This window comes from uncultured Algimonas sp. (assembly GCF_947498175.1).
Taxonomy (GTDB): domain Bacteria; phylum Pseudomonadota; class Alphaproteobacteria; order Caulobacterales; family Maricaulaceae; genus Litorimonas.
This window is the reverse complement of sequence record NZ_CANMJB010000009.1, coordinates 1-56,678: the sequence shown is the minus strand read 5'-3', so window position 1 is coordinate 56,678 and position 56,678 is coordinate 1. Positions and strand designations below refer to the sequence as shown.

General features: G+C 65.5%; 52 protein-coding genes (1 of these 52 running past the window's edge). 35 read left to right on the top strand and 17 right to left on the bottom strand.

Translation table 11 applies throughout. The features are described from left to right. Window positions 1-905, bottom strand: partial view of an MltA domain-containing protein gene (locus Q0718_RS11795; RefSeq protein ID WP_298918099.1) — the 5' portion only. It extends 295 nt beyond the left edge of the window; only the first 905 of its 1,200 coding nucleotides appear in the window; it begins with the start codon at window positions 903-905; its stop codon lies beyond the left edge, outside the window. A 7-nt stretch (window positions 906-912) separates the two neighbouring features. Continuing rightward, entirely contained in the window at window positions 913-1,608 is a 696-nt protein-coding gene (locus tag Q0718_RS11790) for a Tim44/TimA family putative adaptor protein (RefSeq protein ID WP_298918096.1), read from the bottom strand. Window positions 1,609-1,760: 152 nt separating this feature from the next. Here Q0718_RS11790 and secB point away from each other — a divergent pair, with 152 nt between their 5' ends. Beyond that, on the top strand, window positions 1,761-2,381 hold the full coding sequence (gene secB / locus Q0718_RS11785) for a protein-export chaperone SecB (protein WP_298918094.1): 621 nt from the start codon (window positions 1,761-1,763) through the stop codon (window positions 2,379-2,381). A 133-nt stretch (window positions 2,382-2,514) separates the two neighbouring features. Here the strand turns inward: secB and Q0718_RS11780 are convergent, their stop codons facing one another. After that, complete coding sequence (locus Q0718_RS11780) at window positions 2,515-3,549, bottom strand: tellurium resistance protein TerC (RefSeq protein WP_298918091.1); 1,035 nt, start codon at window positions 3,547-3,549, stop codon at window positions 2,515-2,517. A 173-nt stretch (window positions 3,550-3,722) separates the two neighbouring features. Beyond that, the gene (locus Q0718_RS11775; RefSeq protein ID WP_298918088.1) at window positions 3,723-5,246 is read right to left on the bottom strand and encodes a LytTR family transcriptional regulator DNA-binding domain-containing protein; all 1,524 of its coding nucleotides are present in this window, start codon (window positions 5,244-5,246) and stop codon (window positions 3,723-3,725) included. Window positions 5,247-5,394: 148 nt separating this feature from the next. Here Q0718_RS11775 and Q0718_RS11770 point away from each other — a divergent pair, with 148 nt between their 5' ends. From Q0718_RS11770 to pheT, 9 genes are all read left to right on the top strand, one after another. Next, on the top strand, window positions 5,395-6,843 hold the full coding sequence (locus Q0718_RS11770) for an alpha/beta hydrolase (protein ID WP_298918085.1): 1,449 nt from the start codon (window positions 5,395-5,397) through the stop codon (window positions 6,841-6,843). A 72-nt stretch (window positions 6,844-6,915) separates the two neighbouring features. Further along, complete coding sequence (locus Q0718_RS11765; RefSeq protein ID WP_298918082.1) at window positions 6,916-7,107, top strand: YnbE family lipoprotein; 192 nt, start codon at window positions 6,916-6,918, stop codon at window positions 7,105-7,107. 28 nt (window positions 7,108-7,135) lie between these two features. Beyond that, window positions 7,136-7,519, top strand: coding sequence for a YdbL family protein (locus tag Q0718_RS11760; protein WP_298918079.1), 384 nt, complete (start codon window positions 7,136-7,138; stop codon window positions 7,517-7,519). A gap of 176 nt (window positions 7,520-7,695) precedes the next feature. Further along, window positions 7,696-8,331: a histidine phosphotransferase ChpT gene (gene chpT, locus Q0718_RS11755; RefSeq protein WP_298918076.1), complete on the top strand. Its 636-nt coding sequence runs from the start codon at window positions 7,696-7,698 to the stop codon at window positions 8,329-8,331. A gap of 283 nt (window positions 8,332-8,614) precedes the next feature. Further along, on the top strand, window positions 8,615-9,589 hold the full coding sequence (locus Q0718_RS11750; RefSeq protein ID WP_298918073.1) for a hypothetical protein: 975 nt from the start codon (window positions 8,615-8,617) through the stop codon (window positions 9,587-9,589). Between the two features lie 4 nt (window positions 9,590-9,593). After that, the gene (locus Q0718_RS11745) at window positions 9,594-9,998 is read left to right on the top strand and encodes a response regulator (protein WP_298918070.1); all 405 of its coding nucleotides are present in this window, start codon (window positions 9,594-9,596) and stop codon (window positions 9,996-9,998) included. Further along, on the top strand, window positions 9,983-10,915 hold the full coding sequence (locus Q0718_RS11740; protein ID WP_298918067.1) for a CheR family methyltransferase: 933 nt from the start codon (window positions 9,983-9,985) through the stop codon (window positions 10,913-10,915). Before Q0718_RS11745 ends, Q0718_RS11740 begins: the two co-directional genes overlap by 16 nt. Before the next feature lie 102 nt (window positions 10,916-11,017). Beyond that, a complete protein-coding gene (gene pheS, locus Q0718_RS11735; protein ID WP_298918064.1) occupies window positions 11,018-12,100 on the top strand; it encodes a phenylalanine--tRNA ligase subunit alpha in 1,083 nt (360 codons plus the stop codon). A gap of 26 nt (window positions 12,101-12,126) precedes the next feature. Then, window positions 12,127-14,529, top strand: coding sequence for a phenylalanine--tRNA ligase subunit beta (gene pheT / locus Q0718_RS11730; RefSeq protein ID WP_298918060.1), 2,403 nt, complete (start codon window positions 12,127-12,129; stop codon window positions 14,527-14,529). Here the strand turns inward: pheT and Q0718_RS11725 are convergent. Then, window positions 14,526-14,762, bottom strand: a complete 237-nt coding sequence (locus Q0718_RS11725) for a hypothetical protein (RefSeq protein WP_298918057.1) — start codon at window positions 14,760-14,762, stop codon at window positions 14,526-14,528. The genes pheT and Q0718_RS11725 overlap by 4 nt on opposite strands. A 105-nt stretch (window positions 14,763-14,867) precedes the next feature. Between Q0718_RS11725 and Q0718_RS11720 the strand changes: the two genes are divergently transcribed. Next, window positions 14,868-15,287, top strand: coding sequence for a thiol-disulfide oxidoreductase DCC family protein (locus tag Q0718_RS11720; RefSeq protein WP_298918055.1), 420 nt, complete (start codon window positions 14,868-14,870; stop codon window positions 15,285-15,287). Further along, entirely contained in the window at window positions 15,284-16,873 is a 1,590-nt protein-coding gene (locus tag Q0718_RS11715; RefSeq protein WP_298918053.1) for an SDR family oxidoreductase, read from the top strand. Before Q0718_RS11720 ends, Q0718_RS11715 begins: the two co-directional genes overlap by 4 nt. Here Q0718_RS11715 and Q0718_RS11710 read toward each other — a convergent pair. Next, the gene (locus Q0718_RS11710; RefSeq protein WP_298918051.1) at window positions 16,870-17,226 is read right to left on the bottom strand and encodes a hypothetical protein; all 357 of its coding nucleotides are present in this window, start codon (window positions 17,224-17,226) and stop codon (window positions 16,870-16,872) included. The genes Q0718_RS11715 and Q0718_RS11710 overlap by 4 nt on opposite strands. A gap of 104 nt (window positions 17,227-17,330) precedes the next feature. Between Q0718_RS11710 and Q0718_RS11705 the strand changes: the two genes are divergently transcribed. From Q0718_RS11705 to mtgA, 3 genes are all read left to right on the top strand, one after another. Beyond that, a complete protein-coding gene (locus Q0718_RS11705) occupies window positions 17,331-18,509 on the top strand; it encodes a hypothetical protein (RefSeq protein ID WP_298918047.1) in 1,179 nt (392 codons plus the stop codon). A 476-nt stretch (window positions 18,510-18,985) separates the two neighbouring features. After that, window positions 18,986-19,459: a TetR/AcrR family transcriptional regulator gene (locus tag Q0718_RS11700; RefSeq protein WP_298918044.1), complete on the top strand. Its 474-nt coding sequence runs from the start codon at window positions 18,986-18,988 to the stop codon at window positions 19,457-19,459. Then, a complete protein-coding gene (gene mtgA, locus Q0718_RS11695) occupies window positions 19,456-20,139 on the top strand; it encodes a monofunctional biosynthetic peptidoglycan transglycosylase (protein WP_298918041.1) in 684 nt (227 codons plus the stop codon). Before Q0718_RS11700 ends, mtgA begins: the two co-directional genes overlap by 4 nt. A 3-nt stretch (window positions 20,140-20,142) precedes the next feature. Here the strand turns inward: mtgA and Q0718_RS11690 are convergent, their stop codons facing one another. Then, complete coding sequence (locus tag Q0718_RS11690; RefSeq protein WP_298918039.1) at window positions 20,143-21,339, bottom strand: amino acid aminotransferase; 1,197 nt, start codon at window positions 21,337-21,339, stop codon at window positions 20,143-20,145. A 201-nt stretch (window positions 21,340-21,540) separates the two neighbouring features. Here Q0718_RS11690 and Q0718_RS11685 point away from each other — a divergent pair, with 201 nt between their 5' ends. Next, window positions 21,541-23,010 (top strand): sodium:alanine symporter family protein, encoded by a 1,470-nt coding sequence (locus Q0718_RS11685; protein ID WP_298918036.1) that lies wholly within the window; start codon window positions 21,541-21,543, stop codon window positions 23,008-23,010. A gap of 74 nt (window positions 23,011-23,084) precedes the next feature. Here the strand turns inward: Q0718_RS11685 and Q0718_RS11680 are convergent, their stop codons facing one another. Together Q0718_RS11680 and Q0718_RS11675 are read right to left on the bottom strand one after the other, a co-directional pair. Further along, entirely contained in the window at window positions 23,085-24,272 is a 1,188-nt protein-coding gene (locus tag Q0718_RS11680) for a hypothetical protein (protein ID WP_298918033.1), read from the bottom strand. Between the two features lie 93 nt (window positions 24,273-24,365). Continuing rightward, on the bottom strand, window positions 24,366-24,695 hold the full coding sequence (locus Q0718_RS11675) for a hypothetical protein (RefSeq protein ID WP_298918030.1): 330 nt from the start codon (window positions 24,693-24,695) through the stop codon (window positions 24,366-24,368). 145 nt (window positions 24,696-24,840) lie between these two features. Here Q0718_RS11675 and Q0718_RS11670 point away from each other — a divergent pair, with 145 nt between their 5' ends. Continuing rightward, entirely contained in the window at window positions 24,841-25,125 is a 285-nt protein-coding gene (locus tag Q0718_RS11670; protein ID WP_298918027.1) for a 4a-hydroxytetrahydrobiopterin dehydratase, read from the top strand. 81 nt (window positions 25,126-25,206) lie between these two features. Then, window positions 25,207-27,150 carry a DUF885 family protein gene (locus Q0718_RS11665; protein WP_298918024.1) on the top strand — a complete coding sequence of 648 codons (1,944 nt, stop codon included), beginning with the start codon at window positions 25,207-25,209 and terminating at the stop codon, window positions 27,148-27,150. A gap of 114 nt (window positions 27,151-27,264) precedes the next feature. On the opposite strand, the gene Q0718_RS11660 is transcribed toward Q0718_RS11665, so the two are convergent. The 3 genes from Q0718_RS11660 to Q0718_RS11650 all read right to left on the bottom strand — a co-directional run bounded on the left by Q0718_RS11660 (window position 27,265) and on the right by Q0718_RS11650 (window position 31,066). Next, window positions 27,265-28,107, bottom strand: a complete 843-nt coding sequence (locus Q0718_RS11660; protein ID WP_298918021.1) for a hypothetical protein — start codon at window positions 28,105-28,107, stop codon at window positions 27,265-27,267. A 175-nt stretch (window positions 28,108-28,282) separates the two neighbouring features. Beyond that, entirely contained in the window at window positions 28,283-29,584 is a 1,302-nt protein-coding gene (locus Q0718_RS11655) for a hypothetical protein (protein ID WP_298918019.1), read from the bottom strand. 165 nt (window positions 29,585-29,749) lie between these two features. Further along, window positions 29,750-31,066, bottom strand: a complete 1,317-nt coding sequence (locus tag Q0718_RS11650) for a hypothetical protein (RefSeq protein ID WP_298918016.1) — start codon at window positions 31,064-31,066, stop codon at window positions 29,750-29,752. Window positions 31,067-31,283: 217 nt separating this feature from the next. Here Q0718_RS11650 and Q0718_RS11645 point away from each other — a divergent pair, with 217 nt between their 5' ends. Both Q0718_RS11645 and Q0718_RS11640 read left to right on the top strand, forming a co-directional pair. Further along, the gene (locus Q0718_RS11645) at window positions 31,284-32,741 is read left to right on the top strand and encodes an MATE family efflux transporter (protein ID WP_298918013.1); all 1,458 of its coding nucleotides are present in this window, start codon (window positions 31,284-31,286) and stop codon (window positions 32,739-32,741) included. A 45-nt stretch (window positions 32,742-32,786) separates the two neighbouring features. After that, window positions 32,787-34,256 carry a hypothetical protein gene (locus tag Q0718_RS11640; RefSeq protein ID WP_298918011.1) on the top strand — a complete coding sequence of 490 codons (1,470 nt, stop codon included), beginning with the start codon at window positions 32,787-32,789 and terminating at the stop codon, window positions 34,254-34,256. On the opposite strand, the gene Q0718_RS11635 is transcribed toward Q0718_RS11640, so the two are convergent. After that, window positions 34,253-34,729: a GNAT family N-acetyltransferase gene (locus Q0718_RS11635; protein WP_298918009.1), complete on the bottom strand. Its 477-nt coding sequence runs from the start codon at window positions 34,727-34,729 to the stop codon at window positions 34,253-34,255. The genes Q0718_RS11640 and Q0718_RS11635 overlap by 4 nt on opposite strands. A 92-nt stretch (window positions 34,730-34,821) precedes the next feature. On the opposite strand from Q0718_RS11635, the gene Q0718_RS11630 reads away from it, so the two are divergent. Continuing rightward, window positions 34,822-35,589, top strand: coding sequence for an isocitrate lyase/phosphoenolpyruvate mutase family protein (locus Q0718_RS11630; RefSeq protein ID WP_298918006.1), 768 nt, complete (start codon window positions 34,822-34,824; stop codon window positions 35,587-35,589). Between the two features lie 56 nt (window positions 35,590-35,645). Continuing rightward, complete coding sequence (locus tag Q0718_RS11625; protein ID WP_298918004.1) at window positions 35,646-36,287, top strand: hypothetical protein; 642 nt, start codon at window positions 35,646-35,648, stop codon at window positions 36,285-36,287. 54 nt (window positions 36,288-36,341) lie between these two features. On the opposite strand, the gene Q0718_RS11620 is transcribed toward Q0718_RS11625, so the two are convergent. After that, the gene (locus Q0718_RS11620) at window positions 36,342-37,301 is read right to left on the bottom strand and encodes an NAD(P)-dependent oxidoreductase (RefSeq protein ID WP_298918002.1); all 960 of its coding nucleotides are present in this window, start codon (window positions 37,299-37,301) and stop codon (window positions 36,342-36,344) included. 141 nt (window positions 37,302-37,442) lie between these two features. Here Q0718_RS11620 and Q0718_RS11615 point away from each other — a divergent pair, with 141 nt between their 5' ends. From Q0718_RS11615 to Q0718_RS11580, 8 genes are all read left to right on the top strand, one after another. Beyond that, window positions 37,443-39,014, top strand: coding sequence for a YifB family Mg chelatase-like AAA ATPase (locus Q0718_RS11615; protein ID WP_298918000.1), 1,572 nt, complete (start codon window positions 37,443-37,445; stop codon window positions 39,012-39,014). Between the two features lie 132 nt (window positions 39,015-39,146). Next, on the top strand, window positions 39,147-40,388 hold the full coding sequence (locus Q0718_RS11610; RefSeq protein ID WP_298917997.1) for a response regulator: 1,242 nt from the start codon (window positions 39,147-39,149) through the stop codon (window positions 40,386-40,388). 127 nt (window positions 40,389-40,515) lie between these two features. After that, window positions 40,516-41,778, top strand: a complete 1,263-nt coding sequence (locus tag Q0718_RS11605; protein WP_298917995.1) for an MFS transporter — start codon at window positions 40,516-40,518, stop codon at window positions 41,776-41,778. 16 nt (window positions 41,779-41,794) lie between these two features. Continuing rightward, on the top strand, window positions 41,795-44,473 hold the full coding sequence (gene mutS, locus Q0718_RS11600) for a DNA mismatch repair protein MutS (protein WP_298917993.1): 2,679 nt from the start codon (window positions 41,795-41,797) through the stop codon (window positions 44,471-44,473). After that, window positions 44,473-47,289, top strand: coding sequence for a [protein-PII] uridylyltransferase (glnD, locus tag Q0718_RS11595; protein ID WP_298917991.1), 2,817 nt, complete (start codon window positions 44,473-44,475; stop codon window positions 47,287-47,289). The genes mutS and glnD overlap by 1 nt, the downstream gene beginning before the upstream one ends. A 7-nt stretch (window positions 47,290-47,296) precedes the next feature. Next, entirely contained in the window at window positions 47,297-48,862 is a 1,566-nt protein-coding gene (gene murJ / locus Q0718_RS11590) for a murein biosynthesis integral membrane protein MurJ (protein WP_298917989.1), read from the top strand. Next, window positions 48,859-49,941, top strand: a complete 1,083-nt coding sequence (gene trpS / locus Q0718_RS11585) for a tryptophan--tRNA ligase (RefSeq protein ID WP_298917986.1) — start codon at window positions 48,859-48,861, stop codon at window positions 49,939-49,941. Before murJ ends, trpS begins: the two co-directional genes overlap by 4 nt. Before the next feature lie 12 nt (window positions 49,942-49,953). Next, a complete protein-coding gene (locus Q0718_RS11580; protein ID WP_298917984.1) occupies window positions 49,954-50,454 on the top strand; it encodes a copper chaperone PCu(A)C in 501 nt (166 codons plus the stop codon). Between the two features lie 138 nt (window positions 50,455-50,592). Here Q0718_RS11580 and Q0718_RS11575 read toward each other — a convergent pair whose 3' ends face one another. Then, complete coding sequence (locus Q0718_RS11575; protein ID WP_298917982.1) at window positions 50,593-51,468, bottom strand: M48 family metalloprotease; 876 nt, start codon at window positions 51,466-51,468, stop codon at window positions 50,593-50,595. Then, window positions 51,461-52,495, bottom strand: a complete 1,035-nt coding sequence (locus Q0718_RS11570) for a M48 family metallopeptidase (RefSeq protein WP_298917980.1) — start codon at window positions 52,493-52,495, stop codon at window positions 51,461-51,463. The genes Q0718_RS11575 and Q0718_RS11570 overlap by 8 nt, the downstream gene beginning before the upstream one ends. 173 nt (window positions 52,496-52,668) lie before the next feature. Here Q0718_RS11570 and Q0718_RS13735 point away from each other — a divergent pair, with 173 nt between their 5' ends. From Q0718_RS13735 to Q0718_RS11540, 5 genes are read left to right on the top strand one after another with little or no spacing between them, the layout of a single operon-like run. Further along, a complete protein-coding gene (locus tag Q0718_RS13735) occupies window positions 52,669-53,247 on the top strand; it encodes a NifU family protein (RefSeq protein WP_366523883.1) in 579 nt (192 codons plus the stop codon). 21 nt (window positions 53,248-53,268) lie between these two features. Further along, window positions 53,269-53,865 (top strand): tRNA (adenosine(37)-N6)-threonylcarbamoyltransferase complex dimerization subunit type 1 TsaB, encoded by a 597-nt coding sequence (tsaB, locus tag Q0718_RS11555; protein WP_298917978.1) that lies wholly within the window; start codon window positions 53,269-53,271, stop codon window positions 53,863-53,865. Continuing rightward, window positions 53,862-54,353, top strand: coding sequence for a GNAT family N-acetyltransferase (locus Q0718_RS11550; RefSeq protein ID WP_298917976.1), 492 nt, complete (start codon window positions 53,862-53,864; stop codon window positions 54,351-54,353). The genes tsaB and Q0718_RS11550 overlap by 4 nt, the downstream gene beginning before the upstream one ends. A gap of 9 nt (window positions 54,354-54,362) precedes the next feature. Further along, window positions 54,363-54,785 (top strand): Fur family transcriptional regulator, encoded by a 423-nt coding sequence (locus Q0718_RS11545; RefSeq protein WP_298917974.1) that lies wholly within the window; start codon window positions 54,363-54,365, stop codon window positions 54,783-54,785. A 35-nt stretch (window positions 54,786-54,820) separates the two neighbouring features. Further along, window positions 54,821-55,726 carry a hypothetical protein gene (locus tag Q0718_RS11540; RefSeq protein WP_298917972.1) on the top strand — a complete coding sequence of 302 codons (906 nt, stop codon included), beginning with the start codon at window positions 54,821-54,823 and terminating at the stop codon, window positions 55,724-55,726. On the opposite strand, the gene Q0718_RS11535 is transcribed toward Q0718_RS11540, so the two are convergent. Beyond that, on the bottom strand, window positions 55,672-56,493 hold the full coding sequence (locus Q0718_RS11535) for a UDP-2,3-diacylglucosamine diphosphatase (RefSeq protein ID WP_298917970.1): 822 nt from the start codon (window positions 56,491-56,493) through the stop codon (window positions 55,672-55,674). The two genes, Q0718_RS11540 and Q0718_RS11535, sit on opposite strands and share 55 nt — an antisense overlap. Between the last annotated feature and the right edge of the window lie 185 nt (window positions 56,494-56,678).

Genomic DNA, 56,678 nt, shown 5'->3' with positions numbered 1-56,678 from the left:
GGAACCTGCATCGCGCCGATGGGGCCTTCGCCCGCTTCGATATCGCGTTCGGCGAAAAAGATGTAACGCCGATTCTCGTTCATCAGCGCGCGGGTCGCGTCCGGCCCGGCCGCATCCATCCAGGCTTCGATATTGCGCTTGCCGGAGTTGTCGCGCGTCAGTTCCCCCCGCTCGATCAGGACGCGCCCGATGGATGTGTAGGGTTTGCCGTTATTGCCCGCATAGCCGACCCGGGTGGTGCGGCCGTCGGGAAAGTGAAGCCGCCCTGATCCCTGGATGTGCAGGAAGAAGACTTCGATGGGACGGCCATAGGCGATGACAGGCGCGCTGCGCGCATTCAGCCGGGCACGCGGCAGTTTGCGCGTCGCCGGATTGCCGGGCAGGGTGAGGATCGGTTCGGAATGGACGCTGTCCGGTTCGGTGCGCACCTCGACTTCCGGTTCGTAATACCCTGTCAGCAGGCCGGTTTCCGCAGACAGGGATGCCGGCGTGAACAGGCTTTCGAAGAAAGGCCGGGCGTGGGTGGCATGGTCCGCCGCGTCGCAGACCGACGCCCAGTCGGCATAGGTGCCGTAGGCGGGTTTGGCCTTGATCAGGGCGCGGGCGTCCGCCCGTTTGGCGAAAACGGCACAGCTGCGACGGAAGGCATGCAGCGCCGGTTGCAGGTCCGCATTCGCCCAGCCGCTCAAGCCGTCGAAAGGATCGGGTCGGTCGAGGTCGGGTTCGGGCGCGATCGGCCCCATGGCCGCGCCGATGCCGGCGACGGGCACATCGACGATATCGCCGGGGAAGGGGAGCGTTCGGTCCGGTGTGCGCGACGTGACGGGAGCCGGTTCGTCGCCCGGCGTGGTCGCGCAGGCGGACAGGCATAGCGCGAAGAAAAGAAGCGCGCAGACACGAAACATGGGAAGCCTAGTCCGTTTCGCCGGACGTGCCGGTCGTGTCGGGCGTGGGGTCCGCAGGCAGGGCGTCCCCTTCCGACGGTTCGACCTCCGACAGGCGCCACGCCGGATCGCTGGAGCCGACAGGCCGTTCGAACGTCCAGAACTCGGAAATCGAGGCCAGTATGTCCGGATCGCCGTCCACCAGCTCTCCGCTCGCATCGCGCAGGGCGGAAGCGATATCGGCCTCGTACAGCACGCGGATATAGGCGATGCCGTCCTCGATCCGGGCGGACTTGATCTGGCTGGTGCGCAGGCGGCCCAGATCGGTGACCTGGATCAAGGACAGGGCTTCGCGCTCTGCGATAGCGCCGTCATAGACCGCATAGACCTCGTCCGTCAGCAGATCGCGCAGCGTGTCGCGGTCGCCGGATGCGAACGCTTCCAAGATCATGGAATAGGCCGTCTTGGCGCCGTCGATGAAGCGCGCCGGAGAGAAGTCCGGTTCGGCCCGCGCGATCGCGGACAGGCCGGTCTCGTCTTCCGCATCATCCGCGCCGGCGAAGGCAGGCCCGGCATCGCGGTCCGGTTCGCCCGACCGTCCGCCGAACACTTCGTCGGGCTTGAAGGCATCCTCCGGTCCGCGGCCGACGGATTTGCCGAGCACGGAGTAGAAAGCCACGCAGATAATGGCGGCGATGGCGGCGTAGAGGACGACTTCGAACATATAGGCTTATATAAGGGTCGCCCCACCTTTTGAAAGGCGGCATTTCCGGCATCGCAGTCGCATGCTCGGCGTTGCAACACGGGCCGGGGCCGTGATAGCGGGCGCGCGAACCTCGATCACCCCATTCCCGAATCCATCCCCAAGAGGCCATCATGGCGAAGAAACCCAAAAAACCGGACGCCGACAAGAACGGCGAAACCATCGACGAGAACAGCCTGAACATTTCCGTCGATGACGGCGCCGCGGACACAGCCGGGGACGGGCAAGCCGGAGACGGACAAGCCGGAGACGGTCAGGCCGCCCCCGCGACTGAGCCGGCAGGCGAACCCGCCGGCGAGCCGATGTTGAGCGTGCTGGCGCAATATACGCGCGACATGAGCTTCGAAAACCCGAACGCGCCGGACTCATTGCGCAGTGGCCAGCCCGCGCCCGAGGTCAATATCGACCTGCGCATCGGCCGCGAGATCGGCGAGAACGACACGGTCGAGATCAGCATCCTGATCAAGGCGCAGGCGGTGCGCGGCGACCAGACCATCTTCATCGCCGAGCTGGACTATGCCGGACTGTTCGGCATCAAGAATGTCGGCGTGGAGCAGATCCAGCCGCTGATGATGATCGAATGCCCGCGCATCCTCTTCCCCTATGCGCGCAAGATCCTGGCCGACATGACCCAGGACGGCGGCCACATGCCGATCATGCTCGACATGCCGGACTTCGCCGGCATGTTCCGCGACGAGATGATGCGCCGCGCAAAGGAGCAGGGGTTGAACTAGAGGCTCTTACCGCGCTGGAAAAAATAAAGCCGCCCTCGACGGGGCGGCTTTTTCGTTGGGCGGAATTCCGCGCATCCAAGCGGTCCGCGCGGGACCTCTCCGGGTCCGCGCAGCCAGCGGTCGTCACGGACCGCTACGCGCCTGGAACGTAGGGCGCATCCTTGGCCTTCTTGCCCTTGCGGCCTTTGTAATTGTCGACGGCGGCGATGGCGGCCATCTCGCTATCCTCGCCCATCATCTCCGCCTGCTTCTGCGCCCAAAGACGCTTCTGGTAGCGGTTGGAGATGATGTCCGTGATGACCAGCACCCCGATAACGAGGTAGAAGCTCGATTTGCTCATCGCCTGCAGCTCGTAGCCGAACAGTTTCAGATGCGCCAGATGCGCGCCTTCGGTCACGAGTAACACGCCGACAAGGAACAGGATGAACAGGCCCAGCACCTGGTACATGCGGTTCTTCTTCAGGAAGTTCGTGACCCGGTCGGCCAGCAGGATCATGGCGATGCCCGACGCCACGATGGCGATCACCATGAGCGGCACCTGATAGGTTTTGACGGGCTCGCACGTCACCGCGCCCGCGACTGGATTGTTGATCAGGAAGCGCTTGCATTCCGCCACGTCGCCCGCCGCGAAGGCCTGCAATGTCGCGCCTGCCGCATCCACGATCACGGCGGTCTGGATGTTGGCGATGGCCATGGCCGACAGGATGGAGTCGAATGAAAAGACGAGGTTCATCGCCACGATCAGCGCGACCGCCCCCCAGATCGAGCGCGCGCCCGACCCTTCGGAATGCTCGATATGATCGACTTGCAACAGGTGGTGGATTTCCTTCATCGCGGTGTAGATGATGAAACCCCCGCCCAGGACCGTGACGATCGCCTGCAAGGTGAATTCGCCTTCGATGATGCCCGTGGACAGAGCGAAGAGCGGTTCGGCCAGCAAACCGAATAGCGAAACGATGACGAACAACAGAACGATCCGCAGCGCCACGGCGATCCCGATCCCCCAATTGCGCACTTTCCTTGCCGCGACCGGATCGCCGACCTTGTTGGATTCGATGACGATGTAGAGCAGATTGTCGAAGCCCAAGATGGCTTGCAGGAGGATCAGCGCCCCAAGCGTGAATAGCGAGCTGAGGGTGAACAGATCGGGGGAGAACATGTCGGCCATTGGATATTGTCCCGGGCAGGTGGAGGATTAATGCAAGGCAATGCTAGACGGTGCAAATGGTTGCGACAATGCGTAACAGGACGGTTTCTCGGCCGATGCGCCCCAAATCGCCCAAACATGTCCTGCAATGAAGGTTTGTCGGGACGGGACCTCATCCGGTCCCGACGCAGTCCCTAGCCCAGCGCTTGGCGGACGCGGGGCAGGATGCGCCGGCTGACGGGTATGCGCTCGCCGTTCTGGAGCAATAGCGAGCCCGTCCCCGATGCATCGCGGTCCAGGGCGCCGACCCGCGCCGTGTTCACGATATGGGACCGGTGCACCCTGAGGAAGCTGGCCGGGAGTTCGGCTTCCAATGCATTGAGCGTCTTGGTGTGCAGGACGGTCCGGCCGTCGTCGAGGCGAATTTCGGCATAGCCGTCCGCGCCCTTTATCGCGGTGATTTCGCCGACCGGAATCTGTTCGATCTTGCCGGCGCTGCGGATCACCAAAGGCGGCGCGGCGCTACCGGGCTCCAATCGATCGATGAGGGTCTGGAGCCGGTCCGCTCTGGCGGTTTCGCGCAGACGCTCCGACCGTTCGCGCGCACGGGTTCCGACCTGCTCGGCCAACAGAACCAGCAGAAAAGCCGCGACGAGATAGAAGAAGACCGCATCGAGGAACAGTTCGGGTGCCGCCAGATTGGCGAGAACGAACGCCGTCAGCGCGCTGGCGTTCATAGTGGCTCTGACACGCTCATCGCCGCCGTCTCCGGATCCGACGGGCCGCCAGACCGCCCAGACACTGACCAGCAGGGCGCAAACAAGCGGTCCGAGCATCGCGGATGAGGATTTGCCGTCGAAGCCGGGCTCCAGCCACAAGGCGGCGATGCTGATCAGCGTTGCTGCGGCCATGACTGGCAGGAGCCAACCGGGACGTTGCCGCCGCGTGACGTAAAGGCAGCTCAGCCACCCGAACCCTGCGGAGAATCCTGCGATCGCCAACAAGCGCAGATCGTGCAGGGGATAGGGATAGGACCAGAGCGGACGCGTCATCTCGGCCAAGAGCTGGCCGCTCGCCAGCCCGCACAGCCCGCATAGAAGAAGGGCGTCGCCCCGGGGCGAATGCAAGGCCGCCAGCCCCCCGAAATAGACCAGACCGGCTAGAAACAATCCGAGTGCGACCATGACAGGCGCGACCGCGACGGCCAGCTCCCGGTTTGTCGGATCGATGGGACGAAAGGCGATGTGCTGGAAGGGGCGGTAGAGGTCGAGATATGCATGATGGGCCGAGGCCAGCATGATGATTTCGTTGGGCCCGGGTCTTACAAGGTCCGGAGGAACGGCCAGCACGGCATCGATCAATCCCGGCGCTTCCGACAGATTGTCCGGTCCCGGCAGACCGTTCCGGCCGATTTCCCGGCCATTGATCCAGATGCGCGACGAAAACCGGCCGCCGATATGCAAGCCGAGAGGCGCGTTCGTATACGGGGCGTTCAGATCGAAACGAATCCAGACAAGCCGGTCTGTAGGATCGACGGCGCCGGGCCATTGCGTGATGCAGTCCGGGCCGGACCAAGTCTGCGGCGGCTGGTCGGCAATGTCGGCCGGGCAGACCTGTGCGTCCGATGCGAAGGCGTGTCCGCACAGAAACAAACAGGCGCAGACCCAGAAGCATAGATGTTTCAAGGAAACAGGGGCTTTCAGAATATTCGCTGTCATGAAGCCGTGCCGTACCTTGCCGGGACGCGACCGCGAAGCCCCGTTCGCGGAATGGACGCCGCCGCTCGCGCCAAATGCAGTGGCCATGGGGCGTTGCAGTCTTAGGCGTTGCGGATCCGAAGACACGAAAAGGATAAAGGGAAATCCCATGAAGCATCTATTGATCACGACCGCCGTCCTGACGTCTGCGTCCCTTCTTGTCGGGCTGGCCGCAAACATTGCGGCCAATCCCGCAGAACCCTCACCCATGGCATCGCGTGTCGCGCCGTCATCCGAGACACCGATCGTCTTCGAAGCCGATAGTGGCGAGAAAGTCGATGCGTTCGAGGGCACGTTCACCGTGCCGGAAAACCGCGCCGATCCCGACAGCCGCAAATTGACGATCCATTATGTCCGCTTTCCGGCCACGACCGACGCGCCGGGGGCGCCCATCGTCTATCTGGCCGGTGGGCCGGGCGGATCGGGGATCGGAACGGCCAGGCGCCAGCGGTTTGCGCTGTTCATGGCCTTGCGCCAATATGGCGACGTGATCGCCTATGATCAGCGCGGAACCGGCCGTTCGAACGACATGCAGACCTGCACACGGCCGGGTCTAGGTCTGAGCGCCGTCATCAGCGATGAAGAGGCTCTGGCCGGAGAATTGTCCGCCTTGGCCGCGTGCATGGACGAATGGGAAGCGGCCGGCATCGATATCAGCGGCTATGACACAGTCGAGAACGCCCGTGATCTCGATGACCTCCGTCGTCACCTGGATGCGGAAAAGTTGAGTCTCTGGGGGATCAGCTATGGCAGTCACCTAGGCTTGGCCGCCATGCGCGAACTGGACGGCCGGATCGACCGGGCCGTCTTCGCCAGCATCGAAGGGCTGGAACAGACCGTGAAGCTGCCCGCCCGCACGGACGCCTATTTCGACCGCCTGCAAACGGCGATGAACGCGCTCGATCCGGAAACCCCCGACATCAAGGCCCTTATCGCGCGGGTCCATGCCGATTTCGATGCGGCTCCCAAGACACTCGACGTCGAGGGCAAGCGAGTCGTCTATCACCGGCGCGACATGCAGAGCATGCTGGGTCAAGCCATATCGGACCCGCAATGGGCCATTTTCATGGTCGGTGTCTATCAGGACCTGGACCAGGGAGACGTCGGTTCCCTGGAGACTCTGTTGGCACGCTGGGAGCTGACGTCCGATCACAGCTTCAGCCCGATGAGCCGTCTGACGGACATCGCGTCTGGCACGGATGCGGCGCGGCGCCGGCTGATTGACGCCCAGGCGAGCCGGTCGCTCGTCGGTTCCAACCTCAATGCATCCTACCACTACGAGGATATCCAGCCCGACCTCGTTCTAGGGTCCGATTTTCGCGAAGCTGTGGAATCCGACATACCTGTCCTTTTGCTCAGCGGCACGCTGGATGGCCGGACCTATCCGGAAGCCGCGCGGGAGGCGATGGCGGGCCTGACGAACGCCCATCATGTCCTGATCGAAAACGCAGGTCACAATCTCTTCATGACCGACCCGGAGATCGGCCGGATCATAGAGCGCTTCATGGCCGGAGAGACCGATCTGCCGGGGCGTATAAGCGTCGAAATTCCGGACTGAACGGTCTTCAAGCGGCTTGCTTTTCGATTCTCCTTCATGCCACGTTCAGGACATGACACGTAGGAGTGCGCAATGAAGACGGCCCATATCGGACTTTTCCTGGCGGCGACGCTGTTGTTCGGCGCGTGCCGCCACCAGGTCGAGGTCATCGCACCCAAGGAACCGATCCAGATCAATCTGGCGATCAAGATCGATCAGGAAGTCCGGGTCCGTCTCGAACAAGACATCGAATCGCTGATCGCGAACAACCCGGACCTGTTCTAGGTCCGTCTGCACATTGAAGGAGGCAGGCATGAAGACATATATCGGCGCCGCACTCGCAGCGGCTGCATTTCTGGCGGGCGGCGCGGCCGTCTTGAACCATAGCGGCATGACGATCGCCGCGGCTCAAGAGGCGAGCGCATCGTCCAAGCGCATCGTCGAGGCCGCCAAGGCGCGCGGCGAGATCGGCGAACGCATCGACGGCTATCTGGCTGCGGTCGGGACCTTGTCGCCCGACGTGAAGGCCGCGATGGACGACATTAATATCAGCCGCAAGGTCGCCTACGAGAAGCTGGCGGATTCGCGCGGTCTCAGCATTCGTGTCGTGGCGCAATTGGCGGGTGAGAACCTGATCGACAAGGCCGGATCCGGTCAATACGTCATGGGCGAAGACGGCCAGTGGACACAGAAGTGATGTGGACGCAGGCGTAAAACTCGTCCCGTTGATCCCAGTCTGAGTGGAACCGCCCTTCGAAGGGCGGTTTTTTCATGGCCGAACCGGTCTCGCTTGTCCGCCTCGCTTGTCCGCAGGCGGCCCGCGCCCAGTGCGCGCCTATTGCCATGACCGGCTTGGAGGCTATGTGTCGGGTTATGACCACGACACCGAAGCTGACGCCGTCCGGACTTGCCGCCCTGCTCTGCGCGCGCATCTGCCACGATCTGGTCAGTCCGGTCGGCGCGCTCGGAACGGCGATCGAGATCCTCGACGACGACGCTAATGCGGACATGCATGACGACGCGCTCGACCTGGTCAAGAGCAGTTCTCGGCGTGCGGCTGCCAAGCTGAAGTTCTTGCGCCTCGCTTTCGGCGCGGGCGGGTCGGCGCCGGGCGTCATCGCGACCCAGGAAATCCGCACCTTGACGACCGACATGTTCGAAGACGCCAAGGCGGAAATCGTCTTCGACATCCATTCCGATGGCATCGAAAAGGCGCGCGCGCGCATCCTGCTCAATCTGGTCATGCTGGGCGTGCAGGCCGTGCCGCGCGGCGGCGAGGTCCGCATCGCCACGTCGGACGCGGCGCTGATCGTTGTATCCACCGGCCCGCGGGCCAAGCTGGACGAAACGGTCGAACGCGCCTTGAAAGGCCGCGCGCCCGAACATGGTTTCGACGGCCGATCAATCCAGCCTTTCTACACGACCATGATGGCGCGCGAATGCGGTGGCGGGATCACGGCGGAAATCGAGGAGGAAACGGTCACTTTCAGGGCCGATATTCCGGCCTGAGACCCGCCGCTCATCTCTACCCGCCCGCAAGCGGGACAGCAGATTCGCCGCGGGATTTAGCCCGGGGTTAACTCTTTACCGTCATGACGGTCGCCACACCGGAGCCTGTGCTCCTCGCCGACGGATTTGCGCGACGCCCATGCGATTGAGACATTCACATCCCGGTTCTTCCAAAACTGAATCCGGAAAACGCGACTCCGGCCTGTCCACGTCCGACATTGCCGCAACAGGCGGTGACGATCTTGTCCGTTCGCGCTTGTTCAGCGCCCGGGCCCGGGCCGAAATGGCCACCATGGTCGATGCCGACCGCAGTCCGCCCACGGGCGAGCGGCTTTCGCCGGGACGCGATCCCGTCTGGTTGTGCGAGCGCCTCGGCATCATCCAGAGCGAAGCCAAACGCGCCCGCGCCCGCGCCGTCTATCGCAGCGCGCAGGACGCGCTCTCCCTGATCCAGCGATGCAATGTCCACATGCCAGTCGACTGGACCCGTGTGGACGGCCGGTTGTTCGTGCTCAACAAGCTGCTGAACCAGTATGAGGACGGGCTGGTGGAACTGGAAAGAGCCGCCCCGCAAGAGCCGCAGGCCAATGCGGATCCCGGTCCTGAACAGGATCCGTCACATGAGATAGCCAAACTGACACTGACCGGCCTCCTGCCCCACGCCTCTCGCGAAGAGCGCGCTGATCTGGGTCGTCTGATGGATCTGAGCCCGCTGCACCTGAGCTCGCTGGATCCGGACCTGACGGCCTTGGAATCGGCGCTGACCGTCAATGACGCGGCGGCGTCACCCAACGCACCGTCCGCAGAAGCCGGCCGGATTGAATGGATCATGCCGGATCTGGTGCAGACCTTGCTCGAACTCGGCCGGCAATACGGCAAGACTTTCTCGGTATCGCACACGCTCGACGATGTGCTGATCGAAGCGGGTGCGGCGGATCGGGTACGCCTGCGTCTTCTCGACCGGTTGTCGGGCATCGTGCGGTCCGACTTGCCGCTGCAGGGCGTCGGCCGGCTGGACATCAGCGCCACCGACCGCCGGCTGACAGTCAGCGGGTCCGGTTTCGAAACGGTTTTCATCGAATTGCCGGAGCGGATCGCCGCGGCCCAGAATGAATCCAGTGAAACGAACGGGACGACAGCGGATGCCGCCGCGATGCAAACCGCTCGGACGCCATCGATCACCGACGATACGGAAATGCTGTTGCGCGCACAGCTGGCCCTGCTCATGGGCGACGCCGCCGACAGGATGGGGGACTGAGCCCATGGCCCACTGCTGCCTTATCGTCGATCGGTCCGCGATGGTTCGCCGCGTCGCCGCGCGCATCGTGCGCGAGCTCGACTTCGAAATCACGGAAGCCCAGACGGGGCGGGAAGCCCTGGACAGCTGCGCGGCGCAGGTGCCTCACGTCGTACTGCTGGACTGGAAAAGCGCCGATATGGAGGCGCAAGGCTTCATCGAAAGCCTGCGCGATCTGGCATCGCGGCAGGGCGTGTCCATGCCGACCGTCCTGTTCTGCACGGCCGAGCGCAGCGTGGACCGTATCGTGGCGGCGCTGAAAGCGGGCGCGGACGAATACATCATGAAGCCGTTCGATTCCGATATCATCACGGCCAAATTCGCGCTTGCCGGGCTGTTGTCCAGGGACCGGACATGCGCGGCGGCCTGAGCCTCAGACCGACCTATTACGAAGCCCTGCGGCGCCTGACCCTGCAACTGGCCGGGGTGCAGATGGGGTCCGACCACGCTTTCCTGGTCGAAACGCGCCTGTCGCAATTGGCCCGCAAGGAAGGTTACGAGACGCTGGACGCGATGATCGAGGATCTGTTCGCCGTCGGGCAGGCCCGTCTGGCAGTGCATGTCGTGTCGGCCCTGGTGGAGCGCGACACCCACTTCAACCGCGATCCGGCTTCGCTAGACGCCTTGTTCGACACGGCCCTGCCGGATCTGGTCGAAAAGCGCGGCGGCGGGCGGATCGACCTGCTTTCCTACGGCTGCGGGTCCGGACAGGACCTCTATTCCATCGCGATACGCGCCCGCCATGCGGCAGCGCGTGCCATGCTCGCGCCGGTCGATCTGCACCTCAAGGGAGTCGATTATCCGAGCCAGGCACTGGAGCGGGCGCGAACGGGCCGCTACACTCATTTTGAAATACAGCGCGGTCTCTCGGCCCGGGACATGATCGCCCATTTCACGCCGGATCCAGTCGCGGATTCGACCGACTGGCTCGCGGCCGCCCATCTGCGCGAGACCGTGAAGTTTCAGGACATGCACCTCCTATCGGGCACACAGGAGGCGGAAGCGTTCCATGTGGTGCTGTTTCGCGGCGCGATCGGACAATATGGTCACGCGGCCCGGATCCGCGTGATCCGCACGCTGGCGAAACTGCTCCGCCCGCATGGCTACCTGGTGACAGGATCGGACGAGGATCTGGGCGAGATCCATCCCGGTCTGGAGAAGGTCGAGAGTGCGCCTGGCCTCTACCGCCGCCGCGTTGTGCAGCAGGAACCCGCCCCGGTGATCGGCAAGCCGCCGCCCGGCCGCACGACGTTCGAGCCTCCGGTCGCGCGCCGCGCCCACGGCTAACCGACCGGCCTTCATCCCAAACTCTTAGTCCGGCATGTTGCGAAAGCCGCCGCCCGGCCTTAGGGAGCGGCGTTTCTCGTCCTCTTTTCGCGGACCCGTTCCATGAGCGACCCACAGACCTTGCCGCAAGCGGCCGACATCGACGCCATCCGGGACCGCCTAGACGGCGAAATCGCGGCCATATCCGACCTTCGGGCGCTGGACGACCTTCGTGTCGCCGCGCTGGGGAAGAAAGGCGAGATTTCGCTGATGATGCGCAGCCTCGGCAAGATGAGCGTCGATGAGAAGAAAGTCATGGGTCCGGCGCTCAACGGGCTGAAATCGGACGTGGCCGCCTTGGTCGAAGCGCGCAAGACCGCGCTTGAAGACGCCGCTCTCGATGCGGCGCTGGCGTCCGAGACGATGGACATGTCCCTGCCGGTCGGGCGCAAGACCGGCACGCTCCATCCCGTCCCGCAAGTGATGGAGGAAATGGCCGTCATTTTTTCCGATATGGGCTTTTCCGTCGCCGAAGGTCCGGACATCGAGGACGACTTCCACAATTTCACCGCATTGAACTTTCCGCCCGGCCATCCGGCGCGCGACATGCACGATACCTTTTTCCTGGAAGACGGCGAGAAGGTGCTGCGCACCCACACCAGCCCCGTGCAGATCCGCATCATGATGAGCGAAAAGCCGCCCCTCCGCATCATCGCGCCGGGCCGAACCTACCGATCGGATTCGGACCAGACCCACACGCCCATGTTCCACCAGGTCGAAGGGCTGGTCATCGGCGAGGACATCCATATGGGCCACCTCAAAGGTTGCCTGATGGATTTCGTCAGCGCCTTCTTCGAAACCGATGTGGACGTGCGCTTCCGCCCGCACCACTTTCCGTTCACCGAACCGAGCGCGGAAATGGACGTGCGCTATGAGCGCGACGGCGCGGCGATAAAGATCGGCACGGGCGAGAGTTGGATGGAGATCCTGGGCTGCGGCATGGTCCATCCCAATGTGCTGCGCGCCTGCAATCTCGACCCGGACGTCTATCAGGGCTTCGCCTTCGGCATGGGCGTCGACCGCCTCGCCATGCTGAAATACGGCATGCCCGATCTGCGCGACATGTTCGCCGGCGATCCGCGCTGGCTGGGCCATTACGGGTTCTCACCATTGGTGCAGGCATCGCTCGAAAGCGGCTTGTCCTAATCCGCTTTTCAGACTGAGATGATTCGATGAAATTCACCCTTTCCTGGCTGAAAGAGCACTTAGAGACCGACGCCACTCTCTCCGAGATCGTGGACGCCATGACCATGGCGGGTCTCGAAGTTGAAGAGGTGATAGATCCGGCCGCCGCCCTGTCGGACTTCACCGTGGGCCATGTGCTGAGCGCCGAGCAGCATCCTGATGCCGACAAGCTGAAGGTCTGCCAGGTCGCGACCGTCGACGGCGAACGGACCATCGTCTGCGGAGCGCCGAATGCGCGGGCGGGAATCCATGTCGCCTATGCCGGACTTGGCACCTATATTCCCGGCGCCGATTTTTCGCTCGACAAGAAGCCGCGCAAGATCCGAGGGGTGGAGAGCTTCGGCATGATGTGTTCGGCCGACGAACTGGATCTGGGCGAAGACAGTGACGGGATCATCGAATTGCCGAAGAGCGAAGTCGGCGCAGCCATCGCCGATGTGTTGGGTCTGAACGATCCGGTGATCGATTTCGAGGTCACGCCCAACCGCCCCGACTGGCTCGGCGTGCGCGGGATCGCGCGAGACTTGGCGGCGACCGGCATCGGGACGCTCAAGCCTGAAGCGATCGATCCGGTTGCAGCGGCCTTCGACAATCCCCAGACGGTCCTGATCGAAGCGTCGGACGCGTGCCCTGCCTTTGTCGGTCGCGTGGTGCGCGGCGTGAAGAATGGGCCCTCCCCGCAATGGTTGCAGGACAAGCTGAAGGCGGTCGGCCTGCGGCCGATATCGGCGCTGGTGGACATGACCAACTTCATGACGATCGACCGCGCGCGGCCGCTGCACGTCTATGATCTGGCCAAGGTCAAGGGTTCCATTATCGTGCGCAGAGGTGAGGGCGAGACGTTCGAGGCGCTGGACGATCGGATCTACACGGCCACTGGAGACGACGTCGCGATCTGTGACGAAACCGGCATTCTCGGTCTCGGCGGAATCGTCGGCGGGGAAAGCTCCGGCGTTGACGAAGAGACGACCGACATCCTGATCGAATGCGCCGCGTTCGATCCGTTGACCATCCGTCGCTCCGCCAAGCGTCTGGCCGTCAATTCGGACGCCAAGTACCGGTTCGAGCGCGGCATCGATACGGGCTTCATGCGCGACGGCATGGAAATGGCGACGCGGTTGGTTCTGGATCTGTGCGGCGGTGACCCCAGCACGGTCGAAGTCGCAGGTGAAATCCCGGCTGCACCCGAACCGGTTTCGCTTAATCCGGGCCGCGTCAAGCAGCTGCTGGGCTTCACACCGGGCGAGGACGACATGCTGCACATCTTGCAGAAGCTCGGTTTCGAGAGGATAGGGTCGGACGTCCCGTGGTCCATGTCCGTGCCGAGCTGGCGGCGCGATGTCACGATGCAAGCCGACCTGGTCGAGGAAATCGCGCGCATTGCGGGGTTCGACCGATTGCCGTCCACGCCGCTGCCCGCTTTGCCGGGTCGCCGCGAACCGACGGCGACGCCGACGCAGATACGGTCCCGCCGTGCCCGCCGCGCGCTGGCCCTGCAGGGGCTGAGCGAGACGGTCAGCTGGTCCTTCGTGCTAGATCATCATGCGGCGGTTTTCGGCGGCGAGCCGGATGCGCTCCGCCTCGACAATCCGATCAGTACAGACCTAAACGTCATGCGGCCGAGCGCGCTGATCCATCTGCTGCTATCGGGCCAGACGGCGGCCGACCGCGGTTATCCGGGCGCGGCCCTGTTCGAACTGGGTCCGGTCTACCGCGGTACGGAACCGGACGACCAGGCGCTGACCTTGGCAGGCCTGCGCCGCGTGGAGAGCTTGCGCGATTGGGCCGGCCCGGAGCGGATCGACGCCTTGACGGCCAAGGCCGACGCACTCGCTGCCTTGCAGGCGATGGGGGCGAACACCGACACTCTGCAACTGTCCGAGCCGACGGGCGATTACTGGCATCCGGGCCGGTCCGGCCGGTTGCAGATGGGCCCGAAGAACGTTCTAGCCGATTTCGGAGAACTGCACCCGCGCGCGCTCAAGGCGCTCGGCGTGGAAGGGCGGGTCGTGGCCTTTGAAGTCTGGCCTGAGAATCTGCCCGCCCCCAGAAACAAAGCGAAAGGCAGGAAGACGCCGGGCAAGTCGAAAGGCGCGCTGGCGTTGTCGGACCTGATGCCCGTCCACCGCGACTTCGCCTTCATCGTTCCCGAAGCAGTCGCGGCTGGGGATCTTATCAAGGCCGCCCAAAGCGCGGACAAGGCGCTCATCGGCGATGTATCGCTCTTCGACATCTATGCCGGCGAAGGCATCGAGGACGGGCATAAGAGCCTCGCCATCGATGTGGCGCTGGCTCCGAGGAACGAGACCTTGACCGACGCTCAGATCGAAGCGGTCAGCGCCAAGATCGTCAAGGCGGCGGAGAAGCTGGGAGCGGTGTTGCGCGGCTAGCGGACCTTGTTGTTCGCCGGGTCGTCGAATTCGCTGATGACCTTGTCCTTGTCGTGGTGGACGTTGTCGCCCGCAATGTCTTCGGTCTGTGTCTTGTAGATCGGCTGTTCGGGCTGACGCCCAGCGGCGGCTTTCGCATCCTTGACCGCTTTGGCCGCCGTCTTCGGATCGGCCTTGGGGGCCTTGTTGGCGCTCTTTCGCGCATCGGCTTTCATGTCCTGTCGTGTGGTCATAGCATGTCTCCTTTGCAAGCTTGACGCGCGGAGCGGTGTTGCGGTTCCCGGCCCATCGCCTATGTCCGGCGTGTGGAGCCTTATAGCTACCGATCCGATCCGGAGGTGCCGGACGTCGACGACAGCGCGCCGATCCTCGTTTTCGACGGTCATTGCGCGCTCTGCTCGGACTGGGTCGATTTCCTGCTGAAACACGACCGCGGAACATTCCGTTTCCTGCCGGCGCAAAGTCCGCTCGGCGAGGCGCTCTATGCCCATTACGGGTTCAAGTCGTCCGAACCCGGCAGCGATTACGACACTAATATCCTGATCGAAAACGGCCGGGCGCGCATCCGGTCCGACGCCACGCTCGCCATGTTCGCACGCCTTCCCTGGCCATGGAAGGCCGTGAGCCTCTTGCGGCATCTGCCGGAACCGTGGCGCGATTGGGGCTATGAACGCATCGCGCGCAACCGTATCCGCTGGTTCGGCCGCCGCGATGCGTGCCGCCTGCCCACACCGGACGAGCGCGTACGGTTCCTGTGACGCGGGTTCTGGTCATCGGCGGCTACGGCACTTTCGGACGGCGACTGGTGCGGCTGCTCTCGGACATGGACGGTCTGCGCGTTCTGGTCGGGGGCCGCAATCCGGACAAGGCTGCCGCGATCATCGGCACGTTAAACGGCTCGGCGGTCATGGCGTCGCAACGGGTGGACCGGTCCAAGCCGTTGGCGGCGCAGGTGAGCAGCCCTGTCGATATCGTCGTGGATGCAGTCGGTCCGTTCCAGGCTTACGGCGCGACGCGCGACCTCGTCTTCGATTATTGCGTCCAGGTGGGCGCGACCTACATCGACCTGTCCGACGATCCGGCCTTTTGCGCTCACATGATGGACCGGGCAGTCGGTGCCCCGATGACGGTGGCGACGGGCTGGTCCACTTTTTCCGCCGTAACGGGCGCCGTCGTTCACGCGCTCGGCGGCGGCGCGTCCAGAGCCGGTATCGTGCCGAACCCGCATCAGCCCATGGGCCGGGCGGTGATCGACAGCGTGCTGAGCTATGCGGGTCGACCCATTCCGAACGGGCAAGGATTGACGCGCACCTTGCACCGCACCGTGGCGCCGCCCGGCGCGCGGCCCTTGCGCACCCTGCTGTTCTCGAACGTCGCGACGCCGGATGCAGTGCTGATCCATCCGGACGCCACGGGCTGGGTCGCGCCGCAGCCCGAGTGGCTGCACCGTATCTTGGTCGGCCTGGCCCGTCTGGTGAAATGGAAACTGTTTCCGCCCCTCACCCTGTTCGGAAAGCCCATCCATGCGGTGCAGAGCCGCATACATGAAGGCGAGGCGCGCGGCGGTCTATTCGTCGAAGCGAAAGACCGGAGCTTCCACCTCATCGGCGAAGGCGACACCGGTCCGGACGTGCCCGTCATCCCGGCGGCAGCTCTGATCGCGGTGATCCATGACGGCGAGACTTTTGCTCCCGGTCTATTGCGACCGGGCCATGATTTCCCTCTGGACCGGTTGACGCCCTGGTTCGACCGGATCGGTCTGGATTACGGCATGCGCGGCAAAGACCTTCGCGACGCGCGCGGATCGCTCTACGCGCGGATATTGGGCAAAGCGATGGCGGATCTGCCGGAGCCCGTCTGTGACCTCCATGCAGGCGGAGGCTTCATCGGCCGGGCAAAGGTGCAGCGCGGGCGCAACCTGTTCGGACGGCTTGCGGCCGATCTTCTCGGTCTACCCAAGGCGGGCGACCACGATCTGCGCGTTTCGATCACGACCGATGATCTCGGACGAGAGCGCTGGTCGCGCCGCTATTCAGGGCGCGAGATGCTGAGCCTGCAAGAGCGTGGGCGCGGCCGTGCGAAGGGCATGATGGTGGAACGGTTCGGGCCGATCGCGGTGCAGGTCGGTTTGCAGATCAATGGCGACCGGCTGGGCTATCGACCACGGGGCTGGTCCGTCTTCGGCGTGCCCCTCCCGCGCCGTTTCGTGCCGAGCGGGGAGACATACGAAACGGCCGACGCGGCCGGTCGCTTCCGCTTCCATGTGGATATCGTCGCGCCCGGGCTGGGGCGGCTCGTGCATTATGAGGGCTGGCTGATCCGCGCCTGCCAGGACGAGGCCTAAGTCGGCCGATCCACGCGGCGAACGCAGGTCAGCCACGGCGCGATCAGCGGTTCCAGCCGGAAGACCTGCTCGTCGATATGGTCGGGCGTGTGCCCGGCCGCGGCCAGATAGTCGCGCAGCTCGTTGGCCACGATGGGCCATTGCGCGTCCGCGTCGATCAGGTCCGACAGCCACATGGAGGCGGCGAACAGGTTGCGGTTGTGCGTCAGCGCATAGCCGTCCGCGTCGAACGCCATGGCGCGGTAATCAGCGCGCGGCGGCAGAGTTTCGTTGTCTGGGGTCTCGCGTTGGCTCTGGCCCGTTTCGGGGCCACGATTGACGGGCTCTCGCATGCGCATGTCCTTGCGGGTCATCACTGTCTCCATCGGCTTGAAAGGGGAACCCGCAGGCCGTGCCGCGGGTTCCGATTCCACCGCGCTTTCGCGCGCCGAACTTCGAACATTTCCAAGGAGAGCCAATGTCCGCCCATATCGCCAACAATCCTCATCTCGAAACCCTGATCGAGAACGGCCTCAAGGCCGAAGGCGGGCCATATCTGTCATTGGCGATCCAGCGGCCGCGTCTGGCGGGCAATGTTCAGAAGTGGGACATTCTGAAGAAGAATGCCGTTCAGGATATCGAAGAACTGCTGGAAGAGACATTCGGCGAACATGCGGACGCGCCGCGCGCCTGGTCGGGCCGGTTCGGCGATGTGCTGGACACGTTCGACCCGCTGGCCAACCAGTGCGGCGGCTGGCTGCTCGTCGCCAGAGAAGACGGCATGGATGTGTTCGAACTGCAGGACACGCCGCAATCGGCCATCGTCTGGGGCGACACGCCTTACCTCCTGCCCGTCATCACGGACGGCATCCAGCGCACGCGTGGATGGGTGCTGGCCGTGGGTCAGCAACAGGCCGATCTGTTCCGTTGGGACGGGGTCATGATGCATGATGAAAGCCATCGTCTGGACTACCGTTCCTACGACGAAATGCGCGAGACGCGCGAACCCGAAGGCAATGTCAATCTGCATACCAATAGCGCGCTGCGCCCCAATGCCAATGGCGGCGCGGGCGGGTCCGGGGCGCAGTTCCATGCGGCTGGCGCCGCCGTGGACGATTACGATGAGGTGCAGATGAAGGACTATCTGAACGGTGTCGCCAAGGCGGTCGAGCCCATCATCGCCGGCACCGGCAATCCGCTGATCGTCGCCGGCGATCCGAAGACGGCCGGTTGGACCAAGGATCTGTTCGAACTGCATGAACTGCATGATGACCATATCGACTTGGCCGGAGATTCATTGAATGCCGACCGTCTGGCCGAAGCGGCCGCGCCCATGCTGACGGCCATCACGACGGAAGGCCACGAACTGCACGATATGGGCGAAGGCGCCCCGTTAACGGCAGCCGGGCTAAGCGCCGTGGATGAGGCGGCGAACGAAGGGCGAATCCGCACGCTCTACCTCGCTGCGGACGTGGACGGGTTCCAGGACAGCAACGAGGACGAGCGCATCACCTTCCAGGTGCTGGGCGCCGACACGCTGCCCTTGCGCGTCAACACGCTCGTCATGCGCACCGTGCAGGCAGGCGGAGAGGTCAAGGTTCCGCCGACGGCATTGGCGCTGACGGATACGGAAGCGCTGGCGCGGCTGCGATATTAGGGTTTGCGTCGCAGCGCTGACAAGCCCGACAATACTGTACCTTTCTCGGACTTCGGGCCTGGCCCGGGGTCCATCTTCCGTATCCGACACAAATTGGGAGCGTCCCGTGATGGATCCCGGATCAAGTCGGGGATGAGGGTGTCGGACAGGTCCATCCTTCCGCAATCTCCGTCCATTCCCGTAATGAAGTGGGGTGGGATCGTGGCTCGTACATGTGCAATTCCGGCCCCATGGCGCTGAAAGCGCCTGGTAAGCGGCGCGGCACGCGTCAGGGCACTACCAAGTCGATGACCATACGCGATCGTTCTTCCGCCATAGTAACAGAGGGTGTTCGACCTTAGGCCGAACTTGTTTCGCCGTGTCAGGACCGTTAGCAGCCGGGCATGTCCGATCCCTTGCCAAGCGACATGCCGGTCCGTCCTGCATCCGGCACGCGCCCGCCGCGCAAATCGCCGCAAATGCGGGCGCGCTCTGCCGTGAACCGCGCCGCGATTTTCAATACTGCCCAACATCTGTTTGATGATCACCCGCCCGCCAAGCTGGTCACGCGCATGATCGCCAGTGCGGCACGTGTGTCCATCGGGTCGGTCTACCGCTACTTCGAAGACGCCTGCGATCTTCTCCTGTCCCTGTTCCAGCACACGAACAGCGGAAGGGCCGAGACATTGCGCGACCCCGATACGGTGCCGGACAGGCAGGCTTTCCTCGACCGGGCGTTTCACAATCTCTTTGCCAGGCATGGTCGCCACCCGGCTTATGGTATTCTCATCGCCTATCTGCGGTCCAAGGATCGGAAGAACGATGACACCGCGGCCTTGATCGCCATGCAGGAAGAGGTGGACATGCGGCTCCATCGTCTCGCTCCCGCAGAGCGCACGAGCATGCTGCGGCCGACGGGAATCGCCATCACCGCCTATCTCGAACATCACCTGGCGCCGGCAAGACCTTGAAAACCCTCGCCCGCGTTTTGCGTTTTATCGTGTTGGGGCTGTGCGTGCTGGTCCTGTCCATCCACGTGATGGGCGCAGCCCATGCGGTCCTGCCGGTCCACGGCACGTGGAACATGGTGCTGCGGCCGATGGGCACGCCGCTGCGCCGTCATTGGGTGCCGTTGAACCGTCTGTCACCCCATCTCGTCCGCGCCGTGATCGCCGCCGAGGATGCGCGCTTCTGCCAACATGGCGGGATCGACTTCGATGCGCTGGAACGGGCGATCGACGATAACAGGACGCGCGACCGCCGTCGCGGCGGTTCGACCCTGACGCAGCAGACGGCCAAGAACGTGTTTCTGTGGAACGGCGGCGGCTATGGGCGCAAGGCCGTGGAGGCTTGGTTCGCGCTTTATATCGATACGGTCTGGACCAAACGCCGCATCATGGAAATCTATCTGAACGTCGCGGAGTGGGGCGACGGGATCTTCGGGGCGGAGGCAGCCGCGCAGGCCCGGTTCGGCAAATCCGCCGCCGATCTGAGCGGCCGCGAAGCGGCTTTGCTCGCCGCCGTCCTGCCAAGCCCGAACAAGTGGCGGGTCGATCCGCCCGGGCCCTATGTCAGCGGCCGTGCCAACACATTGCAGCAACGCGCCCGAATTGTTCGCAACGAAGGTCTGGACGCCTGCGTGCTGCCATAGGCGCTAGCTGAGAACGTCCAGCAGCGCTTCAGCGACTCGGGGGATATTGCCGGCATTCGCGCCGGCGATGTTGATGCGCCCCGAATCGGTCATGTAGATGGCATGGTCGTCGCGTAGCCGTTCCGCCTGCTGCGGCGTGACGGGCAGCATGGAGAACATTCCGTTCTGATCGGTCACGGCGCGGGCGATGTGTTCGCCGCCTTGGACATCCAGCGCGTCGGACAGCATCCGGCGCAGGCCGCGCATGCGCTCGCGCATCTCCGCCAACTCGTCGAGCCAGTCGCGCTTCAACTCGCCGTCGCCCAGAATGCGCTCCACGATCTGCGCGCCGTGGTCCGGTGGCATGGAGATCAGCGTGCGCTGGATCGCGCCCAGTTGCGATTGCACCACACCAGCCTGTTCCGGCGTCTTGCAAAGCACGCCCAGCAGGCCGACCCGTTCCTTGTAGAGACCGAAATTCTTCGATGCCGAGACGGTGAAGATCAGTTCCGGGCAGTCGCGCGCCGCCAGCCGCAGGCCGTAGCGGTCTTCGTCCAGGCCGCGGCCGAGGCCGAGATAGGCCAGGTCGATGAAGTGGACGAGGCCGCGGTCGTTCAGGAACGGGACCAGCCGGTCCCACTGCTGCGGCGACAGGTCCGCGCCGGTCGGATTGTGGCAACAGCCATGCAGCAGCACCAGATCGCCCGCTTCTGCATGAGCGTCCAGATGAGCCAGCATGTCCTCATAATCCACGCCCAATGTCTGGCGATTATAATAGGGATAGCTTTTCAGCCTCAATCCGGTGGAGCCGATCAGCGGCACATGGTTGGCCCAGGTCGGGGTGGACACCCAGACGGTCGCGTTCGGCGTGGCGGAAAAAGCCAGCTGCGCGCCGATGCGCAGCGCGCCCGATCCGCCTGCCGCCTGGGACGAGGCGAGGCGCCCGCTCGCACACGCCGGATGATCTGCCCCCAGGACGAGGTCGAGCACATGGTCGCGAAATCCCGCCCGACCCGTCGTGCCGACATAGGATTTGGTCTTTTCCTCGGCCAGGATCCGCTGTTCGGCGGCCTTGACGGCACGCATGATCGGCACGGCGCCGGTCGCATCCTTGTAGACCCCCACGCCCAGATCGACCTTGTGCGCCCGGCCGTCGGCTTGGGCCTGCTGCATCATGGCGATGATGGCGTCTGGGGGCAGGGAGTCGAGATGGTCGAACATGGCCGCGCCCATAGAACAGAATGAGGCTTTCAACCAGTCCTCGCGAGCCCATTCGGGCCATTCTCAGACAAAGCGCCCATAGGGTCGCAAGATTAGTCCTTGCACCTGCGGCAAGCCTTGCGGCAAACGGGCCGGAAACCGGTAAAAGACACAACCGGGACAAGGCCGCGCGCCGCGCGGTCCGGACGTCAAGGGGACTTCATGGAAAGCATCATCCAAAGCGTGAACGGATTCGTCTGGGGTCCGATCATGCTCCTGCTGCTGGTCGGGACGGGTCTGTTCCTGACGATCGGCCTGAAAGGCATGTCGATCGTCAAGATCCCTTATGCCTTCCGCCAATTGTTCCGCAAACGCGGCGCCAATACGGATACGGGCGACGTTTCGCCTTTCGCCGCCTTGATGACCGCCCTGTCGTCCACCATCGGTACGGGCAATATCGCCGGCGTGGCCGCGGCCATCGCCATTGGCGGCCCGGGGGCGGTGTTCTGGATGTGGTTGACGGCCGTCGTCGGCACGGCGACGAAGTTCGCCGAAGGGGTGCTGGCCGTACGCTACCGGGAAATCGACTCCAATGGCAACCGCGTCGGCGGGCCGATGTACTACATCAAGAACGGGCTCGGCACGAAGTGGATGCCGCTGGCGCTCGCCTTCGCCTTCTTCGGCATGTTCGCATCGTGGGGCACGGGCAATTCTATCCAGGCCAACTCCGTGGCCGATGTCCTGAATGCGGAATACAGCCTGTCGCCCTGGATCACGGCCAGCGTGCTGGCTCTGGGCGCCGGCGCCGTCATCCTCGGCGGCATCAAGCGCATCGGTTCCGTCGCCTCCAAGATCGTGCCTTTCATGGCGGGGTCCTACATCGTGCTGGGGCTCTTGGTCGTGTTCATGAATTTCGACGCGATTCCGGGAGCTTTCGGGATGATCTTCGAAAGCGCCTTCGGTCTGCAGGAAGCGGGCACGGGGATTTCCATCGGCCTGATGTGGTTGGCCATGCGCATGGGTGTCGCGCGCGGCATCTTCTCCAACGAAGCCGGTCAGGGGTCCGCCCCGATCGCCCACGCCGCCGCACAGAACAACGATCCGGTCAATCAGGGCACCATCGCCATGCTCGGCACGGTCATCGACACGTTGTTCGTCTGCACGATCACCGCGCTGGTGATCCTGACGTCGGGTGTGATCGCGCCGGATTGCTTGGCGGGGCCGGAAAACCTGACGCAGCTGATGACGGGCGTCCAGCCTGCGGGTTGCGACACGGGCGCACCGCTGACCAGCTCCGCTTTCGCTGCGCAATATGGCGATATCGGGCGGCATATCATCCCGATCGCGCTGTCTGTCTTTGCGTTCACGACCATCCTCGGCTGGTCCTATTACGGCGAACGCTGTGCGGCCTTCATGTTCACCGAAAAAGCGATCCTGCCTTACCGGTTAATCTACATCTTCGTCGTCTTCGCTTCCGCCGCCGCCATCGCGCTGGAAGACCAGGTCGGCAACATCGTCAACCTGTTCTGGCTGATGGCCGATACGCTGACGGGACTGATGGCGGCGCCGAATCTGATCGCGCTGATCTTCCTGTCGCCGATCGTGTTCAAGCTGACGCGCGACTATTTCGACAGGGAAAAAGAGGCTTCGGACGGGTTGGTCGATCAGGACGATCTGCCGCGCGGCCCCTGATCCACGCTTGCCGTCGCAAAAGAAAACCCGCCTCGGCCGAGGCGGGTTTTTTCATGCGGCGATGATGCGCAAGGTCAGCGCCGGAACCGGAAGGCTCCCGAACGGCCTTCATGCGGCACGGCGTAGGCCGGGCCGGAATAGGCGCGGTCGGGCGCGCCGACGGACTTCCTAACCGGCACCGCGCCGAAATGGGCCTGATACGTACTCAAGGCAGGCGGCGCGGCGTGGGTCTGCGTGTGATAGGCGTGCGTGCTGTAGGTCCGCGCATGATCGGTCTGCGTCTGGCCTCCGGCCAGTCCGGCCGACGGACGGACTGACCCGCCATGGCTGGAATAGCGCGGGTGGTGTTGCCGGTACTGCACCGGCGGCGTGACGTGCGAGCGCGTCATGCCCGGTTTGCAGACCACGCGGCGCCATTCGTAGCGCGCCTCGGAGACAAGCCGGCGCCCCTGCACGTGGCCGTACTCGGCCGGAACGTCGATTGTGGATGTCGCGCCCGGATGGGTCAGCGCCTGGACATGAATGTCTCGATATTCGGCCGGAACCGGTACCTTTTCCACGCCGCCCGGATCGGTCACGACCTGCTTGGTGATCGTCTCGAAGGCGGGGGGAACCGGAATGCGGCGCACTTCGCCGGGCCGAGCCATGACCTGGCGGCTGACCGTGACGCTGTCGCCGGGTTCCTCCACCAAGCACCAGATCTCGCAGGCCGCGCCGCAACGCTGCCCGCCCGTGCGGCCGTAATCGGTCGTCGAAGCATAGCCCCGGCCGCCCACACCCGCATCCGCCGTCGAGTGGATGATGTAACCCTGCGCGCGCAGCTCCGCCGGATGGCCGCGCTTCCAGACCAGCCGCGGCGGGCTCTGCTGCAGCGTTTCGGTCACAGTCCGGAATTCGGGTTCCGTCACAGCCAGTTTTTCATAGCCCGGCCGGGTCATGACCGTCTCGGTCACAGTGGCATAGCTGGGCTGTCGCACCACATAATGAACGCTCGGTTCCTTGGTCATGATCCGTTCGGCGCGGCTTTCCAGCCTGGGCTGTTGCACGGATAGCCGTTGATGGCCCTCGCGGGTCAGAACCTTGTGCGAGGTCTCCGCATAGCTCGCCGGGATTTCGACGCGCGCATAGCATTCGCCGACGACCGGGTTCGGCGGCTCCAGATCGGGGACGTAAGCGGGCGGGAGGGGGGCGACACCGGCCAGGACCGGAAGCGGCGCCAGAAAGGCGGCGCCGATCAAGAGGATCGCAGACTTCGGACGCATCCTATACATATCATTTCTCCAGCCGTTTAAACTTTGTTTACCGTATTGCGCAGTGCCGTCCAGCCCGAACGTGCCGGAACCGAAATGTTTCCTTCAACGCCGGAGCAGGTGGAGCATGCCTCCAGCGCAGGCCGCACCGCACAGATTGGCCAGCGCGTCGAGCACGGACGGCGTCCGTCCGGTCCCCGCCAGGGCCTGTGCGATTTCCATGCCTGCGCCGAACAGGGCGACCAGCCCGATCAGCAGGGGAAGACGCAGTCGCGGCCAACCCAGGCCCGTCAGCCCGCATAGCACCGCATAGGCCGCGAAATGCTTGACCTTGTCGGCATGAAGGACGGTCTGGACCTCTCGGGCGGGTTCGAGCGACAGGAACACGATCGCGGCGGCGCAGAGAAAGGCGAGGAGACGGAAAGCCAATGTCATGGGGCGGCGCATCCACTCCGGGGCACTGCCTGACAAGATGCAATCGACACAGCGTGTCTTACGCCGCTTGGCGGACCGGGCGGATTGTGGCAGGTTTTGCGAATTGAAGGCGGCGTAGACCGCCACTCTTCGCGAAAGGTGCATGATGGACCGACTCGACCCCAAGACGGCCGCCGACAAACTTCCCGGATGGACGGGCGGCGACGATTTCATCACCAAGGTTTACCGTTTCGCGGATTTCGCCGAAGCGTTCGGCTTCATGACGCGCATCGCTATCATTGCCGACAAGATGGATCACCATCCGGAATGGTTCAACGTCTACAACCGGGTGGATGTGACGTTGACCACACACGATGCGGGCGGAGTGACGCAAAAGGATGTGACACTGGCAAAAGCCATGGAAGCTGCGGCCGGCCCGGCCGCTGGTTGACGTACCGGCTGATACGGCCGTTCGTCGCGGACGGCCGCGAGATTGCGACCAAGACTGCGACACAGGACAGACAGGACCCTCATGACCCGATCCACTTCCCTTCATCTCGGCTTTGCCGCAACGGCGCTCTGCAGCCTGGCGGTTCCCTTGCCGGTTGTCGCCCAGGCAGCGGCCCAGACAACGGCCCAGACAGCGGCTCAAACGGCGTCGCAGCCTTCGGCCGAGGGCCGCATGGCCGAGCATTTCACCTGTCCCGACAATCAGGTCAGCCTGCTGGACGGCGAAGCGCGTTGCGCCTTGCCCGACAGCCTGGACCGGTTGATCGCCGATTTCGAAGCCAATTCCCTGATCAACGATCCCGTCTCGGCCGGGGACAAGGGCGACCGTGCCGCCCTGCGCCGCCTGCCGGACGCCGGACCGGAAACACGGGCCGCTGCACGCGCCCGGCTCGACGCGCTGGATCGCCGTCATACCGCGCTGCGGCGCTCGCCCGCCTTCTCCGGTCTCGCCGAGGAACAACGGCTGAATTACGAAATGATGGGCTTCATGCTGGACCAGCAGCGCCGCCTGGCCCCGTTCGACCAATCGCGCGTGCCCTTCACCAACGATTCCGGCTTCTTCAATTCGATGAGTTACATTTCGCGCCAGACCCGGTTCGAACGGCCCGAAGATTATGAAGCCTATGCGGCGCGCCTGACCCAGATGCCGCGTTGGTTCGCCCAGCACCGCGACAATATGAGACGCGGCATCGAGGATGGGTTCACCGCCAGCGCCGCCATCATGCCCGGCATCGTCGGCATGGTCCGCGACCTGTCGCAAGGCCCGGCGAAGGCGCATCCGCTCTACGCGCCTTTCCGCGACATGGAGGCCGTCGTCGAAAGCCCGGCCGAACGACAGCGCCTGAGCGCGCTGGGCGAGGCGGTGATCAACACCTCCGTCCTGCCCGCCTACGCCGATCTGCTGGAGTTCCTGGAAGACGATTACGTTCCGGCGGCCCGCGCGGAAGTCGGGATCGGCGCGACGGAAGAGGGGCGCAACTACTACCGGGCGCTGACGCGCAACTTCACCACGCTCGACCTGACCCCGGACGAGGTCCATGCGATGGGCCTGCGCGAAGTGCAGCGCATCCGCGGCGAAATGGACACGGTCATCGCCCAGAGCGGCTTCGACGGGACGTTCGCGGAGTTCCTCGATTTCCTGCGCACGGATCCGCAATTCTACGCCAAGACAGAGACCGAACTGCTGCAGCACGCCGCTCTGCTGGCCAAGCGGCTGGACGGCAAGATGCCCGAATTCTTCGGCCGGCTGCCGCGCCTGCCTTACGGCGTCATCAAGGTGCCGGACGAGATCGCCCCGAACTACACGACCGGCCGCTACTGGAGCGGCTCGCCCGAGGCCGGTCGCGCGGGTAATTATGTGGTCAACACATATGACCTGTCGCAGCGGCCGCTCTACAACCTTCCGGCATTGACCGCCCACGAAGGTGTGCCGGGCCACCACCACCAGATCGCTCTGGCGCAGGAACTGGACGATATCCCCGAATTCCGCCGAAACCTCTATGCCACCGCGTTCGGCGAAGGCTGGGGACTCTATTCCGAGCGGTTGGCCGAGGAGATGGGCCTCTACGACACGCCCTACGAGAAGTTCGGCCAGTTGACCTACGAAATGTGGCGCGCCTGCCGCCTGGTGGTCGACACCGGCATGCACTGGAAGGGATGGAGCCGCGAACAGGCGGAAGCCTGCTTCCTGGAAAACTCGGCCCTGTCACGCAGCAATATCCGCACCGAGGTGGACCGCTATATCAGCTGGCCCGGCCAGGCCCTGGCCTACAAGGTCGGAGAACTGAAGATCGTGGAATTGCGCGACAAGGCGGAAACCGCACTCGGCGACGATTTCGACATCCGCGCCTTCCACGATGCAGTGCTGGAAAAAGGCAGCGTGCCGCTATCCATCCTGGAGCGACAGATCGATCGCTACATCGCCGATGCGCGCCGTGCGGCCGTGCAGGCGCGAAACGGCAATTAGGCGTCCGTCCCACACTTAGGCGTCCGTCCCAGACGAACCGCATGAAAAAACCGCCGGGGCTTCCGGCGGTTTTCTCGTGTCGGCTTTTGCGGGACAGGGGTGGGGCAGGGCGCCCTAGAAGCGGTAGCGGCCGCGCAGCATCAGCGGAACGGAGATCCGCTCACCGCCTTCGGCCAGGCCTTCGAACGGCGCGGGACCGAAATTGTCATCCACCGCGTCGGTCTTTCCGGTGTAGCGGATGCCGGTTTCCAGGCCGATCGTGCTGAAACGCGTCAGCGGCGTTTCCACGCCGATCAGTCCGGCGGCAGACGGCACCCAGCCGGATTCCTTCAGCGCGACACGACCCAGCGCGTCACCGCCGACGGCGGCGTTGTCGATATAGACCGAGTCCTGGTAGGCGGCGCCGACACGGGCTTCGATATAGGGACGCAGCGAACGGACGATCGGGGCCGGACGCGGATTGAAATAGCGGCGCACGCCGAGTTCCAGACCCGTCGAGCGGTAATCGGACAGAGAGCCGGTGAAGTCCCGGCCGTCGATCGTCCCGAAATCCTGTTCGCCGGCGCTTTCGGCCTTGTCGATAAAGGCCATCGCGGTCACTTTCGTGTTGGCATTGGTGGCATAGGAGAACCCGGCCTCGGCACGACGGCCGCGCTCATAGGCGTCCTTGAATTCGACATTGCGGACGTCCGTGCCTGCGAATGTGGCTTCGTCGCCCGTGATGACGTCGCCGCCCACATTGTAGGAGACGCCGATGCCGCCTTCGATGTTCAGGCGCGACAGGCAGTTGCCGTTCGCCAGAACGGCATGTCCCGGCGCGCACTTCGACGCCGGCGCGCCGTAGCTGGCCCCGTAGACCGGTGCATTGTATCCATATTGGGAGTTTCCGCCCCCGATACCCAGAAAGGAACAGCCCGACAGCGAAATGGCGGCGGCTCCCAGAAGCAGTTTGCGCATAATCTTCATCCCTGATCCGTCGTCCCGGATCGGCACTATGCCGGGGGACGCTAGTCTCACGCAGCCCGACCTTGCAACGGGTGTGCCAGACTGTGCCGGAATGAATCAGAATTCTGCGAAAAACTTCGCCGCGGCCTTTAGGGACACGCTTTTGGAAGGCCAGAGGGCCGGACGACTAGAAGGCAAGACGGCCGCGCAATGTCAGCGGGATGGTGATCCGGTCTTCCGACGCGGCGGCCGAACGCATGTCGTCGCGCCAGCGTACGCCAGACTCCACGGCGATGGCCGCACGCGGGCCGACGGCGACTTCCGCGCCCACGGTCGCCGCGGCCGTCGGGTTCCACCCGCTATTGATGAAAGTCCGTTCGCCGTAGAAGCTCCCATCGTCGCTATAGGTCTGGGCGAACTGGACGTTGCCGTTGTGCACGAATCCGGCACTGGCCCCGACATAGGGTCGCAGACTTTGCGGATGGCCCAGATATTGGCGCACGCCCGCTTCGACGGTGGTCAGTTCCAGATCGGTGAAGGTGCCGTCCAGTGCGCGCGGCGACGACCCCGGATCGGGGACGAAGGTCGTGTCGACCCATGTTCCGGGTTGCACGGTGGTGTAGCCGTCCACCGTCTGGCCTTCGGCGACACTGTGGCTGACGGATCCGAGCAGGGTGGTGCTGGGCGACAAATCGTAGGACAGGGCCGCGCCGATGGTCGTGGCATGGCCGAACGCATCGCTGTAGCTGATCGGATCGATCTCGCCGACGCGGATCGGCTGGCTGAAATCGCTGTCGGGCGGTCCGTCGGATTTCTTCGTGAACAGATCGCCCGATGCCTCGAACTCGGTGCCCAGGAACAGCTCCACGCCGAACGGCATCGCGCCGCCAAGCACGGGGCGGTTCACCGCCGTGCAACAGGCGGACCCACGCAGCTGCGGCACCGGATAAGGGGCGGCATAGGGTTGCGGGACGTAGATCGGATCTCCGATGACGGTCTTGACGTTCGCCCCTTGGACATGGGCACCGGGAATGTGCGCGCCGGGAATGTGGGCGCCCTGCAAGGGCGGAACGGCGGCGCCGAAGGTCGCATTCGCGCCCAAAGTCGTCGCCCTGAAGGGGGCGGAATGCGCCGCGACGGGTGCGCCGAACCCTTGAGGTTGGATCTGAGGTTGGGGCTGTGCGGAATAGGCGCCGAAACTCTGGCTCTGATAGGCTGGAGCCTGGAACCCTTGATTCTGGAACCCCTGATTATGAAACCCCTGCGTCTGGAGGCTGTGGCCGGGGAAACCCTGGGTGGCGAATTGCTGTGCGCCGTAGGTTCCCGGAACGCATCCGGCCGGTTGGGCCTGGCCATAGCCTTGCCCATAGGCGTAACCGGTCGCCGCGGCCGGATGGCAGGCCGCCTGATAGGGCGCATGCTTGGCGCCGCCCGCCCAGGAACATCCGGAGAGGGCCGCCGCTGAAATCGCAAGAGTCGCTAGCCGCATGTGCCGGCCTCCTTCGCCAGACGGTCCGCCGCGATCGGCCGGACGCATCTTTGGTTCTTTTCGCCCCGGATTAACCCTAACAGGCTTAAGAAACCGTGTTCAAAGCCCCAATAAAGCCTTAACATGTCTGGGTTTTCCCTTGCCCTGGCCGCATCGGAATCGGCCCTAGAAGTTGAAGCTTCCGCGCAAGGTCAGAGGGATGGACACGCGAGCATCGCCGGATTGTCCGTTCGTGTATTCGCGGGCGCCTTCCACCCGCACGCCGGTCTCGAGCGCCAATGCGGTCTTGGGCGTGACCTGCCATTCCACCCCAGCATTCAGGGCCCCGGACGGCACCCACTGGGCTTCGTAGAGGTCGACGCGGGCGACACCCGGCGTGGCGGGATCGTTATCCACGTCGAAACCGCCTGGCACATCGAGATCGTAATAGAAGGGGGCATCCGCCTCGAACACGCTTCGATAGCCGAGCTGGCGCTGGTCCAGCGTGTAGCTGGCGGCGTTGTAGCGCGACGCCCCGGCGGACGCGCCGAAAAACGGCGTCACCGTCCGTCCGGTCGCGCGACCGGCGACGGGGTCGAGATAGAGCCGCGCGCCGGCCTGCAGGTCGATCCGTTCCATGTCGGAGAAATCGTAGCTTACCTCGCTGATCGTCTGTTCGGGCTTGAACTCGACCGTGGTGGTGGCGCCCGTCGGATTGCCGGCGTCGTCATAGGTCTCGACGGTCGTTTCCTTGAACACCGTGGCTTCGATGGACGCCGCACTGCCGCCGTTCCCTTCGGCGCGCGCATAGCCCGCACGGGCGAACAGGGTGGCGTGGTCGCTCAAGATGAATTCCCCGCCGACGCCGACGGAGGCCGGAACCGACCAAGAATCGCTGAATGAAACATCGGAGGCCGTCAGCGTGTCCCAGGGCTGAGGCGTGTTGCGCAGGCGCGAATCCGGCACATATCGGAGGCGCGTGGTCTGGCCGTCCGCGACGCTGCCCGCAACGGAGCCTTCGGCATAGACCAGCGGGTCGTAGGCGGCGAAAGGCGTCGTCGGAAAGACGGTGTTGTCGATCGCGTTGCCCGACAGGCTGCGCTCCAAGCCAAGGTCCAGCGAGCCGCGGAAGCGCGGTCGGCGCTCGAGCGCGGCGGTCCCGCCCCGATGCAAGGCGGCATGGGCGTTGCCTCCGGCTTGGCTGCCGAAACCGCCCGTAGCGTATTGGGGCGTGGGGAAGGCCGCAGGCTCGCCGAATTGCGGCTGTTGCGGAAATCCACCGGCAAAGGACGCGCCCTGCGGTCCGGCAGGGCCGACCGTGACTTCGGACGGATGGCACCCGGGCGGGATCGGTGCCTGCGGATAAGGCACGCGGCAGCGCGCGGACGGCGCGCTGTTCTGGCCGTATGCACCTGTCGTTGCGGCAGGCTTGCCGAATATGCCGCCCAGCGAAGGACCGACGCCACCCGCATTGGAACAGCCCGACACCAAGGCCGCCGACATTGCCAGTCCTGCAAGACGCATGACGTCCCCCACCCTTACCTGCAAGGCGGCTTGCGGACCGCCATGGTTAACCGCTTGTGACGGCACTTGCTTAACAACCGGTTTAGTCGCGGCGGTGCCGGATGCAGACCGTCTTGCTCTTGAACGCCGGATTGACGCAGGGTCGGAACGCCGCCGCGTCCGACACGTAACGCCCGGGTCCATCACAAGGCGCGGCATGTCAGACCAGAACAGATCAGATCGTGCAGAACCATCCGGATCGTCGGACGATGTGGGCGCAGACGGCGGACGCGCGCTCGACGAAGGCGCGATCTGGAAGGCCTTGCTCGTCATGGCCGGCCCGATGGTGTTCGGCATCGCCGCCATCAAGAGCGTGTCGATGATCGACACGCTTTATGTCGGACAACTCGGCCAGGACCCGCTCGCCGCCCTGTCCTTTGCCTTTCCCGTCACCGCCGTCGTGCTGGGCCTGTCGCTCGGCCTGTCGATCGCCGCGTCGTCGGTCGTCAGCCGCGCCGTCGGCGAAAACGAAAACGAAAACGCGCGCGCCATGTCGCTGCATGTCATGATCCTCGCCATTCTGATCATGGGCGCGGTTTCGCTGATCGGGCTCGTGGTGACGGAGCCGCTCTTCGAAGCGATGGGCGCGGCCGAAGACACGCTGGGCCTCATCAAGGGCTATATGCGCCTCTGGTTCATCGCCGTGCCCTTCATGGCGGTGGCGATGATGTGCGACTTCATCGTACGGGCGACAGGCAATTCGTTGTGGCCGTCCATCATCATGACGGTCGGCTCGCTGTTCAATATCGCCATCACGGCGCTACTCGTCTTCGGCTTGTGGGGCCTGCCGGAACTGGGCATCAACGGCGCGGCGGCCGGGACGCTGATCGCGCAGGTCCTGACGGCCATGGCCGGGATCTGGATGGTGACCTGGAAGACCGGCATGATCGCCTGGTCCGTGCCGAAGCTCGACCGGATGATCCCGACCTGGATCGATACGGCCAAGGTCGCCGTCCCGGCGGCGCTGGGCAAGATCGCCCCGCCTTTCGCCCTGACGGCCGTCACCGCCATCCTCGCCACATTTTCGGAAGAGATCGTGGCGGCGTTCGGCGTGGCGACGCAGGTTCAGCTGATCGCCTTCATACCGCTGCTGGCGTTGTCAGCCGCGATCTCGCCCATCGCCGGACAGAATTGGGGTGCGGGCAAGACCGACCGGATCGTGAAAACCCTGAAGGAAAGCTACTGGCTCTGCACCGTCTGGGCCGGGTTGGTCGCGGTGCCGCTCTGGATGTTCGGCGCGGATCTGGCGGGGCTGTTCAATTCCGACAACGACATCCCGGCCGAGGCTCAGACCTATCTGCGCATCGTTCCGTTTTCCCTGTTCGGCTACGGCATGGTGATCTGCGCGGCGTCGGCTTTCAACGGCATCGACGAAGCCAAGCGCGCGCTCGGCTACAATGTCGCGCGCAGCCTGATCCTGCTGCTGCCGCTCAGCTGGATCGGTTCGCTCTGGGCGGATGCGACGGGCGTCTATGCCGGTATCGCCGCGGCCAATGTCCTCTCCGGTCTGGCCGTGGGCTGGTATGCGATCCGCTGGCTGAACCGAAAGTGCGAAGGTGAGAATGCCCGAAAGGACGCGCAGAACAATTGCGATCATCTCGTGGCTGCAAAATAGCGCGCCGCCCTTTACCCGCGCTGGCGCTTTGCTACGCGCCCGTCCATGACCGCTCTCGACCGCCTTCCCGTCATCATCGGCGCCGGACAGGACAGCCGTCCCGTACCGGACGATCTGGACATGGCCTTCGGCCCCGTCGCGCTGGCCGGAACGGCGCTGGACCGGGCCTTCTCTGACGCCGGTCTGGCCGACCGGTCGCTCGACCTTTGCTTCGGGGTGCGCCTGTTCGGCGATAGCGGACCAACCTTTCCCAACCCGTTCGGCGGATCGACCAATTTTCCGGCCAGCGTCTGTGTCGCCGCCGAAGCGCGCTCCGCCCGCTACGTCTACGATCATGTCGGCGGGCAGTCGCCTCAGACGCTGGTCGCCGAAGCCGCGCAGCTGCTGATGGACGGACAAGTCGAAACGGTCGCCATCGTCGGCGCCGAAGCCATCGCCAACATCAAGGCGGCCGGGCGCGCGGGCGCCACGCCCGACTGGTCCGAGACGCGCGACGAACCGCTGGACGATCGCGGCCCCTTCGCGCCCGGGCCCTTCATGGTCGGCCCGCAAGCCCTCGCGCACCGCATCGCCGCCCCGGTCCATTACTACGCCCTGTTCGAAACCGCGCGCCGCGCCGCGCAAGGCATGACGAAGGACGCTTACGCGGCGCACATGGCCGCCTTGTGGGAGAGCTTCGCCCGCGTGGCGGCCGACAATCGCTTCGCGACCGTCCGCACCGCACCGACGGCCGCGAATATCGTCACACCTGATCCGGACAATCCGATGATTTCCAGTCCCTACACCAAGGCGATGGTGGCGCGGGACGGCGTCAATCAGGGCGCGGCCGTGATCCTGACGACCTATGGCCGCGCAAAAGCGATAGGCGCAGGCGACGTGAGCTTCCTGCACGCGCACGACCAGTGCACCGAGCCCGCTCCGCTGGAACGCGCGCGGCTCGATCGCGCGGCCGCGCAGGACGCGGTGCTGCAGAGCGTCGGGCGGGACGCGGACCTCTACGATCTCTATAGCTGCTTTCCCATCGTCCCGCTCGAAGCCATGCGCGTTCTCGGCCTCGATATCGGCGACAGGCCGCTGACTTTGACGGGCGGGCTGCCCTTCTTCGGCGGACCCGGAAACAATTATGCGCTGCACGCCATTGCCGAAGCGCACCAAGCCGTGCGCGGCACGGACCGGACGGCCGTCATCTATGCCAATGGCGGGCTGGCGTCCAAGCACGCGGCCGGACGCTATAGCGGGTCCGCTCCGGACGCGGTGCAAATCCGACGCAGCGCAAGCCCTTGCCCCAGCGTACCCATCGACGCGAACGCGAACCCGTCCGGGACCATCGCCGCCTATACGGTCGAGTATCGTCGCGGCGAGCCCGTCGGCGTCATCGTCATCGGCGAAGCGGACTCCGGCGCGCGTTTCTATGCCCGCGGCGACATCGATCTGGTTGGCGATTTCGTTCGGGGCGACCCGCTCGGCGAACCGGTCCGGACCGAGACGCATGGCGGGCAGAACAAGATCCGCTAAAGCAGCCGCGCCATGCAGTAACTGAACGGATCCCCCACATAGGGGCCGTATGGCTCGCAGGCTGCAAAACCATGGCGTGCATAGAACCGCTGCGACGCGGCAAATCCGTCCGATCGGCCCGTTTCAAGGAGCAGGTGCTGCACACCGTCCGCTCTGGCTGCGGCGACACAGTGCTGCAGCAGTTGCGCCGCGATCCCGCCGCCGCGCGCCTCCTCCAGAACGTGCAGCGTCTTCAGTTCCGCTCGGCCTTCAGAAAGGGTCCGCAACCCGATACAGCCGACCGGCCGGTCGTCCTGCAGGGCGAGCCAGAAAACCGGCCCTTGCTCGTCCGCCCTGTCCGGTTTCTCGGCGGAAAGGGCATGTCCACTGCCTGTGGGCGTATGGGCGGCGCAGAACGTCTCGTGCACGGCGGTGAGCCGCTGCACGCGCGTGTCGCGATCGTGCGTGAGAATGATCGTGACGGTACCGCTCATGATCCCGCCCATAAGGTCGCGTTTGCGGCAAAAACACGGTCATGCGCGATTTTCGGCGCCATTGCCCGTCGCGCACAACCATAAGGCTCGTCATGACACGAAACGATCATGCCCAAACCTTTCACGCCCTGCATGACGGACCGGCGCCGCTTATTCTCTACAATGTCTGGGACGCGGCGACCGCGCAGGCTTGCGTTTCGACCGGAGCCGTGGCCGTGGCGACCGGCAGCCACAGCGTGGCGGAAGCACACGGCTATCCGGACGGGCAGGCCATGCCGTTCGATCTGTTGCTGACCATCGCCGCACGCATCGCAGCTTGCGTCGATGTTCCGCTCAGCGTGGATTTCGAAGGCGGTTATGCGTATGACGATGCCGGGATCGCGGACAATCTGGCGCGTCTGATCGATGTCGGCGTCGTGGGCGTGAATATCGAGGACCAGGTCATCGGCGGCAACGGCCTGCATCCGATCGATGCACAGGCCCGGCGTATCGCCATACTGCGCGAGCGCGCCGAGCAGATGGGAGTGCCCGTTTTCCTCAATGCACGCACCGATCTGTTCCTCGAAGAACCGGACTCCGACCGTCACGACGCCTTGATGGCAGAGGCGCTGAAGCGGGCCGAAGCCTATGGCCGAGCGGGTGCATCCGGCTTTTTCGTGCCGCGTCTTTCGGATGTGCTGATCGAGCCGTTATGCGAAGCGGTCGCGTTGCCCGTCAATGTCATGGCGACAACGCCGGATGCGGATGTGGCCGGTCTCGCCGCACGCGGCGTGGCGCGCATCAGCCATGGGCCGTTCCCCTTCATCGCAGCGATGCGGGCCTTCAGGGAAAGGGCGGCGGACGCGCTCACACCAAGGTGATGGAAGTCCGCCGCATCTTAACCCGCTGACAAGATGCGGGCCTTATCGCGATAGCGATGACATGGCCGACCCGAATATTGATGGCGATCGCGGCAGGCGGACTCCTGTCCGCCTGCGGGTCCATGCCGGACTATGATTACGACTCGGTGCCCGGTGCCCGGACGCAAAGCGCGCCGCGCATTGTCCGGCCGAACATGACGCCGATCCCGCGCGGCATGCTGGCCGACCGTGTGGCTTTTTCGCAGAAGGATCCGCGCTGGGGCGGTGACCGTCTGGGACGCCGGGGCGGCAGCCTCGCAGCCGAAGGCTGCGTGGTCACGTCGGCCGCAATGGCCATGACCAATAGCGGCTATCCGATCGATCCGGGCGAGCTGAACCGACGCCTGCTGCGGTCCGACAATCTCACCTCCAGCGGTCTGCTGAAATGGAAGGGGATTTCCGAAGTCTCCGGTGGGCGGGTCAAGGCGACTTTCCACGATTCCGTCAGCGACCCGCTGATCCAGTCCTGCCTGGCCGGCGGCGACTATCCGCTAGTGCGTTTCTACTTGCCGGGCGGGCGCTCGCACTGGGCGATGATCCTGGGCCGCTCTCCCCAAGGCTACCACATGCGCGATCCGTTGCGCGTTTCCAAGACGCCGTTGGTCTTCCCGCGCGACAGCTCTGGTTTCAAGTCCCTGCGCTGCATCGGGCGGGCGTAGGGCAGGCGCATTCTCCGCCATCCATGGCCGCAGGTCGGATCCGGTCCTTTAATCCTAACCCGTCGCGTGCGCGACTTGCGGCGAGACATAGTCGGCGTCGTGAACCAGGGGCGAGGCGAGGCCGCGCATGGCGGCGTTCAGCGCATCGGCGAAAGTGGTCTCATAGGTGAAACCCAGCTCCCGCGTGATGCGGCTGCCGTCATAGACCCGGCCGATCGTCTTGGGCAGGCTCCATCCCTTCTGGGCATAGACCCGGCGGGCATCGGGCAGGTAGCCGGCGATCACCTTCTGGGCGTCGCGGTGGAGCATCACCCGGTCGGTCTTGGAAAACGGCGTCGGCGCGGACACGATATAGAGACCGAATCCCACATCCGCCGCCTTGTCCAGCGCGGCCAGATGGGCGCGCGCCATGTCCTGCACGCTGGCGCGGCGGTTGAGCAATTCGTTGGTCTTCAGGTTCGGTCCCGACAGGGTTCGGGTGGTGTCGTCTTCTTCGGGGAAGAAACGCGCCGTCCGCAGCACGACCACGTTCAGCCCGCGCGTGAGATGGCATTGCCGGCACAGCCCTTCGGCCGCCAGCTTGGTCACGCCGTAGATGTTGCGCGGGGCGAGCGGGCCGTAATCCTCGTCCAGCCAGACCGTCCGGTCGTAGAGTTCGTCGCGCAGGGCCTGGCTGATCATCAACGACGTTGTGGAGGTGAAGACGAAAGGCGCCTGCACCGCGGCGGCTGCATCCAGCAGGTTCAGCGTGCCGGTGACGTTCGTGTCGATGAAGGCCTGGGGTGAATGGCGCGCGATGTCCGGTTTGTGCAAGGCTCCGGCATGGATCACGCCGGTGATGTCGTTTTCGGAAAAGACACGACCCACCAGGGCACGGTCGACCACGCTGCCCACGACATCCGTGCGCTCGGACGGCACAACGTCCATCCCGATGACCGGCTGCCCCCGCAGGCGCAGCATCGGTACAACGTATCGCCCCAGCCAGCCCGACGATCCCGTTACCAACAATGTCATGGGCGAGGGATAGCCCGCGCGCCCCGTCCTGCCAAGCCGTGTGCTGCAGTCGATCGGATTGTGGACAAGATTCCATAGAAAGTTCTTGATTTGTTCTTTCCGGTCTGTTTGCTTAAGGGAGAGTTGAAAGAGGAGGCGCGCATGGTCGCCCGGATCAGCACGGTGGCGTTCGAAGGCGCGGAGGCGCGTCGCGTCGATGTGCAGGTGCAGGTCGCCACCGCCGGCCGGCCCCACTTCGCCATCGTCGGCCTGGCCGACAAGGCGGTGGCGGAGTCCCGCGAACGCGTGACCTCGGCTTTCGCCGCGCTGGGGCTGTCGTTGCACGGAAAGCGGGTGACGGTGAACCTGGCGCCCGCCGACCTGCCGAAGGAGGGCGCGCATTACGACCTGCCCATCGCGCTCGGCCTGATGGGCGCGTTGGGCGTGGTGCCTGCGGAGGAATTGGAGGGCTTCGCCGCAATGGGCGAACTGGCCCTCGACGGAACACTGGCGGGCGTCCCCGGGGCGCTGCCGGCCGCGGTCATGGCGAATAGCCATGGCTTCGGACTGATCTGCCCTGAGCCCAATGGGGCAGAGGCGGCGTGGGCGGGGGGTTTTCCCCTGCTCGCGCCGCGCACCCTGATCGGGTTGATCAACCATTTCAAAGGCACGCAGGTGCTGGCCCGGCCCGAACCCGGGCCGTTGCTCGACAATGGCGATCGCGTCCCCGACCTGCGCGACGTGCGCGGGCAGGAAAGCGCCAAGCGCGCGCTGGAGATCTGCGCGGCCGGCGGCCACAACCTGCTGATGGTCGGCCCGCCGGGGTCGGGCAAATCGATGCTGGCGGAGCGCCTGCCGGGCCTGTTGCCGCCGCTCGATGCGCGCGAACTGCTCGACGTCTCCATGATCCATTCGGTCGCGGGCCTGCTGGAACGCGGCGAGCTGACCCGCGCGCGGCCCTTTCGCAGCCCGCATCATTCGGCCTCCATGCCTGCGCTGGTCGGGGGCGGCAGCAAAGCCCGGCCGGGCGAGGCCTCGCTCGCCCACCGGGGCGTGCTGTTCCTGGACGAACTGCCCGAATTCGCCCCGCAAGTGCTGGACAGCCTGCGCCAGCCGCTGGAAACCGGCAAGATCGCGGTCGCGCGCGCCAATGCCCACGTCACCTATCCGGCCCGCTTCCAGCTGGTCGCGGCGATGAACCCGTGCCGTTGCGGCACCGCCGGGGCGGACGGGGTGGCCTGCCGCCGGGGCGCGCGCTGCGCGGCCGACTACCAAGCCCGCGTGTCCGGCCCCTTCATGGACCGGATCGACATTCAGATCGACGTGCCGGCCGTCACGCCCGCCGACCTGGCCCTGCCGCCACCCAGCGAAGGCACGGCCGAAGCCGCCGCGCGCGTGGCGGCGGCGCGGGCCGTCCAGTCGGACCGCAATGACGGCATGACCAATGCGGAACTGCCGCAAGACCGGCTCGACGTCGTGGCCGAACCGGATGCGGACGGGCGCCGCCTGCTGATCGAGGCGGCCGAGAAGCTGGGTCTGACGGCACGCGGCTATCACCGGACCTTGCGGGTCGCGCGCACGCTGGCCGACTTGGCCGGATCGGAACGGGTGCACCGCCTGCACATCGCCGAAGCCCTGTCGCACCGCCGTGCCCGCCCGCAGGCCGCAACCGCGCTGCCTCCGCAATTCGGCGCGCCGCAGTCCCGGGCGCCGCGCAACCCGTTCTATTGCTGAAAGCCCGGCCGATACCGGTTCTCGGGGCGGGGCGACGTCAGGGAAGGTAAGACGAAATTAAGGATGTTTCGGCACGGAGTCGCAAACCCGTCCGTGCCACGCCCATCGTCGCACGGACAGTGCGAGGAGCCGATGACCCGATCGCCGGACGACATATTCGCCGCCCAGTTCTGGAGTTGGCCCGATCCCGGCGTCAAGCGGGACCCGTACGGCCGCGTCGTTTTCGTGAACGCCGCCTTCCTGCAGCTTTTCGGCGGGAGCGTGGAGACCTGGCAGGGGCAGACCATCCAGGGCTGGGCCGCGCCGCAACCCGGCGGTCATCCGAACCGTTTCGAAATCCGGACCCCGGCCGCGCCCGGCTATCCCGAGCAGGTCTATGACTGGATCGAACAGGTCGGCCATGATGGCTCCGCCTTCGCGCTCGCCCGCAATGTGACGGCTTTCATGAACGCGCCCGTGCCTGCGCCGCACCAGCAGAGCACGCCGCTCGAACCGCAAGCCGATCCCCAGTCGTCCGGGTCCGTCCAGCCCGCCCTCGGCCTTGCCCCAGATTCCGTCCCGGAACCCGCCACAGCGCCGACCCCGCAACCCGCCGCGGCGCGACACGATCCGGCTCCGGTCGAGGTCGCGCCCGCTGCGCCGGTTCTTGTGGAAGACATCGCCGTTGCGCCGCAACCGGCACCCGTTGCCGCTGCGGAACCTGCAGGCGATTTGCTGGAAATCAATCCGCACGATTCGGCCCCGGCCGAAATTCAAGGTCGATCCCAGGTTCCGGCGCAGGTTCCGGCGCAGACCCCGCTCTCGACATCGGCGCCTGCCGCAGAACGCGATTTCGAACGTCGCGCCCTTCCGATCGAGAACGAGGACGCCATTCTGGGCAATAACTGGCGCGACGCCGTCATCGCCAAGGCGGTCGGCGGAGAGGAGGGCGACTTGCCAAGCCTGTCACGGGACCGCAACGCCAAACCGGCCGTCAAGCCCGATGCGATCCGAATCCTGCTGGCCGAGGACAATGCCATCAACGCGTTGCTGACGCGCACGCTGCTGGAAGCGGACGGCCATACGGTCGAAACCGTCGAGGACGGCGCGCTGGCCGTCGAGGCCATGAAGACCCAGGATTTCGACATGATCTTCATGGATATGCGCATGCCCAACATGGACGGGCTGGAAGCGACGCGCAAGATCCGCGGCCTCGACAACGTTTCGGGCGAGCTGCCCATCGTCGCCCTGACCGCGAACGCGTTCGACGACGACCGCAACGCCTGCTTCGATTCCGGCATGAACGACTTCATGACCAAGCCCGTCAGCGCGGAAGAGCTGTCCGAAATGGTCGTGCGCTGGACGTCCGGAGCGGAACAGAAACTCGCGAGCTAGGCGCAATCCCGCCTTGCCGACGCCGCGATAGGGCGGCAAGCGGGGTCGCATGACTTCGACAAAGGCCAACGGCCCCGCATCATCTCGCAAATTTGCGGACATATGGCGAAGCTATCTGCAGCCCCGCATGCTGGGCATGCTCTCGCTCGGCTTTGCATCCGGCCTTCCTTACATGCTCATCTATTCCGAGCTCGCCTACTGGATGAAGAAGGAAGGCGTGGACCTGTCGGTGATCGGCTTCTTCGCCTGGATTGGCATGGCGTACACGCTCAAGGTGCTGTGGGCCCCCTTCGTGGACCGACTGGAAATCCCCTGGCTGACCGGGCGCATGGGGCACCGCCGGTCCTGGATGCTGGTGGCGATCTTGGGAACGGTAACGGGGATGCTCATCATCGCGGCGGCCGATCCGTCTTCCTCGGTCCTGCAACTCGCCGTCGGGGCGGTCATCCTGGCGACCTCGGGCGCCACGCTCGACATCTCGATCGACGCCTGGCGGATCGAAGCCGCGCCCACAGACGAACAGACCAACATGGCGGCCAGTTACGTGCTCGGCTACCGCCTCGCGATCTGGGGCGCCGGCCTGTCCTATATCGTCGCCGGGCTGTTCAACTGGAATATCGCCTATCTGTTCATGGCCTGCGTCATGGCGCTCAACGGATGCGTCGTCTTCTTCATCGAAGAACCGACGCGCGACATCCGCCATCGCGCGGCGAATGCGCGCGCCGCCGTCGTTGAGAACATCGTGCGACCGTTTTTCGGTTTCGTCGAACGGCTTGGAATCTGGACCCCGGTCGTCTTCCTGCTGGTCGCGACCTATCTCATTTCCGACAAGACGATGGGGCCGATGGCCAAGCCCATGTATCAGGCGGTCGGCTATACCGAGATCCAGGTCGGCCTGGTATCGTCCTTCTTCGGTCCTTGGCCCGTTATCGTCGGCGGGTTCGTCGCCGGAGCGGTCAGCTTGCGTCTCGGCCTGATGCGGTGCCTTCTGATCGGGTCCGCGCTGATGGTGGTGACGAATGGCGCTTTCGCCTGGCTGGCCACCGTGTCCGATCCGAAGACGGCCTATCTGTTCGTCACGGTCGGAGCCGACAATCTCGCGCAAGGCTTCGCCGCGACGATCTTCATTGCCTATCTGTCTTCGCTCTGCGACCTGAAATTCGCGGCCACGCAATATGCCTTCCTCTCCGCCATGTTCAATCTCATCGGCAAATCCTTGTCCGGTTTCACCGGCATGATCGCGGACAAGATGGGATTCGAAAGTTTCTTCCTGTTCTCGGCCGCGCTCGGACTCCCGGCCATTCTTCTGGCTTTCCTAATCATGCTGGCGGGGCCGCCCGCGGCGAGGGGCATCCGACCGGACTCATCGCTTGAGCCCGCCGCCGATTGACGCCACAGACATTGCCGTGAGCCCGAATACGACCACACAATCCACGCCGTCCAAACCCACCCCCATGATGGCGCAATATCTGGCCATCAAGGACGAGGTCGGGCCCGAAGCGCTGTTGTTCTACCGCATGGGCGATTTCTATGAACTGTTCTTCGACGATGCGGTCAAGGCGGCCGCCGCGCTCGACATCGCGCTGACCAAGCGCGGCAAGCATGCGGGCGCCGCGATCCCGATGTGCGGCGTGCCGGTCCACGCGTCCGAAGCCTATCTGGCGCGCCTCATCAGGTCCGGTTTCCGCGTGGCCGTTTGCGAACAGACCGAAGATCCGGCCGAAGCCAAAAAACGCGGGTCGAAATCGGTCGTGCGCCGCGAGGTCGTGCGCCTGGTCACGCCCGGCACCTTGTCGGAGGACACGCTGCTCGAAGCCCGCGACTCCAACATCCTCGCCGCGCTGGTGACGGGTCTGGCGGGGGATGCGGCGCTGGCTTGGGCGGATGTTTCGGACGGCAGTTTCCAGACCTGTGCGTGTTCGCCAGAGGATCTGGCCGCCGAAGTCGCCGCGTTGCGGCCCAGCGAACTGCTGATCCCGGAGACGCTCTACAATGATTGGGCGGATCGCGGTTACGCGCTGACGCCGCTGCCGCCGACCAAGTTCGACCGGCGCGCGGGCGAACGGCTGCTGGGCGAGCGTTTCGATGTCGCGTCGCTGGACGGGTTCGGCGACTTCGCGCCCGAAGAGATCCGCGCGGCCGGGGCGTTGGTCGATTATGTGGAATTGACGCAGGCGGGCGACCGCGTCGCCCTGTCGCCGCCGCAACGGACCTTGCGCTCCGGCTGGTTGTCGATCGACAGCGCCACGCGTGCCAGCCTGGAGATCGACCGCACTCTTCAGGGCCGACGAAAAGGGAGCCTGCTCTCGGTCATCGACCGGACCGTGACCGGCCCCGGCGCGCGCCTGCTCGCCGCGCGCCTGTCGCGGCCCCTCACGGACATGGCGGCGATCCGCGCCCGGCTCGACGCCGTCTCGCAGCTGCATGACGAAACGGACTGGCGCGGCGCCCTGCTGGATGAGTTGAAGGCAACCGGCGATGCGGCGCGCGCCCTGTCGCGTCTGCAACTCGGCCGGGGCGGACCGCGCGATCTGGCCACGATCGGGACGGCGCTGCGGGCAGGCGAGGCGGTCAATGCCGACCTGGCCAAACGCCCGACCCTCACCCCGGTGTCGGAACTGGAACGCCGTCTCTCCACCCTGTCCCTGTCGGACAAGTCGGAACTGGCGCAGCTGGTGCGCGATCTGGACACCGCGCTGGTAGACGATCCGCCGATGCAGGCGCGCGACGGCGGGCTGATCGCGCCGGGCTGGTCGGCGGAGATCGACCGGCTGAGGGGACTGCGCGACGAAACGCGCCGTTCAGTCGCTGCGCTGCAGGGAAAATATGCCGTCGCGACCGGCGTGACCGCGCTGAAGATCAAGCACAACAACGTGCTGGGCTACCATGTCGAAGTCAGCCCCAAACACGCCGACACGATGCTCGGCCGGGACGATTTCATCCACCGCCAGACGCTGGTGTCCGGCGTGCGATTCACGACGACGGAGCTGTCCGCCTTGGACCGCGACATTTCCGGCGCGGCCGACAAGGTGCTGGGGCTGGAACTGGATGCGTTCGAGGCGTTCCGGAGCCGGGTTTCCGATCTGGCCGACCCTATCCGGCGCGCCGCCAACGCACTGGCGGCGCTCGACGTCCATGCCGGGCTCGCGCTCTGGGCGCTGGAAAGCGGCGCGACCCAGCCGACGGTCGACGACAGCGTCGCGCTTGAGATCGACGGCGGTCGCCACCCGGTCGTCGAAGCCGCGCTGGCCAGGCAATCCGCGACTCGCTTCACGCCCAACGACACGCGGCTGGACGGAGCGGCTCCGGATGACGCCCAGGACGCCTGCCCGCGTCTCGCCCTGATCACCGGTCCCAACATGGCCGGGAAATCGACCTATCTTCGCCAGACGGCGCTGATCGTCCTGCTGGCGCAGGCCGGATCCTTCGTTCCGGCGAAACGCGCGAGGGTCGGATTGGTGGACAGATTGTTTTCGCGCGTCGGGGCGTCGGACGACCTGTCCAAAGGGCGTTCCACCTTCATGGTCGAAATGATCGAAACGGCCGCCATCCTGAACCAGGCGACGGCGCGCAGCTTCGTCATCCTGGACGAGATCGGGCGCGGCACGGCGACCTTCGACGGGCTGTCCATCGCCTGGGCGGCGGTGGAACATCTCCACGCCGTCAACAAGTCGCGCGCCCTGTTCGCCACCCATTACCACGAACTCACCGAACTGGTGGCTTCGCTGGACGGTGCGCAGAACCTGTCACTGCGCGCGCGAGAACATGAAGGCGAGCTGATCTTCCTGCACGATGTGCGGCCCGGCGCGGCGGACCGGTCCTACGGCATCCAGGTCGCCAAGCTGGCGGGCCTGCCGCCCGTGGCGGTCGCCCGCGCCAAGGCCGTGCTGGACCGGCTGGAGGCCGAAGGCGGCGAGCTGGGTCTGGGCGACCTGCCGCTCTTCACGGCCGCCGCGCCCGCCCCGCCGCCCGCGCCCAGCGCAGTGGAGGACGCGCTGGCCGCCGTCGATCCGGACGCGCTCAGCCCGCGCGACGCGCTCGACCTCGTCTATGCGCTGCGGCGCAAGCTGGCGGATGCGCCCTGATGGCGCGCAAACCCATCCCCATCCCGGAGCGCATCGACGCGCCCGATACGGGCATAGACGCCGAGGACCTGCGCATCCGGCTGACCCGCGCGTCCGAGACGGGCAGCGGGCGGGCGGACGCGCTATCGCTTCTTTCGGCGGAGTTGAAGTCCGCCATGACCCTCGCCCGCGAACGGTTCGACCGCGGCCGTCTGGACGGGCTCGAAACGGCGCGGCTGATCGCGGCGATCCATGACGAAATCGTCGGCGCGATCTGGGACTACGCCGTCACCCACGAAGTGCGCGTGTCCAACCCGACCGAGTCCGAGCGGGTCGCCCTGTGCGCCATCGGGGGCTACGGGCGGGGGGAGATGGCGCCCTTTTCCGATCTCGACCTGTTGTTCTTGACCAACGACAAGAAGATCTCGGCCCATGTCGAACGGCTGACGGAATTCGTCCTCTACATGCTGTGGGATCTCGGGCTGAAAGTCGGTCACGCCGTGCGCACGGTCGACCATTCCGTGAAGCTCGCCAAGGAAGACCAGACCATTCTGACCGCGTTGTTGGACCTGCGCGTGCTGCGTGGGGATCCGGGGCTGGCATCGGACCTCTACACCCGCTTCCGGCGCGAAGCGACCAAGGGGCCGGGCCGGGCCTATATCGCCGGCAAGCTGGCCGAACGCGACGAGCGCCACGCCCGCGAGGGCAATTCGCGCTACGTGATCGAACCCAACATCAAGGAGGGCAAGGGGGGGCTGCGCGACCTGCATGTGCTCTATTGGATCGCGCGCTACCAGGACCGGGACGGCCGGCTGACCGACCCGCAGCAGGTCGAGGACTATGTCGGCATGGGCCTGTTCGAGAAACAGGCGGCGACGCGTTTCCGCCGCGCGGCGGACTTCCTCTGGCGCGCGCGGCATAACCTACACTGGATGAGCGGACGCGCGGTCGAGACCCTGACCTTCGACCGGCAGGTGGAGCTGTGCCGCAGGATGGGGCACGCATCGGGCCCCGTGGAGGTCGCGGTGGAGCGCTTCATGCGCGAATATTTCACAAATGCCAAGGAGGTCGGCGCGCTGACCCGGATCGCCTGCGCCAAGCTGGAAGAACGCCGCGCGCTTCGGATCCCCAACCTGTTCGCCCTGATGCCGGGATCGCGCCGCGACCTGAAGAACCCGAACCTCAAATTGACCACGGGTCGCCTAAACTTCCGCGACCCGATGGAAATCCGCAACGATCCCACCGTCATCCTGCAGCTGTTCGAAACGGCCGGGCGGCGCAATGTCGATATCCATCCGGACGCGCTGTCAGCCATCGACTACCGCCGCAACCTGATCGATCCGGACTTCCGCCGCGATCCGGACAATGCGGCGCTGTTCCTGCGCCTGCTGGACACGGCCAAGGCGCCGGCGGCGACGCTCAGGGTCATGAACGAAGCCGGCGTGCTGGGCCGCTACCTAACGGAATTCGGCGGCATCGTGGCGCGCACCCAGTTCAACATGCATCATGCCTACACGGTGGACGAACACACGCTGCGCCTGGTCGATGCGGCCGACGACCTGATCCGGGGCCGCCATGCGGACGACATGCCGACCCCCAGCGCGGTCGCCATGGGTCTGAACAAGCAGGAACGGCGCATCCTGATGCTGGCCTGCCTGCTGCACGATACGGGCAAGGGCAAGGGCGACCAATGCGTGGAGGGCGCACAGCTGGCGCGCCGCGCCTGCCGCCGCCTGGGACAACCGCGCGAGGTCACGGACACGGTCGCCTGGCTGGTGCGCTCGCATCTGGAGATGAGCGAGACCGCCCAGCGGCGCGACATTTCCGATCCCGACACGGTCGCCGACTTCGCCGCGCTGGTCGGCAATCCGTCGCGCCTGCGCCTGCTCTACGTGTTGACCGTCGTGGACATCCGCTCCGTCGGGCCGGGCGTGTGGAACGACTGGAAGGGCACGCTTCTCAAGACGCTGTTCGCCGCGGCGCAAGCCTATCTGGACGGGCATTCAGAGCTGGACAGGCCGTCGCGCGCGGCGTCCCTGCGCGAACAACTGTTCGACCGGCTGAGCGCAGAGGCCGAAGCGGCCGTCGCCCCCGTGCTGGACCGGTTGGGAACCGACTATTGGCTGTCCTTCGATATGCAGGATTTCATCCGCCATGCGCGGTTCGTCGAAAAGATCGCCGATCCGGACGCCCCGATCACCGAAGGCGTGCGCACGCGTGTGGACCGCGCGCACGACGTGACCGAACTCTGGGTGCTGTGCGCGGACCGCAACGGCCTGTTCGCCGATCTGACCCACGCCATCGCGACCTGCGGCGCGTCGGTCGCGGGCGCGCGCCTGCATACCGGCCCGGCGGACGCGCACGGTCGGGCGCAGGTCTTCAACGTCTTCTACCTGCAGAACGCGGACTCCAAGGCGTTCGGCTCTCGTAATGACTCGGCCCGCAAGACGCTGGTCGCGCGCGCGTGGGGCGCCCTGTCGAGACCGGACCGCGCCTATGCCATTCCAGCGCCGCTGGTCTCGCGCCGGGCCGACGCCATCCCGGTGACCCCGCGTGTGCGCTTCACGGACAGGGCGTCGCGCGGCACGACCATTCTGGAAGTGGAAGGGCGCGACCGGCCGGGCCTGTTGGCGGCCATCGCGGCCGTGCTGCGCGACCACGACCTGGAAGTCCTGTCCGCCCATATCGAAGGCCTGGGCGAAAAGGCCGTCGATGCCTTCTATGTGCGCTCGCATGGTGCGGACGGCCAACCCGGGCGGATTCCAGACCGCACCCGCCGCCGCGTGCGAGCCGCGCTGAAAGCCGCTCTGTCCGATCCCGACGTGACGGCCGCGTGACCCGTCCATGAGATTGCTTCGTTCCACCGCGATCATCGCGTCGCTCACCCTCGTCAGCCGCGTCATGGGCTTGGTCCGCGACGTGCTGATCGCGCGTTTCCTGGGGGCGGGCGCGGTATCGGATGCGTTCTTCCTCGCCTTCAAGCTGCCCAACGTCTTCCGCCGCATGTTCGCCGAAGGCGCGTTCAACGCGGCCTTCGTTCCGCTCTATGCCCGCAAGATCGAACAGGACGGCGATGACGCGGCCGACCATTTCGCGTCCGAGGCTGCGTCCGCTCTGTTCTTCACCGTCGCGGCCGTTGTCATCGCGTTCCAGCTGACCATGCCCGTATCGTTGAACATCATCGGTTTCGGGCTGGACCGAGCCGTCAACGAAGACGGCATTTCGCCCTATCATCTGGCCGTCTTCTATGCGGTCATTACCATGCCCTACCTGCTCTTCATGTCGATGACGGCACTGTTTTCGGGCGTGCTGAACACGCGCGAGAAGTTCGCGCTCGCCGCCGGGGTGCCGATCCTGCTCAACGCCTTCATGATCACCGCGCTCACGCTCGCGCCGCGTCTGGAGCTCGACCAGCGCGGCATCGGGCTGGCGCTGTCCATCGCCATCACGGCGTCCGGCGCGGCGCAGGCGGCGACCGTGATCTGGGGCGCGCGGCGCGCGGGCATGACGCTGCACCTCAAGCGCCCGCGCCTGACGCCGGGGGTCCGGCGGCTGATCGTGCTCGGCGTGCCGGGCATCATCGGGTCGGGCATCACGCAGATCAACCTGCTCGTGTCGAACACCATCGCCTCGATGCAGGCCAGCGCCGTCAGCTGGCTGACCTACGCCGACCGGCTCTATCAGTTGCCGCTCGGCATGATCGGCATCGCCATGGGGGTGGCCCTGCTGCCCAGCCTGTCGCGAAGTCTGAGAGCCGGGGACGGCGCGTCCGCCATGAATACGCAGAACCGTGCCATCGAACTGTCCATGCTGTTCACACTCCCGGCCGCCGTCGCGCTGTTTCTCGTGCCGGACATCCTCATTGCCGGTCTATTCGAACGCGGGGCGTTCACGGCGGACACGACGGCGCAGGTCGCCAAGGCGCTGCAGTTCTTCGCGCTCGGCCTGCCGGCCTTCGTGCTGCTGAAAGTCCTTACGCCCGCTTTCTTCGCGCGCGAGGATACGCGCACGCCGATGATCTGGGCGGGCATCTCGGCGCTGATCAATATCACGCTGGGCTACGCGCTGTTCGTCACGATCGGCTTCGAAGGGCTGGCCCTGGCCACGTCGGTCGCGGCCTGGGTCAATGTGGCGGGGCTGAGCTTTCTACTGGTGCGCTCGCGCCGTCTGGTGACGGACAAACGGTTGATAGCGCGCCTGCCCCGCATCGCCTTGGCGGCCATCGTCATGGGTGCGGCGCTGGTCTGGATGCGCGGCTTCGTGCCCGATCTCGGGGCGTCGGGCTTCCTGACCGACCTGCTTGCGCTGGCGGCGCTGACGGGCGCGGGCGGGGCGGTGTTCGGTCTTGCCGCTGCCGTCTTGCGCGCTTATGGCCTCGCCGACATCAAGGACGCCTTCAGGAAATCATGACCGACGCCGCAGATCATCAGGCCTCGAACGACTATCAGGGACCGGACCGCGTCTTTTCCGGCGTGCAGCCGACGGGATCGCTGCACTTGGGCAACTATCTCGGCGCGCTGAAGAAGTTCGCCCGGCTGCAGCACGATCACGACTGCCTGTTCTGCATCGTCGATCTGCACGCCATCACGATGCCGGTGGACCGCGCCAAGCTGGCGGACCAGACGCGCCATATCGCGGCCGCCTTCCTGGCGGCGGGCGTCGATCCGAACAAGGCGGGGGTCTATGCGCAGTCCGCCGTGCCCGCTCATGCGGAGCTGGCCTGGTATTTCAACTGCGTCGCCCGCATGGGCTGGGTGCAGCGCATGACCCAGTTCAAGGACAAGTCCGGCAAGAATGCCGAGGCCGCCAGCGTCGGCCTGTTCACCTATCCGGTGCTGCAAGCCGCCGACATTCTCGCCTTCAAGGCCACGCACGTGCCGGTCGGCGAAGACCAGAAGCAGCATCTGGAGCTGTCGCGCGACATCGCCGCCAAGTTCAACCGCGATTTCGGCGAGCCGGCCGGAGCGCCGAATTTCTTCCCGCTGCCTGAACCGCTGATCCAGGGGCTTAATGGAAATAGGGCGGGCGCCCGGATCATGTCCCTGCGCGACGGCACGAAGAAGATGTCCAAATCGGACCCGTCGGATGCGTCCCGCATCAATCTGACCGACGATGCGGACATGATCGCCCGAAAGATCCGCAAGGCCAAGACCGACACGGGCGAGATGCCCGTCACGGTCGAAGCCATGGAAGGCCGCCCCGAAATCGCCAATCTGGTCGGCATCTACGCCGCGCTGGCCGACATTCCGGACCAGGTCGTGCTGGACCGGCACCAAGGGTCCCAGTTCGGACCGTTCAAGACGGCGCTGGCCGAGGTCGCGGTCGAAGCGCTGCGGCCCGTTTCCGACCTGATGCGGCGCTACCTGTCTGACCCGGACGAGCTGGACCGCATCATGGCCCGCTCGGCCGATGCCGCGCGCGAAATCTCAGAACCCGTCATGGCGGATGTCCGCCACATCATCGGCTTCCACGGAAGCCGCGCCTCTTAGAAGGAAACTCCCATGAAACGCATCCTGCTCCTGTCCTGCGCGCTCGTGCTCGCCGCCTGCGCCGACAATGCGACCGATACGGACGAGGTCGTGATCGTCGAAGACGCGCCGACGGCAACGGCCGAAATGCCGGCCGAGACCGTCCCGGCCGAGATGGCGGTCACCCTGTCCGATCCCTACATCATGGCGCCGCTGAAGGGCCGCGACGTGGCGGCCGGATACCTGACGGCCGTCAATAGCGGGGCGTCCGGCGCGATCGTCGCCGCACAAAGCCCCAATGCCGCAGATATCGAGCTGCACACGCACACGATGGAAGACGGGGTGATGAAGATGCGCGAAGTCGAAGCGATCGACCTGCCGACCGGCGAAACCGTCACGCTGGAGCCGGGCGGGCTGCACCTCATGCTGTTCGGTTTCACCCGCGACGAAGGACAGGCGACCGTGCCGGTCACGCTGACGCTGACGAACGGCGAAACGATGGATGTGGACTTTCCGATTCGCGACCGGGACTAGGCTCAAACCGGTCGGGCGTCCCCGCTATTCATTGCCGGGGACGAAGACAGCGTCCGTGATCGCGCGCCCGTCTTGTGCGACCGCATGGAAAACTTCGGTCGTGCCGCATCCGCGATAATGAGGATAGAGCGACCGGATTCAGTCGTCCAGGGTCCGGAAACCCCCAGTCTGCGCTTCCAGCCGCGCCAGCGTGCGCGTCAGATTCTCCAGCCGGATGTCCAGTGGCGGATGGGTCGCGCTCATGGACTGGCTCTCGCGGTGGACTTCGACGCCTGCTTCCCAGCCCGCCACGGTCGCCGCAATGTCGTAGCCCGCATTGCGCATCAGGGTCAGCGCGTCGCCGTCCGCCTGCAGTTCCGCCATCCAGCGCGGGCCGTCGGGTTTGTGATCGCGCAATATGTGGGCCATTTCGTGCGCGATGATGAAGGCCAGCGCGGCCTCGTCCGCGGCTTGGTCGACCAGGGTGGTGGACAGCGCGATCTCGCGCCCGTCGGTTCCGGCGTTCGGCACGGGCGAGTCGATCACGAAAGCCGGGGCGACACAGGCCTCGTCGGGATCCAGCGCGACCGGGCCGCTCCCCGTCACCAATGCGGCGTCCTCGCGCAAGGGCCATCCCGACAGGACGCGCTCGCCGGGATGAAGGGCCGCCCGGTCGGCGGGCGAACCCGGCACGACCGACCGGATGAAGCGCCCCTCCTCGCCCAGATCCATGAAATGCAGGGCGAGCGGCCGCAACGGCCGCGGGTAGTCCTCCAGCCGGTGCGTCGACAGCCCGGCATCGGGGCGGGTGACGCGGCAGAGCGGGGCGTTGGCGACCCGCAGGCGGCGGCTGATCGCGGCGACGCGCTCGGACATGGCCTGATGCCGCGCGACCACGGCGGCGAAGCGCTCATAGGAGGTTTCGGTCCTGTCCGTCTCCGTGTCCGGGCTGTCGACAAGCGACGACGCGCCCAGCCAGGCCGCCAGGCACGCCGCGGCCAGGGTCAGACCGGTTCTGAGAGCGCGCCTATTCATCGCCGGCCTTGAAATTCGGGACCAATGGCGCGTTCGCCGCCTGCTTGGCGCGGATCTCGTCGCGCGCGGCGGCGATGCGCAAATATCGGTCCGGGAAGGTCGGATGCGTCTTGGCCCGGTTCACGGAGCGCGGATCGACATCGGCCAACCGCCGCCAGAAGGCTTCCACGTCGTCGGGATCGAAGCCCGCGCGGACCATGTAGTAGAGGCCGACATAGTCCGCTTCGGATTCGAAAGGGCGCGTATAGCGTGTCGCGAATCCGGACAGCAGGAAATTGCCCACGACCTTGCGGATGTGGCCCATCGTGTTGTGGGCCAGCTCGTGTCCGACGATGAGGGCGAGTTCGTCGTCGGATTGCGTGAAATCCATCATGCCGGTCGTGACCGTGATGTTGCGCCCGTCGGCCAGCGCATTGATCTCCGTGCTGGGACGCAGCCGCAGCTGCGACCGGCAGACCGTTTCGGGCTGCACCGTCAGGGTCAGGTCTTCATCACCGCGCCGGATGTCGAGCGCGACTTGGGCCGGATCCAAACGCTCGCGGAACGCCTTGTCGCGCGGATCCGCCGGGCGGCCGTCCAGCAGGAAGACGTCGCCCGGACGCACGCCGGCGCGTGCGGCTGGACCGCCCGCCACGACCCGCATCACGCTGGGATCGCGCGTCGCGCCCAGTTCGCGCCGGGCGGCGATGCGCATCTCCTTCGGGTAGCTGTCCTCGGAATGGACCAGGACGCCGATATTGCGGCGGGTCTTGGGGCAAAGCTCGGCATTGGCGCGCAGAACCTGCCGCCCGACCTTCATCAGCCGCTCGGCATGCGCGGCCTGCACCGCGAGCGCGCGGGTTTCCTGCACGATCGACTCGGCGCGCAAGTCGGTTTCGCTGATATCGGGCAGGCGCGTCGCCGTGCTGGCGCAGGCGGCCAGGCCGGCGACCGATATTGCGGCGACTATCCAGCGGTACGGTCCCATCCGCGCCATCATGCCCGAACCGGCCCGCCGGTCAATCCGCCGCCTGCGGTTCGCGGCCATGCAGGCGCGAAGCCCGTGCAGGCGCGAGGCCGTTCGAGCGCGAGGCCGTCCAAGCGCGAGGCCGTTCAGGCGCGAGGAAAGGCGCGCGCCATCACTTGCGTGTCATGTGCTTGCACCCGGGCCGGGAGGCGCCCACATAGCGGACGACCCCAAGCCAACGGACGAGGACGACCATGTTCATCCAGACCGAAGACACGCCGAACCCGGCGACCCTGAAATTCCTGCCCGGCCGCGACGTGGCAGGAGACGGAGCGACGCCGGTCGAATTCACGCGCGGCGCGGACGTGTCGAGCGCACCGCTGGCCGAAATGCTGTTCATGATTCCGGATGTCAGCCGCCTGATGTTCGGCAGCGATTTCATCTCCGTCACCAAGTCCGAAGATGCGCAGTGGAAACATCTGCGTCCCGCCGTGCTGGGCGCGATCATGGATTTCTTCGTCGCGGGCGGCGTGCCCTTGTCCGAACAGCTGCACGCCGGAGAGGTCGATGAGCGCGTCTACGAAGGCGAAACCGCCGAGATCGTGGAACAGATCAAGGAGCTGATCGAACTGCGCGTGCGTCCGGCCGTGGCGCAGGACGGCGGCGACATCGTCTTCCGCCATTTCGACGAAGATGACGGTGCGGTGTTCCTGGAGATGCGCGGCGCCTGTGCGGGCTGCCCGTCCAGCACGATGACCCTCAAGCACGGGATCGAGAACCTGCTGAAGCATTACGTTCCCGAAGTGACGCGTGTCGAGCAGGCCGCGGCCTAAGGGTTTCTGGGTCGCCGCTTCGTGATCGTCCTGGGTCTGGATACGACCGGGCCGGACTGTTCCGCCTGCCTGGTGCAAGGCGATGCGGTTCTGGCTTACGCGTCCGAGCGGATCGGGCGCGGCCATGCCGAACGGCTCGCGCCCATGGTGGCCGAATTGATGATCGGAAGCGGAGTCGCGCCTTCGCGGATCGGGCGCATCGCGGTCTGCACGGGACCGGGCAGCTTTACGGGCCTGCGCGTCGGTCTGTCCTACGCCAAGGGGTTCGCCCTGCCGCGCCGCACGCCGGTGCTGGGGATCGACGCGCTGCAGGTGAGGGCGGAAGAGCTGCGCGAAGCGGGCGACGCTCTGGTCGCGGTCTTCCGCGACATCAAGCGCGGACAGGTCTTCGCGGCGCAATACAGCTTCGCCGAGGCTCTGGATCCGCCGCGCGCCATGACGATGGACGAGGCTGCCGAAATGGCCGACCGTCTCCAAGCCGGCCTGTACGACGCGGACGGTTGCGACGTGCGCGTGATGGCGCGGATGGCGGCGAGTGCCGATCCGGCCGACCACCCGGCCGAGCCGCTCTATGCGCGCGCGCCGGATGCGAAGCTGCCGGGCGGTCTGTCGCCGTGACGAACGGCCATGGTCCGCGGCTGCTCGGCGCCTCCGACGCGCCGGCCATGGCGGCGGTCCATGCCCGCTGTTTCGACAAGAGCTGGTCCGCGCTGGACATGAGCGTTCATGCCGGGCGCGATCTTTGCCTGGGCCTCTTCGTCGACGGGGAGCTGTGCAGTTTCGCCGTCTTGCGCCTTTCCGACGCGGATGCGGAAGTCCTGACGGTGGCGACGCGTCCCGACGGGCGGGGCCGGGGTCTGGCCGGCCTTATCCTGGAAGAGGCCGCGAATCGGCTGCGCGCGACGGGTCTGCGCCACATCTTCCTCGAAGTCGCGGAAGACAACATCCCGGCGCGGGCGCTCTACGACCGTCTGGGTTTCACGCCGATCGGGCGGCGTCCGGCCTATTACGCCCGGCCCGGCGGGCGCATGGCGGCGCTGACCTATGATCTGCCGCTGGAAACGCCCTATCCGGCTTCGCTGGACGCAGACCCCGGACGCGGTTAAGGAATGGTCATGCCCCATACGGAAACCTGGATCGAAAAGAAGTGCGTCGAACAGGGTTTGCGCCTGACGGAGCAACGGCGCGTCATCGCCAAGGTTCTGGCGCGGTCGGACGACCACCCCGACGCCGAGGAGCTCTACAACCGCGCCTCCACTATTGATCCGAAGATCAGCCTGGCGACCGTCTACCGCACGGTGCGCCTGTTCGCCGACAGCGGCATCATCTCGATGCACGACTTCCGCGACGGCCGCGCCCGCTACGAAGCCGCCGATGCCGAACATCACGACCACCTGATCGACGTGCAGACCGGCGACGTGATCGAATTCGTCGACGACGAGATCGAGGCCCTGCAGCACCGCATCGCCGAAAAGCTCGGCTACGAACTGGTCGACCACCGGCTCGAACTGTACGGCCGCAAGAAGAAGCCCGACTGAGAGCGATGCTCGGCGCCCTGTTCGGCAGGGGAAGCTTGGTAGATCCGCTCGTCGCGGACTGGCAGTTCGACGGCTTCGCCTGGCTGATCGATCATTTCTCGACCGGGCCGGGCCTGCCCGGCTCGGAACTCTGGCGGCCCGTTCCCGAACATTTCCCGGCAGCGCCCGGGGATCTCGCCGCGCATCTGTTCGAGATCGTGCGGCGGCAATACGGCTTCGCCGATCATCTCCTGTTCGAGCCCGTGGCCGTCGACGTGCTGCCGACCGAGCCGCTGGACGGCGGCGGGTTCATCGAAAGCGACGCCGAAGCGGCCTGTGCGACCTATCAGCGCCTGGACCGGGACGGCCTGCCGCCGCGCGAACTGATCTATTATGACGAGGCGATGGGCGCGACCGATCTGGTCGCCACCTTCGCCCACGAACTGGCCCATGCCGCGCATCAGCGAGCGCCGGAATGGGCCGAGTTGAACGTGCCGGGATCCGGGCTCGACCTGGAACTCTACGAACTCTTCACCGACCTGACGGCGGTCTATTTCGGCTATGGGCTGTTCCTGGCCAATACGCGGCACGACGTCGTGGTCGGCGCCAATGGCTGGGCCGGGGCGGACGTGTTCGGCGCAGGCTATCTGCCGGAAAACGACCTCGTCTTCGCGACGGCGCTGTTCATGTCGCTCAAGGGGATACCGGAAGGCGCCGCCGTCCCGCACCTCAAGCCGCGCCTGCGCAAGACGCTGAACCGGGCCTTCCGGCAGCTGGATAGGGAGCGCGACCGGATCCGGCGCCTTCGCGCCCGCCGCCCCGCGCACGGCCCGGATCCGGACGGCCCTCGCCTGGGCGACTGCCTGCCGGAGCCGGTCTACCCGTTCCCCGAGGCGGGCGCGGAAGCCTATTCCGCCGGTATTAATCCGGCGGGCATGTCCGTCCGACGCGGTTCGCCGTAGATCGCGCGGTCCTTGATCACGGCGGCGTGCGGGGCGAAGTGCAGGATTTCCCACGTCCCGTCGAAATGCTCGACCAGCGCGGTGCAGCTCTCCACCCAGTCGCCGGTGTTCTTGTAGGCGATCCCGTCGATGTCGCGCTGCTCGGCGACGTGGATGTGGCCGCAGATCGCGCCGTCGAAGCGCTTGCGGCGGCAATAGTCCGCGACATGGCCTTCGAAGGAATGGATGAAGTTCATCGCCCGCTTGGTGCGCGATTTCAGCGTCTTGGACAGCGACCAATAGTCCATGCCGAGACTGCGGCGCACCGCGTTCAACTTCGTGTTCGCCCAGAGCAGGAAATTGTAGGCGCTGTCGCCCAGATGCATGATCCATTTGCGGTCCGTGCGCATCAGCCCGTCGAACATGTCGCCATGGACGACGAGATAGCGCTTGCCGTCCTCGCCCTCGTGCACGGCGCGGTTCTTGACGGCGATGTCGCCGAACATCAGCCTGAACTTCAGGAACCCGCGCAGGAATTCGTCGTGATTGCCGATGATGTAGGTCACGTCCGTGCCGCGCTTGGCTGCGGTCAGGATGCGGCGCACGACATTGGTGTGGCTCTGCGGCCAGTACCATCGCTTGCGCATCCGCCAGCCGTCGATGATGTCCCCGACCAGGTAGAGCCGCTCCGACGTGTGCTCCTTCATGAACACGCACAGAGCCTCGGCCTGGCAGCCCTTGGATCCCAGATGCAGGTCCGAGATGAATATGGTGCGGTAGTGCGGCATCGGATCGGGCCGCTAGGGTGATTTGGTGTCCAGGGTGTGACGCCAGCATGACGGCGCCGTGACGGTGGGTGTGCGGAAAGCATCCGCCTGACGCCGGGCTTTTTCGTCTGTCCCCCTCCGCCTCACTGCGTTCGGCACCTCCCCCTCGCGGGGGAGGAACTTGGGGTCAGGCCATCTCTCCATCT

Excerpts from the sequence above, each read along its gene's own strand:
- Q0718_RS11645 (WP_298918013.1), top strand. The coding sequence starts at position 31,284 with ATGTCAGACCAGAACAGATCAGATCGTGCAGAACCATCCGGATCGTCG.
- Q0718_RS11570 (WP_298917980.1), bottom strand. The coding sequence starts at position 52,495 with ATGGCCGCGAACCGCAGGCGGCGGATTGACCGGCGGGCCGGTTCGGGC.
- Q0718_RS11605 (WP_298917995.1), top strand. The coding sequence starts at position 40,516 with ATGCTGGGCATGCTCTCGCTCGGCTTTGCATCCGGCCTTCCTTACATG.
- Q0718_RS11610 (WP_298917997.1), top strand. The coding sequence starts at position 39,147 with ATGACCCGATCGCCGGACGACATATTCGCCGCCCAGTTCTGGAGTTGG.
- Q0718_RS11685 (WP_298918036.1), top strand. The coding sequence starts at position 21,541 with ATGGAAAGCATCATCCAAAGCGTGAACGGATTCGTCTGGGGTCCGATC.
- Q0718_RS11655 (WP_298918019.1), bottom strand. The coding sequence starts at position 29,584 with ATGCGGCTAGCGACTCTTGCGATTTCAGCGGCGGCCCTCTCCGGATGT.
- Q0718_RS11705 (WP_298918047.1), top strand. The coding sequence starts at position 17,331 with ATGTCCGCCCATATCGCCAACAATCCTCATCTCGAAACCCTGATCGAG.
- Q0718_RS11740 (WP_298918067.1), top strand. The coding sequence starts at position 9,983 with ATGCGCGGCGGCCTGAGCCTCAGACCGACCTATTACGAAGCCCTGCGG.
- Q0718_RS11665 (WP_298918024.1), top strand. The coding sequence starts at position 25,207 with ATGACCCGATCCACTTCCCTTCATCTCGGCTTTGCCGCAACGGCGCTC.
- Q0718_RS11535 (WP_298917970.1), bottom strand. The coding sequence starts at position 56,493 with ATGCCGCACTACCGCACCATATTCATCTCGGACCTGCATCTGGGATCC.
- Q0718_RS11675 (WP_298918030.1), bottom strand. The coding sequence starts at position 24,695 with ATGACATTGGCTTTCCGTCTCCTCGCCTTTCTCTGCGCCGCCGCGATC.
- Q0718_RS11620 (WP_298918002.1), bottom strand. The coding sequence starts at position 37,301 with ATGACATTGTTGGTAACGGGATCGTCGGGCTGGCTGGGGCGATACGTT.
- pheS (WP_298918064.1), top strand. The coding sequence starts at position 11,018 with ATGAGCGACCCACAGACCTTGCCGCAAGCGGCCGACATCGACGCCATC.
- Q0718_RS11780 (WP_298918091.1), bottom strand. The coding sequence starts at position 3,549 with ATGGCCGACATGTTCTCCCCCGATCTGTTCACCCTCAGCTCGCTATTC.
- Q0718_RS11660 (WP_298918021.1), bottom strand. The coding sequence starts at position 28,107 with ATGCGCAAACTGCTTCTGGGAGCCGCCGCCATTTCGCTGTCGGGCTGT.
- Q0718_RS11680 (WP_298918033.1), bottom strand. The coding sequence starts at position 24,272 with ATGCGTCCGAAGTCTGCGATCCTCTTGATCGGCGCCGCCTTTCTGGCG.
- Q0718_RS11770 (WP_298918085.1), top strand. The coding sequence starts at position 5,395 with ATGAAGCATCTATTGATCACGACCGCCGTCCTGACGTCTGCGTCCCTT.
- Q0718_RS11640 (WP_298918011.1), top strand. The coding sequence starts at position 32,787 with ATGACCGCTCTCGACCGCCTTCCCGTCATCATCGGCGCCGGACAGGAC.
- Q0718_RS11750 (WP_298918073.1), top strand. The coding sequence starts at position 8,615 with ATGGCCACCATGGTCGATGCCGACCGCAGTCCGCCCACGGGCGAGCGG.
- Q0718_RS11745 (WP_298918070.1), top strand. The coding sequence starts at position 9,594 with ATGGCCCACTGCTGCCTTATCGTCGATCGGTCCGCGATGGTTCGCCGC.
- Q0718_RS11575 (WP_298917982.1), bottom strand. The coding sequence starts at position 51,468 with ATGAATAGGCGCGCTCTCAGAACCGGTCTGACCCTGGCCGCGGCGTGC.
- Q0718_RS11670 (WP_298918027.1), top strand. The coding sequence starts at position 24,841 with ATGGACCGACTCGACCCCAAGACGGCCGCCGACAAACTTCCCGGATGG.
- Q0718_RS11765 (WP_298918082.1), top strand. The coding sequence starts at position 6,916 with ATGAAGACGGCCCATATCGGACTTTTCCTGGCGGCGACGCTGTTGTTC.
- chpT (WP_298918076.1), top strand. The coding sequence starts at position 7,696 with ATGACCACGACACCGAAGCTGACGCCGTCCGGACTTGCCGCCCTGCTC.
- Q0718_RS11630 (WP_298918006.1), top strand. The coding sequence starts at position 34,822 with ATGACACGAAACGATCATGCCCAAACCTTTCACGCCCTGCATGACGGA.
- Q0718_RS11790 (WP_298918096.1), bottom strand. The coding sequence starts at position 1,608 with ATGTTCGAAGTCGTCCTCTACGCCGCCATCGCCGCCATTATCTGCGTG.
- Q0718_RS11580 (WP_298917984.1), top strand. The coding sequence starts at position 49,954 with ATGAAACGCATCCTGCTCCTGTCCTGCGCGCTCGTGCTCGCCGCCTGC.
- Q0718_RS11625 (WP_298918004.1), top strand. The coding sequence starts at position 35,646 with ATGACATGGCCGACCCGAATATTGATGGCGATCGCGGCAGGCGGACTC.
- Q0718_RS11545 (WP_298917974.1), top strand. The coding sequence starts at position 54,363 with ATGCCCCATACGGAAACCTGGATCGAAAAGAAGTGCGTCGAACAGGGT.
- Q0718_RS11690 (WP_298918039.1), bottom strand. The coding sequence starts at position 21,339 with ATGTTCGACCATCTCGACTCCCTGCCCCCAGACGCCATCATCGCCATG.
- pheT (WP_298918060.1), top strand. The coding sequence starts at position 12,127 with ATGAAATTCACCCTTTCCTGGCTGAAAGAGCACTTAGAGACCGACGCC.
- Q0718_RS11635 (WP_298918009.1), bottom strand. The coding sequence starts at position 34,729 with ATGAGCGGTACCGTCACGATCATTCTCACGCACGATCGCGACACGCGC.
- glnD (WP_298917991.1), top strand. The coding sequence starts at position 44,473 with ATGGCGCGCAAACCCATCCCCATCCCGGAGCGCATCGACGCGCCCGAT.
- trpS (WP_298917986.1), top strand. The coding sequence starts at position 48,859 with ATGACCGACGCCGCAGATCATCAGGCCTCGAACGACTATCAGGGACCG.
- Q0718_RS11710 (WP_298918051.1), bottom strand. The coding sequence starts at position 17,226 with ATGACCCGCAAGGACATGCGCATGCGAGAGCCCGTCAATCGTGGCCCC.
- Q0718_RS11760 (WP_298918079.1), top strand. The coding sequence starts at position 7,136 with ATGAAGACATATATCGGCGCCGCACTCGCAGCGGCTGCATTTCTGGCG.
- Q0718_RS11615 (WP_298918000.1), top strand. The coding sequence starts at position 37,443 with ATGGTCGCCCGGATCAGCACGGTGGCGTTCGAAGGCGCGGAGGCGCGT.
- Q0718_RS11725 (WP_298918057.1), bottom strand. The coding sequence starts at position 14,762 with ATGACCACACGACAGGACATGAAAGCCGATGCGCGAAAGAGCGCCAAC.
- secB (WP_298918094.1), top strand. The coding sequence starts at position 1,761 with ATGGCGAAGAAACCCAAAAAACCGGACGCCGACAAGAACGGCGAAACC.
- Q0718_RS11650 (WP_298918016.1), bottom strand. The coding sequence starts at position 31,066 with ATGTCGGCGGCCTTGGTGTCGGGCTGTTCCAATGCGGGTGGCGTCGGT.
- Q0718_RS13735 (WP_366523883.1), top strand. The coding sequence starts at position 52,669 with ATGTTCATCCAGACCGAAGACACGCCGAACCCGGCGACCCTGAAATTC.
- murJ (WP_298917989.1), top strand. The coding sequence starts at position 47,297 with ATGAGATTGCTTCGTTCCACCGCGATCATCGCGTCGCTCACCCTCGTC.
- Q0718_RS11775 (WP_298918088.1), bottom strand. The coding sequence starts at position 5,246 with ATGACAGCGAATATTCTGAAAGCCCCTGTTTCCTTGAAACATCTATGC.